The organism is Myroides sp. LJL119 (assembly GCF_054871605.1).
The window spans coordinates 288,358-346,028 of sequence record NZ_JBTXLO010000002.1; the positions used below are offsets into that span (position 1 = coordinate 288,358).

Here is a 57,671-nt window from a genome sequence, read left to right on the forward strand (position 1 = left end):
GGAGTAGAGGACGAGACTCTTTCATGTGGAACAGGTGCCACGGCGGTAGCTCTTTGCATGTTCGCTTTAAAAAAAGCCGACACCTCTCCCATACACATAGGGGTTTTAGGGGGCGATTTAAAAGTTAGTTTTGCCTATGAAAATCAAAAGTTTACTAATATCTACCTAACAGGAGATGCTGTTTTTGTTTTCAAGGGATATTATAATAAGTAATTTATGTTTTTACAAGCACAGAGTATTTTCTTACGGGCCTTAGAGCCCGAAGATTTGGAATTTATCTACCAAATAGAAAACAATATTAACCTATGGGAATTTAGTAATACACAGAGCCCTTATAGCCGTTTTTTAATAAAGCAATATTTACAAAACGCCCATATGGATATCTATGAGGCCAAACAATTAAGACTTGTTATTTGTGATAAAACTACCAGTAAAACTATTGGATTAATAGATTTGTTTGATTTTGATCCAACCAACAATAGAGCCGGGGTTGGAATTATAATTCAGCACGATAGCCAGCGCGGATTAGGTATTGGCCGACAAGCTTTAAAATTGGTTATGGATTACGCTAAAGAACATTTATATTTGCACCAATTATATGCCAATATCACCACAGATAATCAGCCAAGTATTGGCTTGTTTACCAAAGCAGGCTTTGAGCTTGTTGGGGTAAAAAAACAATGGACTAGAGTGGGGGATACATATAAAGATGAAGCCATATATCAATTAATATTTTAAAAATTCACATGAAAATTAAAAACATTGTAGTTCTAATTTCTGTTTTAGGTGTTTTTGTCTTTTTAGGCTATTTATACCTTTGGTACCAAAAAGCATTCTCTGCAAATCTTCACCAATGGGATGAGAGTCAGTACATCTATATTAGCGAATCGGACAACTTCAATACCGTATTACAAACCATTTCTCCTTATCTGCATGATGTAGAAGGTTTTAAAGATATTGCCGAACAAAGACAGTATCCATATAATGTTTCTACGGGAAGATTTAGATTAAAGAATGGCATGAACAGTTATGATATTGTGGAGGCATTGCGTGTGAATATTCCTCTTCGTTTAACTTTTAATAACCAGGAAAGGATTGAGAACCTAGCCGCTCGAATAGCTTCTCAAGTGCAGGCTGATAGCCTAGAGATTTTGGAGGCTTTTTACAATCCAAAGTTTTTACAAGACAATGGGTTTACCAAAGAAAATGTACTAGCTGGATTCCTGCCAGATACCTACGAGGTATATTGGAATACCAATGCCATTAAATTACGTAATAAATTGCATGGAGATTATTTAAGATATTGGAATAAAGAAAGAAGAGCCAAGGCGGACTCATTGGGATTAACTCCAGTTCAGGTTGCTGTTTTAGCCTCTATTGTACAAAAAGAAACCGTAAAGGTGGATGAAAGACCAAAGGTAGCCGGAGCGTATTTAAACCGCCTGAAAATTGGGATGCCATTACAAGCGGACCCTACTTTAGTTTATAGCTATAAACTTGAGAATAACCAGTGGGATACTAAGATTTTTCGAGTATACAATAAACACAAAGAAATAGAATCACCTTATAATACCTATTTAAATCCAGGATTACCTCCGGGACCAATTGTGATGCCGGATAAAAGTTCTTTAGAGGCAGTTTTAAATCCTGAAAAACACGATTATATCTATTTCTGTGCAAGTGTTGATCGTTTAGGCTATCATGAGTTTGCTAGTACTTTGGCCCAGCATAATGCCAATAGTTTAAAATACCACCGCTATTTAAATAGCCAAGGAATACGATAAAGAATTTAAAAAAACACTTTTCTATCTGTTATAAGGGATAACTATTGTTGTATTGGTTTGTTAGTTATAGTGTGTGTTTTGTAAAACAGCCACCTTTAAGAAAATACAGTACCAAAATAAAATAATTAGAATCAATTGGGTTTTACGTATATTATAAAATAAAATAGTTCAAAAAAAGTAATATAGAAAGGGATTCACTTTGTGAATCCCTTTTTTTTTGCGCTTTTTTCTAGGTGAAACGGACCATCTTATCAAAAAATAAGAGAGTCTATTTATAGAAATAAGTAAAATATACTAGTTTTTTTGGGAGGGGTAGAATCTAATGCCTTTTTGGGGTTTTATGGTAAAATAGATAGCTAATAATTATTAAAACAAGTAACTAAGAAAATGTTTTTTGTCATTTACCATTACAATTAAAAAGTAAAAGGGGAGTGTATTATAAAGCTTACGCGGGTTTTTTTTAAAGAGTAATTAATTGGTATGAAATTTAAATTATAGATCAAAAAAATAGTGAATAATAAAAAAAAAATAGGATCTATAATAAAAAAAACAAGGCTGTCCGTAGTTTTGGACAGCCCCTTTTTCTTTGGAATTGTTTTGTTGGTGAGATTGGCTATTTTGTAATGTAATAATAAAGAATTCTATGGATAAAATCAAAAAAAAAATATCCAAAATCTTTATTAGTACTAGTCCCAACCACCACCTAGTGATTTATATAACTCTACTCTTGATAAGAGTCTTTTTTGTCTAAATTCATTTAAACGCAATTCACTATCAAGCATGTTTTTTTGTGCGTTAATAACTTCAATATAAGTTGCATACCCACTGTTGAAAAGTAAGTTAGATTGCTTAACTCCTAATCTAGATGTGGTAACTTGTTCTTGTGCAATTTCGATTTGCTGTTCAACTGTTTGTAGGTTTGTTAGAGCATCGGTTACCTCAGTAATTGCTGTATATACTTGCTTTTGAAGGGCAATCTCTGCATTATCTCTTTCTACTTTTGCTATTTGAAAAGCTGTTTTTAAACGCTTTTTAGCAAATATTGGACCTGCAAGATCTGCGGCTAAACTTCCAAAAAGAGCTCCTGGAATATTAAACCAGTTTTTGCCCAACATACTATTTACTCCACCACCAACATCAATAGATAAAGATGGATATTGGCTTGCTTGGGCAACACCTACAGCTGCATTTTTAGCCTGTAGATTTAACTCCTGACTTTGAACATCAGGTCGTCTACTTACCATATATAAAGGAACACCAGTGGTAAGGGTTTCATTTACCCTTACATTGGATAGTTTGGTATTTCTTTGAATTTCATTTGGTAATCGTCCGGTTAATAAACTCAAAGCATTTTCCTGAATTGCGATGTCTTGTTTTAATTTAGGAATAAGGGCTTTTGCAACTAACATTTGGTTTCTTGTTTGTTGAATAGCCAAAGAGGTAATTTGTCCAGCATCTCTTTGAAGCTCCACAATTCGCAGTGTGTTTTTAGTTAAATCATAGTTACTTTGAGCAACTTCCATTTGTGCATCTAAAAGCAGCAGGTTGTAATATCCTCTTGCAATATCGCTAATCAAAGCGGTTTGAACTGCTTTTCTAGCTTCATTGGTCTTTAAATATTCGGCTAAAGCTTGTGCACTTTTACTTTTAATTTTCCCCCAAATATCTAATTCCCAACTAACCGATACACCCGTTTTATGAGACGAGGAGTTTACATACATATTAGTTGGAACTTCCTTGTCTTGGTAGAACTTAGAAGAGTGTGTTTGGTAACCATCTGAGGATCTGTATTCATAACCTATGCTTCCAAGGGTAGCTCCAACACTTGGTAACCATTCTAGTTTGGCTTGACTAGCTGTAAGGTGAGCCATCTGTAAATTATTAATTGCCATTTGGTAGTCGAAGTTGTAACTAAGACCTTGTTCAATTAAGCTAATTAATTGCTCTTCCTCGAAAAATGCTTTCCAATGTACATCGGCAATCCCTACAGAGTCTAATGCCATATTTAAGCTATCTTGACCTCTGTAGTGATCAGGGATATCTAAAACAGGTTTTTTATAGTTACTTTGTGGGGCACAACTAGCCATAAACAGGGCTGTGCTGGCCAAAAAACCATATAAAACTTTTGTTGAGGTTGAATTATTTGATTTCATATAGTTTGGTTTAGTCATTGGTAAATTTTGATTTTAATTTCTCATCCCAGCTTTGGAAAATGTAGTATAACACAGGAATAAAGAAAATACCTGCCGCAACTCCAAATATCATTCCTCCTGCCGCGCTAAAACTTATCGAGTGATTACCTTGAGCCGATGGACCAACGGTAAACATTAATGGAACAAGTCCAGCTACAAAGGCAAAGGATGTCATTAAAATAGGTCTTAAACGCATTTTAGCTCCTTGAACGGCTGAGTCAAAAATAGACAAGCCATTTTTCCTTTGTTGTAAGGCAAACTCTACAATTAAAATCGCGTTTTTAGCCAACAGACCAATTAACATGATTAATCCCACTTGAACGTAGATATTGTTTTGTAGTCCAGCTAAGTTAATAAATACGGCAACTCCCAATAATCCTGTTGGTACACTTAATAAAATGGCCACTGGTAAAAGATAACTCTCATATTGGGCACATAATAAGAAATATACAAAGATGATACTAAGGGCAAATATAATTGCAGCTTGGCTTCCTGAGTCTTTTTCCTCCAAGGACATCCCTGTGAATTCATAGCCATAATTACCTGGCATTTTCGAGGTAACCTCTTCAATGGCCTTCATGGCATCCCCGGTACTATATCCCGGAGCAGGGTTTGTTTTAATAGAGATCGAATTATAAAGGTTATAACGAGTTACCGTCTCTGGACCTAAAACACGTTTTAGTTTAATAACCGTATTGGCCGGTAACATTTCTCCGTTGTTATTTCTAACAAAGATCGAATTAAATGACTCTGGATTCTCACGATAGTTTATATCGGCTTGCATGTAAACGCGATAAGTACGACCAAAACGAGTAAAGTCTCCTGCTTTAATACGTCCGTAGTAATTTTTAACGGTTGTCATTAAATCCTTAACACTAACCCCTAAGCTTTTAGCCTTAACATAGTCTATTTCCAAAAGATATTGCGGGAAATTAGCTTTAAATGAGGTAAAGGCATTACTTATCTCGGGTCTTTGGTTAAGCTCCTGGATTACTTCTTGTGCAACGTCGCTGAACTCATCAAATCCACCTCCCATACGATCTTGTAATACAAACTCAATACCTCCGAAATCTCCGAATCCTGATATGGTTGGTCTTGGGAACACGTTAAAGCTAGCTTCGTTGATTACCGATAAATCATCTTGAATATCTTGGATAATTCCGTCAATGTCTTTGATTTGTCCTCTTTCCTTATGTGGTTTTAGATTAATATACCCCACGGCAAAAGACGGGCTAGCATTACCATCAATTGTATTGTAACCTGAGATGGCAGTCATTCCTTGAATATCTTCTCTTTTGTTTAATATACTATCGGCTTTTGCCAATACTACCTTTGTACGAGCCAGAGAAGCTCCAGCAGGCATGGCCAAGGAATAGGTTATAAAGCTATCGTCCTCTCTTGGAATAAAAGAAGAAGGAGTTCTAACTAATAACACCCCACCTAATCCAATAATTAATGCTAATGCTGCAATGGCTACTTTTTTATTGGTAATTAACTTTTTGATACTTTTTACATAAGTATTTGTAAAGCTGTCAAAAGCGGTATTAAAAGCAAAGAAAAACTTGGCTAAAGTTCGTTTTACTGGACCTTGTTTTTTTGCATTTATTTGATCTGGTTGATTATCATGTCCTGGTGCTTGTTTTAAAAACAAAGCACAAAGAGCCGGAGATAAAGTAAGGGCGTTTACCGCCGATATTAAAATGGCAAATGCCAAGGTGTAAGCGAACTGTTTATAGAAAATACCCGCAGGTCCTTGCATGAACCCAACTGGTAAAAACACAGCGGACATTACTAAAGTAATAGAAATAATTGCTCTTGTAATCTCGTTCATTGTTACAATACTGGCCTCTTTGGCCTTCATGCCTGTTTCATGCATTTTCTCATGTATGGCCTCCACCACCACAATGGCATCATCCACCACAATACCAATGGATAAAACAAGGGCGAACATGGTTAAAACATTAATCGAGAATCCCATTAAATAAATAAAGAACAGGGTTCCAATTAATGAAATAGGAATAGCAATTACCGGAATAATGGTAGATCTAAAATCTTGTAGGAATATGTACACGATTATAAAAACCAATATAAAGGCTTCAAATAAAGTACTTTTAACTTGATTTATAGACTCGTCAATTTGGTTTTTTACCGAGTAGGAAATTTCATATTTAACCCCCACAGGGAAACTAGCGGAAAGTTTTTCCAACACCTTTCTTACCTCGATATCAATATCCCTGGCGTTACTACCAGCGGTTTGTGTAATATTCATAGTTAGTCCTGGATAACCGTTTACACTGTTATCACTTCCCACATTGGAGGCTCCAAATTCTACTCTGGCCACATCTTTTAGCATTAAAACCGATCCATCTTTATTGGTTTTAATTACAATGTCTTCGTATTCCTCTGGAAGACTAAATCTTCCTTTGTGTTTTAAAGCTGTTTCAAAAGCCTCATCCGAGGTTTCTCCAAAGTTACCAGGGGCAATCTCAAAGTTTTGATCTTTGATCGCCGCAATAATATCTTGGGGTACTAGGTTGTAAAGGGCTAATTTCTCTGGATTTAACCAAGTTCGCATCGAGTAATCTCTAGCTCCTACACGACTCACCGAAGCCACACCAGGTACCCTTAAGAGTTCCCTGTTGATGTTAATTTGGGTGAAGGCCTGTAAGAAAGTCTCATCATAGATTTGCTCGGGGTGATCCGAGTAAAAGTTGATGGTCATAATGTTACCACTTTGACGAGGGGTAACCGATACTCCATTCTCATTAACCTCACTGGGTAAATCCGCAGAGGCTTTACTAACTCGGTTAGATACATTTACAGCGGCTTGGTCTGGATCGGTACCTGCTTTAAAAAATACGGTAATATTACCTGCTCCACTATTACTTGCCTTTGAGGTAATATAAGTCATGTTATCTACTCCGTTTATAGATTCCTCAATAGGTAGTAACACACTCTTGGCTACCGTCTCGGCATTTGCTCCAGGGTAGGAGGTAGATACCAGTACACTTGGAGGCGCGATTTCAGGGAAACGCGTTATAGGCAGTAGGGTTAAGCCCACTAGTCCTAATAACACGAACATGATCGATATTACGGTGGCTAAAATGGGGCGGTTTATTATTGCTTTTAACATAAAAATCTTTTTTTGTAAGGCTAATGGTATAAAAAATCTTAACTAGAATTATTCTAAGTCTGAGATTTAATTACTTGATTTAACGTACATTCCTTCGGTAATTTTGTCAAAACCAGTTTTAATTACTTGGTCTCCAACTTGTAGACCTTGTGTAACAATGTAGTTTTTTCCAGAAACACCGTCAATTTCGATGGATTGTAGTTTTACTTTTTCTTGATCATCAATAATATACACAAAGGTCTTGTCTTGAATCGAGGTAGTAACCTCTTGTGGTATTAAGATAACTCTTGGTTTAGTTTCTTTTAATTTGATGGTTCCTGTATTACCCGAGCGCATAATGTCTTTTGAGTTTGGAAAAGAAGCACGAATGGAAATAGAACCTGTGTTACGATTCACTTGTCCGTTGATCATATCCACTTTTCCTTTTTCTCCATATTCATGGCCATCGGCAAGAATTAAAGTTACATCTCTTTGAAAAGTTCCACCAGAACCAGGAGATGTAGTATCGGTATTTGAATTTTGATTTTCTTTACTAAAGTATAGGAAATCCGATTCACTCATTCCAAAATATACATATACCTCACTTACATCTGAGAGTACTGTAAGGGGTTCTTTATCACTTTTAGAAACTAGGTTTCCGATTCGTTTGGGTATTCTACCAATGTACCCACTCACCGGTGCTTTAATAATGGTATAATCTAAGTTAATTTGTGCACTTGCCACAGCAGCTGTTGCTTTGGCCAAAGAAGCCCTTGCAATTTCGTAGTTACTCTTGGCTGTTTCTAATTGTACTTGCGCAATTACCTCATTGTCAATTAAAGGCTTAAGTCTTTCGATCTCCAAAGCCGCGTTTTTCAATTTGGCTTTTTCCACATTTTCTGTGGCAATCATGTTGTTTAAAACCTCTTGATAGGGTTGTTTGTTAATTTGAAACAAAGCTTGTCCTTCTTGAACAAAAGATCCTTCATCCACAAAGATTTGCTCTAGGATTCCTTCCACTTGGGGACGTATCTCCACGTTAACTTTACCTTCAATATTACCTATATAATCTTTAATTGTAACAGCGGTTGCTGTGTCAACTACAATAGTTGGAAGTGCTAATGCATTTTCTTTTGGATCTAGATCGTTTTTGGTTCCTATATTACAGCTATTTATAGTAAAAAGTGTACCAATCAAAATTAATGCAGATAGTCCAAATAGGACTGTTTTTTTATTTGTTATCATTGGTGTTAAATAATTTTTTAGTTTAAGGTGAACTATTTTATAATCTTCTGTGGATTAATTAAACAATAGGTATGCCACAAATTAAATACTAAAAAACAAGAATTATGTTTATATATTATTTAATGCGTTGAATTTTAGTTGCTTAACATATAAATATAAGAATATTTTTAGAATAGTTTATATGTTTTTTTACATTGTTTTAGCATAAATTAGTAACAGTCTTTAAGTTAAACTCCCCAATTTGAGATATAATGTAATCTATTGTTGTGGTTTTTTTTTACTAAAAACGGTGTTACTTAATACTTTAGCTAATTATAAAAGGTAAAAATCACGTTATAAAAGGTATATAACGTGATTTGATATAAGTGAAATTAGTTAATTATCTTGGTTGTGATCTTGGTTTTCCACTTGATCTTGGTGTTGTTGTGTTACATTGGGATCACTTATTCCAACGCCTATGGCTTGCTTATATAAGCTATAGAAAACAGAGAACAGAAAAGGCACTGTTAAAAACACACCAAGGATTAAGAAAAATGGTCCAAGTCCAGAACTAACGAGCATTAAAATTAGCATAATCAGTAAACTGTAGGTACACAACATTACCAAAATAATGGTAAGGGGTTGTTTATTAACTACCAATACACTGTTTTTAATGGCCTGAAAACTCCCCAAATCCCCAAATATAATTAAGGGAACAACAAAGACTAAAAGGATATTAATAAACCAATTAATTCCTAGTGCAACTACATTTAATCCCAATAATTGCAAAGCAAAGCTTATACTAGAGAAAACAATACTGATACAGAATTGAGCAATAAATACTTTTAAACCTTGTTTTTTGATAAAGTAGGACAGTCCAGTGAACATGGTTAATCGTTCTTGGGTGTCTACATGGTTGTTCATTTTTATAAGCCCAGCTGTAAAAATCGAGGCAATAGCCGTTAGGCAAGATCCAATTAAAAGATAAAGTCCTGTTTGGTAGGGTGTGAAATTATACGGATCAATATCTAAAAGCATTTGTTCGATGGCCTGTGGGTCATCTCCTATAAATTTTATTAATAAAAAGCTGCTTAAAAAAGAAACACAAAAACCAATTAGCATCAAGGCTGAGGCCACGCTAAGGAAGGTTTTTTTATAATATGCAAATGCACTTTGCATAATAGTGGTGAAATCAAGATCAAGTCCTTGTTGATTAATCTGGTTTAATTTATTTTGTATGTTACTCATAGTTGGGCTTTAGCTAATTTAGGTGTGGTAAGAGCAGTTGCTTTACCTTAATAATTCTTCAAAGGTATTACCTTGTTTTATATCTTTGGTTTGATAACCTTTTAAAAACCATTGTTTTCGTTGTTCACTGGTTCCATGTGTGAAGGTCTCTGGATTTATTTGGTTGGTATATCTTTTTTGAATCGTATCGTCTCCCACAGCCTTAGCAGCGCTTAATGCGATATCTATGTCTTGTGGTTCTAAGTATTTTTGAACATATGCGCTCCAAACCCCTGCATAAAAGTCGGCTTGTAGCTCTTGGGCTACCGATAGTTCATTGGCAATTTTTTTACTGGAATTCTCTTGTATTTGAGCTACTTTTTGATTGGTTCCCAATAAATTCTGTACATGGTGTCCCACCTCATGGGCGATTACATAAGCAATGGCCATATTTCCTTTTTTAGCTCCGTAGGTGGTGTGTAATTCTTCAAAGAAGGATAAATCCATATAAACGGTCTGGTCAGAAGGACAATAAAACGGGCCTATATCTTTTAAGGCCAGTCCACATTTGGTTTGTACTTGATTCTCGAAGATTTCCATATTTGGTTCTTGGTAGACTATCCCATTGTCTTTAAAGATTTGATGCCATACATCTTCGGTGTCAGCAAACATAACGGCGATCATTTTACCCATTTGAATCTCGGATTGACTTAATTCACGAGTCTGTGATCCTTGTGTGGTTATAGTGCTTTGGGTGGCTACTTGTTCAATAACCGGAGCGATTTGTTTACCGGTATCCCCGCCAAAAAGATATAATAATGTGGCTATGATTCCCAATAGCGCACCCCCTAGAGCGGTTTTACCTGCTGAGGATTTTCCACGAGAGTCTTTTACGTTTTTACTTTCTCTACGTCCTTCCCATTTCATAGTTAAAAAATTTTACACAAAAGTAATAAAAATAGCCCGGATTCCTCGCTTTACTACTTGCTTGGGAAAATAGGAATTTAACCAATACCATGTTGTTTTTTTTAAGGATTTGTTTATCAATTGTTTATTTATTTTAAAAGCGTGTTTTTACATATTACAATAGACTTTAAAAAATAGTTAAATCCTTTTTTTAGATTTTAAATCCAATTACCCTTGAGGGAGGATTAGACAGGCTTTTTTTTAGGTATTGGGTTTTAAATCTCTTACTTGTCTTCTTGTATTAACATCTAATTTAGTGTAAAGATTACTAACATGGTATTTAATGGTGTGAACACTTAGAAAAAGCTTCTCGGCAATTTCTTTATTAGAATCTCCTTGCCAGATTAATTGTAATACCTCGATTTCTCTTTGGGTGAGATCATAGTGTTTTTGCAGTTCAAGGATAATTTGGTTGTCTTGATGAGCTTTATCACCTTGTTTGAGTATTGTTTTAGGATTTTGGATTTGTTGGGCTTGTATTTGTTTGTCCAAACTAAGTAAATGAAGGTAATATCGAAGTTCGGTTTTGTATTTGATATTTTGCTCTTTTAGGGTTCTAATTTTAAATATTAATACAAAACTAATGGCAATAATCTCTAAAACACTCACCAGTCGTAAGGTATTGATATTAAAAAAGATATGTAGTGAATTTAAGTGATTTATAGCCAAGTAATATCCAATACAGAAAATGGTTAACAGACCGAAATTAATAACAAAGAATTTAGCATAAGTATTTGTTTTAAAAAGGGTTATTCCAGGTTTGAAACACCAAATGATCAGTAAAAAGCAAAGTCCTTGTATGGCAAAAATAATAGGTTTGTAATAAAGAGTGTAATACAGAATTAAAAAAATAAAAAGTAAAAAGCAGAGTACTGCAAGTACTTTTTTATAGGGATATTTTAATTTGGGTCTATCCAGAAAATAGTAGGAAAACACGCCAATTAATACACATATGATACTTAAAAGTAGATTTTGTAATTCCGGTAGTAAGTATTTTTGATTGGAAAAATAAAATAGCATTCCATCTTCATAAAGAAAAAGGCATAAGATTGCTAATTGCAATAGGATGTAGCTACTGAATCTTTTGTCTTGGAAAATGATAAAATACACTAAATTAAATACAACACACATAAGGGCTAGTCCGTAGTACATACTAAGGTATAAAACCGTCAAGGAAGCATATTGGCCAAATTGGCCGAACTCTTGGGCGAATAGGTTAAGTCCTTGGGGGTTTTCTTGGAAGATATTTAAGTAATACGTGGTGTCACTTGGGGTGAAATAATACACCGGATATCTGCTTTTTATAGGGTTTTGATAAAAATCGATATTCGGAAATATTTGTTTTAAAGTATCATTTTCCTTAGCCCATAATTCATATCTGGCAAGGTGAATATTTTTATTTTGAACTAAGATTGCTTTGTTTAATAGTTGCTTGTTTAACTCTGCCCGCACCCAGGTATTTTGCAAAGAATCCCTACTGGTTTGCATAGTGGAATCCATAAAAGTGTTTTGATAGGTTAGTTTATCGGGTGTTATTTGAATGGCTGTGGTAGGCAAAGAAAAAAACAAAAAGTATAAAACTATAAAAAGCCACTTGTTTTTAGTTTTAAGATGAAAAGACAATCTATTTATTTGGGCAGAATTAATGTCCATAGTTGTACAAAGGATCTTGGTTTAGGTTTATTTAAAAGACCAAATATACTGATTTTACTTGCTATTTATTTATAAATCAATTATTTATATTTGGATGTAAGGCAGTTTTTTATGCGATTTTCACCGCTATTTCACTAGCCATTTGGTATAGTTTGTAATTTGTAAGTTGTTGATTTTAAAATAGTTGTTTTGTACTAGACTAAAAGGATAGCTAAAAAGGGTGTGGATGGGGATAATTTTGCTTGCATTGTTTAAAAAGCAAATAAAAGCAATAGTGCAAAGTACCTTTTAAAAAAACCAGATTATGAAATCTATAAAAATCAAGAAAACTTTATTAAAAGCATTAACCACTATGGTTATATGCTTTAGTCTTATCCAGGTAGGATGTAGTAATGATGATAATCATGTTCAGCAACCACCCGAGTCTGCTATTTTATTATTAGAACAAGCCTATTTGTATGGTATACCACTGGTAACAATGGATATTACAAGACGACAATCCACCCATAGCACAGCCCCAGTACCCGGTGAAATGCAAGCACCTTTAAACGTGTTTTCTCATTTGCCAATCTTTCCAGGTTCTGATTTTACAGCCGTGGTTCGACCAAACGTGGATACCTTTTATTCCAATGCTTGGCTTGATTTATCCCAAGGTCCGGTTACTTTAAAATTACCGGCTGATAATGATAGGTATCACTTATTACCGATTCTAGATGCTTTTACTAATGTAATTACTTCCATTGGAACAAGGACCATTGGAAACATAGGAGGGGAGTTTCTTATTACGGGTCCTTTTTGGCAAGGAAGTGTTCCTAGTGGGGTGACGCAAATTAAATCTCCTACTACCTATGCATGGATTATTGGGCGAACCGAGGTGAAAAGCGAACAAGACGGAAAGGATTTTGTATATCCATTAATTCAACAATACACCTTAAGTCCACCTAGTGGATATAAGTGGCCAGCTTTGCAACCCGATGTTCCTGTAGGGGATCCAAATGATATTGTGGATCAAATGGATATTACTACTTTTTTTAATTACCTAAACCAACTTTTGGTTTTAAATCCACCCCTACAAGCGGATTTGGATTTTATAGAAAAATTAAAGCCATTGGGTGTTGGTGCAGATTTAAAGTTTGAGCTATCGGGCTTTTCTTCCTTACAACAACAAGCCATTAAAAGTATCCCAAGCACGGTCTTAACGCGTTTACAAAACAGACAAAACGAAATGCCTGTTATAAATGGTTGGGTAACCATGGAAAACACGGGTGATTATGGAACTGATTATTTACATCGCGCTTATGTAACTAGATTTGGGCTAGGAGCAAATTTACCCGAGGATGCTATTTATCCAACTGGATTCTTAGATTCCAAACAAAGGCCTTTTCATGGTGATTATAACTATGTTATCCATTTTGAAAAAGATAAACTACCACCTGCTAATGCTTTTTGGTCGTTAACCATGTATAATAGTGCTGGTTTTTTTGTAGCCAATGAATTGGATCGATTCGCTTTAGGAGATCGAAGTGATATGGTATATAATCCAGATGGGTCATTGGATATTTATATTCAAGTGGAAAAACCAGAACCAGATAAGGTAAAGAACTGGTTGCCGGCAAATACTGGAAGTTTTAATTTGACCCTACGTGTTTATCATCCCAAAAAAGAGATGTTAAACAAACAGTGGCAAGCTCCTGTGTTTACACGAGTAGAGTAAAGAATATCAAAAAAAGCCAATACTAGAGTCTATTTTTTACAATAGTGAACTCTTACAGATACTATTGTATTTTTAATGTATCGTAGTAATTTAAGGTAGGCTATATAAAAAAAACAGCTCTAAATAATATATTTAGAGCTGTTATATATACCCACCAGTGGTTAATTAAGCCATTGTAGTAAATACGTTTTGAACATCATCGTCCTCTTCGATTTTTTCTAAAAGCTTATCTACATCGGCTTGTTCTTGTTCATTAAGTTCTTTGGTAACTTGAGGAATACGATCAAAGCCTGAGGAAAGAATCTCGATTCCTCTTGATTCTAGTTCTTTTTGAATAGATCCAAAACTTTCAAAAGGGGCATAGATCATTACTCCATCTTCATCCTCGAATATCTCATCTATACCAAAATCAATTAATTCTAATTCGAACTCCTCTAAATCTCTTCCTTCTTCAGCTGGAATCCTAAAGTTACAAGTGTGGTCAAACATAAAATCAACCGATCCAGATGTTCCTAAAGCTCCATTACATTTATTAAAGTAGCTACGGATATTTGCCACTGTTCTGTTGTTATTATCTGTAGCACATTCAATCAAGACAGCAATCCCATGAGGTGCATATCCTTCAAATATCACTTCTTTATAATTGGCAGTATCTTTATCGCTAGCACGTTTAATGGCACGTTCTACGTTTTCTTTAGGCATATTTGCAGCCTTAGCATTTTGTATTACCGCGCGAAGACGTGCATTACTATCGGGGCTGGGTCCACCTTCTTTTACAGCCATTACAATGTCCTTACCGATTCTTGTAAACGTTTTTGCCATAGCAGACCAACGTTTTAGCTTACGTCCTTTTCTAAATTCAAACGCTCTTCCCATAATAATTGTTACTTAATTTTTATTTATGCAAAAATATAGTATAATTCAAACATATCATAAAAAAAATAGGAGCTTCTTTTAAGCTCCTATCTTGTTTTGTTATTATTTTTTATAAAAAGGCGTTTTAACTACTTTGGCTTCCACGTCATTTTTACGAATACGAATAAAAATTGGTGTATCTACCTGGGCAAAGTCTACCGGTACATAACCCATTCCAATTGCTTTTCCAGTAGAAGGAGACATGGTTCCTGATGTTACTACACCTAGTTCATTTCCTTGTGCATCTACAATTTGGTAACCACTTCTTGGAATTCCTTTTCCTACTAGTTCAAATCCAACTAATTTATTTTTTAATCCAGCTTCTTTTTCAGCTTTTAAAATATCACTAGCGATAAAGTCTTTTGTGAATTTAGTAACCCATCCAAGACCTGCCTCTAATGGTGAAATCTCATCGTTTAGTTCATTACCATATAAACAGTACCCCATTTCTAAACGTAAGGTATCACGAGCCGCTAATCCAATTGGTTTGATTCCATAGGATTCACCAGCTTGAAATACTTTGTTCCAGATTTGTAAAATATCTTGGTTTTTTACATAGATTTCAAAACCTCCTGAACCTGTGTAACCAGTTGCAGATATAACTACATCTTGAACCCCAGCAAAAGTACCGATAACAAAGTTGTAGAACTTAATATCCGATAGATTCACATTAGTTAAACTCTGCATTGCTTCAATAGCTTTAGGCCCTTGAATGGCTAAAATAGAATATCCATCGGAAAGATTCTCTAGAGTTGCTTGACACTGGTTGTGTTTGTTTATCCACTCCCAATCCTTATCGATATTAGAAGCATTTACAACCATTAAGTATTCTTCTTGGTTTACTCTATAGGTAATAATATCATCAATTACTCCACCTTGTTGGTTAGGGAAGTAGCAGTATTGTGCTTTTCCATCTACTAATGTAGAGGCGTCATTTGAAGTAACTTTTTGAATTAATTCTAATGCGTTTGGCCCAGAAATTTTAAAGATTCCCATGTGAGATACATCAAATACCCCAACACCGTTTCTTACTGTTTCATGTTCTGCATTTACGCCTTCATATTGAACAGGCATATTAAAACCTGCAAATGGAACCATTTTTGCTCCTAAACCTACGTGGATGTCGTTTAAAGTTACTTGTTTCATTGTGTTGCTATATGTTAATTACAATTTCAAGGGCTAAAGTAAGTTATTTTTTACTTATTTAAAAACACAAAAATACTCCCTTGTTATTTGTAAGCAAAGCCGTAATTAGAATCTAAGTTACTCTTATTTGAAAAGATTATTTTTTTTGCAATTAAAGATCCAATAAAGTCATTATAATATTTACGATATAATGAAAAACCCGGGTTAGAATAAGTATCATATATAAGAAATAAAGTAAGGTTATAAATAAAAAGGTAAATATATTGAATTATAGGCTTTTAATGAAATTTTTTTAGTTTTAATTTAATTTTATTAAACAAATTATTAACAAGCGGTAAAATTGGGCCAAAAAGATGAGGTAATATTATTTTTTTAATAGTTGTTTCTTTAGGTAATAGCTTGATTTATAGTAAGGAAGATGTTGCGTGTCTGTTTTTTTTAATTGGAAAAATAGCTTTGTGTAGAACTTAAGTATTATTAAGGTTTACCTCACACAGGATAAATTATTTTTTATTTACATCAATAGCATGTATTTTTACCTATTGATTTACAAGAAAGTTAGATAAAATGGAGAGTCTTTTAAAGAAAAGTAATAAGAAAAATCTACAATTGGCTAAGGAATTAACCGTAAGGGAATTAGAGCAAATAAAAAAAGGTCATTTTATTGCCTTTGTAGATGATAAGCAAGATTGCTTTGATTTAAAAGTCGTTGTTAAACAGGAGATCTTACAAGAAATAAGCTGTGATTGCCAAAGTGAACTCAGCCCTTGTATTCATGTTTTGGCTGTGGTTTTGGCTATCAAAGACCAGTTTATCAAATCTAAAAAAGGTGCTGGAAAAACACCCTTAAAGAAAACCACAACAAAAACCAAAAAACTATCAGAGGTTCAACTTGTTTTACAGGAGTTGGATAAAACCACATTGGACAGTTGGGTTTTAGAGGTTTTTAAAAAAAATAAACCTTTAGAACAGCAGTTTCTCTTGAGTTTTTCTAAAAAAGAACAAACCTATAACGCCCAACAGGTCATTGAACTAACAAATAAGATTATCGATAGTGTAGCGGGTAAGCGTAAGACTTTAGAGGCAATGAAAATTAAAAAGATAATCGATCTTTTAAAAATTGCAATTGCCCCGATTGATACCTTTGTAGCCATGCATATTGATTCTTTAGTGGCTTTTGAGATTTTTACTGCTTTTTTAAATACAATCTATCAGTTTGATAAACGCATTGTTCATCATAGTAAACGATTAGGTATATTTGTGGATGATTATATTGAGAAATACGCCTTAACGGTCAATCACATAAAAATGGTTGAAACCTGGCAGAATCAAATAAAGATGTATATAGAAACTTTGTTTCAAAGTAGTAGGTCTAAGGTAGAGTTTCACTATATATTAATTCAGCAATTATACTTTCAGGCCTCAGGGGATCAGCAATTGTATTTTGCTAAATACCTAGGTCAAAAACTCCAAGAACAAGCCAATGTACAAAAAAGTAAACGCATTTACTTTACCTATACCTTTACCACGTTTTTAAAACAAGTATGTAAAGAGCACGACCAGCAAAAGGTGGCACAGGAGTTTTTTGATCAACAATACCGTTTTTAATTTGCCAATACTTTTGTCCGTTTTAGATATAAAATCTAAAAAAAAAGAGTTTATCTAAGGGACAGTGGGGTAAATCTGTTTTGTAGTATTGTGTTTAAATAGTAGTTTAATTTGTTAGAAGTTCTTAACTTTCGCTTCATAAAAACACATTATTATGTTTAGTACTCAAACTTATATAAACAGAAGAGAGGTTTTAACTGAAAATCTTTCAAGTGAGAAGGGGATATTACTTTTTTTAGGTAATATAGAAAACCCGATTAATTTTAAAGATAATACATATCGTTTTAGACAAGATAGTTCATTTATCTACTATTTTGGAATTCAAGAACCTAACTTGGCTGCTATTATCGATTTAGATAAAAATCAAACCATTATTTTTGGAGACGAAATGTCTATGGATTTAATTGTTTGGATGGGTCGTCAAGAGACTTTAAAACAAAAAAGTCTTCAAGTAGGGGTTACAAAAACCTTGGCTTTTAATGAGCTTGGAAACTATATTTCACTAGCCTTATCTGAAAACAGAAAAGTGCATTACTTGCCTGCTTACCAAAGTTTTAATAAAATTCTTTTAAGTGATTTATTACACCAACCAATCTCTAAGCTAACCCCAAGCCAAAGCTTTATAACTAGTGTGGTTAAGCAACGTGAGGTAAAGGAGCCACAAGAAATTCTGGAGATAGAAAAAGCTTTACAGGTTTCTGTGGATATGCATTTATTGGCTATGCGAATGGCCAAGCCAGGGGTTAAGGAATACGAAATTGTAAGTGCGATTCAGCATTTAGCGGCAAGTCGTAACTGCGAACAAGCCTACCCGAGTATTGTAACGGTACATGGTGAGATTTTACATAATCACTATAAGTTAAACACTTTGGAATCGGGACAGTTATTATTAAATGATTCAGGGGCGGAGGTTGCCTCGGGATATGCCTCTGATTTAACTAGAACCATACCGGTGGATCCACGATTTACCCCAGAACAAGCCGATGTGTATAATATTGTTTTAAACGCCTTTGAAACTGCTAAATCCATGCTTAAACCATCTGTGGAATTTAAAACAGTACACCTAAAGGCCGCAGAGGTTCTATCTCAAGGACTTATTGATATGGGTATTATGAAAGGAAATGCACAAGATGCGGTAGCCAATCATGCCCATACTATGTTTTTTCAATGTGGTTTAGGACATATGATGGGATTAGATGTTCATGATATGGAGGATTTAGGAGAGCAGTACGTTGGTTATACACCAACAATGCAAAAACAAACCGATCAATTTGGTTTAAAGTCACTTCGTTTGGGTAAAGCCCTTAAACAAGGGCATGTAATTACAGTTGAACCTGGTATTTATTTTATCCCCGAGTTAATTACCCGCTGGTCTGAACAGCAAAAATATAAGGAGTTTATTAATTATGACAAATTAGAGAGTTTCCGAAATTTCGGAGGTATTCGCATCGAGGATAACTTTTTAATTACCCAGGATTCATATCGTTTATTGGGACCAGAATTAATAAAAACCGTAAAAGAGATAGAGGATTATAAGGCGAGCTTTGCGTAAAAGATTCCTCTTAAAAAAATAGTCTTTTCTATTAAAAATCATAAAGTCAGTATTTTATACTGGCTTTTTTTTGTCTTTTTTTTAAAAAAACTAACCTAGTTTTTAATTGCCTATAAGTGGCCTGTAAATAGAGGAAATTGGTGTGTTTTGAGCTAAGAATTAGCCTTTTTAGGGTGAAATTTTAAATTACTATTAAGAAATTTTAAATAAATTATTATGTTAAAATTTACAATAAATGATTAACGTTTGAAAATATTTATTATGTTTACAAAGTAATAATGTTTGTATTGTTTTGTATTATTCTTATATTTATATAAATAAAAGAGTAAATATTATGAAAAGAAGTTTTTTAGGTGTTCTTGCTTTAACATTTTGTTTAGCTACACTATCATTTAGTTGTAAAGGTGAAGACAAAAAGCAAGACAAAGTGGAGCAATCCATTAAGGATTTACCAACTAACGCCATTTATGTGTTAGTTCATGATAAACACGGACAGGACCATCCGGATAATTACGTTCAAGTCGAGGTGGTTTTAAGTGGGCAAGACAAACAAACGGCCAATATTGTGGTGAGTTCGCCGGCTGATAATTTTCAGACGAATTGCTCTTTACAAACCCAGGCAAAAAAGATTAGTCCTACGCACTATCAGGCTACCATAAATGATATAAAAGTGAACTTCTTTTTCGAAAAAGATATGCTTACCATCGATACGGTAAATGAGGGTGATCGCGGTGTTCTAAGTGAGTTTTGTGCCCCTGGTGCAACTCTTTATGGAAACTATAAGCTTTACGCAGAGAATTAAAAATTTAGTACCTGAATTATTTTACAATTCACAGGGAATAAAAATATTATAATAAATACTTTATAAACACAGTCATCCCGTAATTGGGTTTATAAAGCTAAAAGGTATTGACCAATTTATTATAATCTCAAATGTTAAATTTGAAGTTAGTTATTGTACAGGTAGCTCTATTAATCTACAGGTGTTAGCAGCCTAAGGATTATTTAGAGCTACTTTTTTTTAATATAAGTTTTGTTGATCTTTCAAACAATAAGATTTTGTGCTTTACGTTGTTATGCTATACAGTTTGTAGTTGTGTAGCTACAAAAATAATTACCATTACCACTATGCATTATTACCAATTACATGAAAAATTAAAAAACCTATATAATCAAACAGGTAATTTACTACAAGATTCTGAATTAGGAATTGAAATTTTACGAAATAACTTTACTTCCGATAAGGCACACGGAATATTACATGGCTCTTTGGAGTTAAAGTGTTGCGAGCACGAGCACATTTTTGAAAAAAGTTTTGTTAAGTACACCAGTATAAGCGATGATTTACTAGATATCCCAGATTATAGTGTAAAAGAAAATTTAAATTTTCCAATCTCCATTATGCGTAATCTTAATAGCCAAGTGAGTGATAAAGTGATTGTTATGTTCCATGGTTTAAACGAAAAAAAATGGGATAAGTACTTGCCTTGGGCCTATGAGTTGGTTAAAAGAACAAATAGTGCAGTTGTCTTGTTTCCAATTAGCTTTCACATGGAAAGAACCCCTAAGCCTTGGTCAGATAGAAAACTAATGTTTGAGGTGGCCAATAAACGTGCACAGGACCCTAGTTTAAATTCAGATTGGAGTTATGTCAATGCTGCTATTAGCACTCGAATGGAGGCAGATCCTTTGCGTATGTTTTGGTCCGGATTACAGACTTTTTACGATTTTATTCAATGGGTAGAGAATCTACGACAAGGCCAATATCCTAGTTTAAAAAACGATGCTAAGATTGATTTATTTGGTTATTCGATAGGCTCATTTTTATCCATTATCTTAAAGATGGCTAATCCAAAACAAATTCTGGGTGATTCTAAGTTAGTTTGTTTTTGTGGTGGAATGACCATAGATAGAATGTTTCCTGTTTCTAAGTATATAATGGATGGAAAGGCAACCATTATGATGCAAAAGATATTCGCACAACTCTTAACCACCAATTTTGTTGGGGAACCTCGTTTGGCTCACTACCAATGTGGAGATGCTCACCCAGAGGAGAGTTGGTTTAAAGCTATGCTTAGATATAATCATTTTCAAAAAGAAAGAGAACAAAGGTTAACTGAACTACAAGACCAAATTTACTCAATTAACTTATTGCAAGATGAGGTTGCTCCAGCGGTTGAGGCTTTAAATATGTTAAAGGGACCATTTAGGGATATTCAAATTCCAGTAGATATCTTGGATTATCCTTTTAACCATACCCATATGGTACCGTTTCCTTTAACGGTGAAAAATGCGCAAATAGTGGATGATCATTTTTATTTAACCATGCAGAAAATGGCCGATTTTTATAATTCATAACTTCTTGTTTTTCAATTAAATATGTGTATTTAAACCATTTTAATTAACTTTTGATTTTTTAGGAAAATCAACTATTTAGAGAAATAAAAATAAAATTAATTTTGATACCACATTTTTTTATCTACATTTGTCCTATCAAAATATCCCAAAAAATGTACGCAAATCAACTACATCATTTACATCATCATTTTACTTGCACTCAAGCGAGCAGATAATGTTGTGATGTTTTGAAAACAATATAAAATAACTAATTATCCCGTTTGAGTAATCAAACGGGATTTTTTATTTTTATTACCTACTACTTATTTTCCTATTTGTTTACTCAAGCGCTTATAAAAAAAAACAGCTATGAGTAAATTAAGAATAGCGATCCAAAAAAGTGGACGTTTAAGTCAAAATTCAATGGAGTTATTGCAAGAATGTGCAATAAAAATTCCCAATACAGGTGGCAAGCTAATAGCCCAGAGTTCCAACTTTCCCTTAGAAGTACTTTTTTTAAGAGATGATGATATTTTAAAATATGTTCAAAAAGGAGTGGCCGATATTGGTATTATTGGTCAGAATGTTTTCTATGAACAAAACTCACAACTTGAAATAGTGGAATCATTAGGATTTTCTTGTTGCCGTGTTTGTCTTGCTGTGGATAAAGCGAGTAATTACTCTGGTTTAGAATATTTCCAAGGAAGAACCATTGCTACTAGCTATCCGGTTATTTTAAAATCTTTTTTGGATAAACATAACATTACCGCTTGTATAGAAACAATTTCTGGTAGTGTGGAAATAGCCCCTGGTATTGGCCTGGCCGATGGAATCTGCGATATTGTTAGTAGTGGTTCGACTTTAATTAGCAATGGATTAAAGCCTGTGGAAACTATTTTACAGAGTCAAGCTATTTTGGTGGCTAATGAGAAGTTAAGTGATTCAAAGAAAGTTTTATTAGACAAGCTTTTGTTTCGAATCCAAGGTGTATTAAAATCTAAGGAGAATAAATATATTCTTTTAAATGCCCCTGATCAAAGTCTAGAGAAAATCATTGAAATATTACCTGGGATAAAGAGTCCAAGTGTTTTGCCTTTAGCCCAAAAGGGAGGGAGTTCGGTTCATTCGGTTATTAAAGAGGATACTTTTTGGGAGATAATTGACCAATTAAAACAAGTTGGTGCCCAAGGAATTTTAGTACTACCTATACAAAAGATGATTTATTAATAGATATAAAATTCGAGCATGATAAAATTATATAACAATCCCTGCAAACACACCTGGGCAGAGCTAGTAAAACGAGAAGGTTTAAACCAAAGTGATGTAAGTAACAAGGTACAACAAATTATAAATCAGGTAAAAAAAGATAAAGATCAGGGATTAAGAGAGTTATGCCTTAGGTTTGATGGGGTAGATTTAAAAGAGTTTAAAGTAAGTAACAAAGAGATAGAGCAAAGCCTTGACCAGGTAGATATTGAGCTGAAAAAAGCCATTGAGCTGGCCTATGATAATATTTGGCGTTTTCACCAAAGCCAAGTCGTACAGCAAAAAATGGTGCAAACCACTTCGGGGGTGGTGTGTTTTAGAAAAAGTGTTGCTATACAAAACGTTGGGCTTTACATTCCTGGGGGGAGTGCCGTTTTATTTAGCACTTTATTAATGTTGGGTATCCCCGCAAGAATTGCTGGTTGTACCAATATTAGCATTACTACCCCTTGTGATAGTCAAGGTAAGGTTAATCCTATTTTATTGTATGTGGCCAATTTATTGGGCATAGATCAAATCTACAAGGTGGGTGGAGCCCAAGGTATTGCGGCTTTGGCCTATGGTACACAAAGCATTAAAAAGGTGGATAAGATTTTTGGGCCAGGCAATAGATATGTTACCACGGCAAAACAATTAGTGCAACTAGACTCTGTGGCTATTGATTTACCAGCGGGTCCCAGTGAGGTATTGGTCATTGCCGATAGGTATAGTAATCCTGAGTTTGTTGCGGCGGATTTACTCTCCCAATGCGAGCATGGGGTGGATTCTCAGTGCGTTTTATTGAGCAATTCTGTAAAGAAGATAAACCAGATTATAGCACAAATAGAAATTCAATTACAAGATCTACCTCGCAAAGATATTATAAAAAAAGCCCTTCAGGGGAGTTTTTGCGTATGCTTTAAAACCTTAGAGCAATGTTTTGACTTTAGTAATACCTATGCACCAGAGCATTTGATTTTAAATATAAAACATTACCGTAAATACATGGATTTGGTTGTAAATGCAGGCTCGGTGTTCTTAGGGGCCTATGCATGTGAGAGTGCTGGAGATTACGCCTCTGGAACCAATCATACCTTACCCACAAGTGGTTTGGCTAAGAGTTACAGTGGGGTGAGTGTGGATAGTTTTGTAAAAAAGATAAGTTTTCAACATATAAGCAAACAAGGTATTGTAAATCTGGGCCCCAGTATTGAGATTATGGCTATGCAAGAGGGCTTACAAGGGCATAAAAATGCTGTTAGTGTTCGTTTAAAAACAATTGAAAATGAAAAATAAGATATCTATAAGTCATTTGGTGCGTCCCCATATTTTGGACTTGGTACCTTATCAAAGTGCTAAAGATCAAGCAAAGCAAACAGACCTGGTTGCTAGTGTGTTTTTAGATGCCAATGAGAATCCTTATGGTAGATTTAATCGTTATCCCGATCCGTATCAAAATAAACTAAAAAACCGTCTTAGTCAGATAAAGAGAGTACCTAAAGAAAATATTTTTTTATCTAATGGTAGTGATGAGCTCATTGATCTTACCTACCGTATATTTTGTGAACCTAAAAAGGATAAGGCAGTTGTATTTACCCCAAGTTATGGTATGTATAAAGTCTATGGTGATATACATCAGACAAAGGTGATTCCCATTGCATTGGATAAAGATTTTAACCTTCCCAATAATGCTTTAAATACCATAAAAGACATCGGCCAGGTTAAAGTGGTGTTTATTTGCTCGCCTAACAATCCTACCGGGAATCTAATAGGTAATAAGCAAATTCAAGCCATTGTTACCGGGTTTGATGGAATTGTAATTTTAGACCAGGCCTACATAGACTTTGTAGAACAAGATAGCTGGTTAGAGAATCTTAAAAGCTATCCTAATTTGATTGTTATCCAAACCCTTTCAAAGGCTTGGGGAGCTGCTGATCTTCGAATCGGAATGGCCTTTGCAAGTAGTGAGATTTTAGGTTTTTTCAACAAAGTGAAGTCTCCTTATAATATAAGTGGTATTGCCCAAGATAAGGCTTTGGAAATTTTACAAGACTACCAAGGTTATCAAAAAAACAGACAAAAGTTAATAAGCCAAAGAGATTTTCTTAGCAAGCAATTAAAAAATCTTTGGTGTGTGGATAGGGTTTTTGATTCAAATGCCAATTTTCTTTTAGTTGTTTTTAAGCAAGGCAAACAGGTTTATGATTACTTGTTTGAAAAGGGAATTGTGATCCGTGACAGGCAAAATGATCTTTATAATGCGCTACGGATAAGCGTGGGAACTTCTAAGGAAAACAAAGAGTTAATAAATGAATTAAAAAAATTTCAAGATGAAACAAAAAGTATTATTTATCGATAGAGATGGTACGATTTTAAAAGAGCCAGAGGATTTTCAAATTGATAGTTTTTCCAAGATGTCTTTTTTAAAAGGGTGTATCGTGTATTTAAGTAAGATTGCCACCGAACTTGATTATAAGTTGGTTTTAGTAACCAATCAAGATGGGTTAGGGACAAGTAGTTTTGCTAGTGAGGATTTTTGGCCTGTACAGAATTTAATGATAGATATTTTAAAGGGTCAAGGGATTGTTTTTCAGGATATCTATATCGATAGCTCTTTACCTGAGGATAAGTCCAATAATCGAAAGCCTAATTTAGGGATGTTATCCAAGTATGTGTATGGTAATTATGATTTACAAAATTCCTATGTAATTGGGGATCGATTAACCGATGTACTATTGGCAAATAACTTGAATAGTAAAGCCATTTTGATTCAAGATCCAACCCTTTCAAACATAGATTGTGAGTTAACTACCTTACAGTGGCAAGAAATCTATAATTATTTAAAAGCCCTACCTCGGGTGGGTAGTTGTTTTCGGCAAACCAAAGAGACCACCGTTTTGGTTAAGGTTAATCTAGATTCCAGTAGTATGTGTGAGATTCAAACAGGTTTAGGGTTTTTCAATCACATGCTAGAACAAATAAACAAGCATGGACAAATAGGATTAGATATTCAAGTTAAAGGTGATCTTCATGTTGATCAACACCACAGCATTGAGGATACCGCCTTGGCCTTAGGTAGCGCTTTTGCCATGGCTTTATCTACAAAAAAAGGTATTGAACGCTATGGTTTTGTTCTGCCCATGGATGATGCTTTAGCTCAGGTGGCTATTGATTTCTCAGGGCGTTGCGCTTTGGTTTGGGATGTGGAGTTTAAACGAGAAATAATAGGAGATATGCCTTGTGAGATGTTTGAACATTTTTTCAAAAGTTTTTGCGACACTGCCAAGTGTAATTTAAATATTCAAGCCACAGGTAGTAATGAGCATCATAAGATAGAGTCGATATTTAAGTGTTTTGCAAAGGCCTTAAACATGGCAATAAAAAAGGGGTCAAATTATCAGATTCCCAGTACCAAAGGGGTATTGTGATAAATAGTACCAATTAAAAACAAACAAAAAATAATAGATAATAACCTACATAACATACGCCTTGATTTTTTAAAACAACAGCATTTTTTTTACCTCTGTTTACTTTTTATAAACACGTGGTATTAAAAAAAGAGATGATGCGTTTTTAAATACGTTTTTTAAGGTGATTTAGGTACAAAATAAAGATGAAAAAATGAGAATTATTCCAGCTATAGATATTATTGACGCAAAATGCGTTTGCCTTGTCCAAGGGGATTATCAAAAGATGACTGTCTATCAAAACGATCCGGTAGATTTGGCAAAAAGTTTTGTGGACGCGGGTATTAAATACCTACATCTAGTAGACTTACAAGGTGCTAAGTCCAGGGGAGTAGTAAATTGGAAAACCTTAGAGAGAATTGCTACCCAAACTAATTTAAAAATTGATTTCTCGGGAGGGATAAATACGCAAAAAGACATAGAAATAGCCTTAGAGTGTGGAGCTAGTCAAGTATCGGTTGGTAGTGTTGCACAACAAAAACCTACGCTTTTTTTACATTGGTTAGCTCTTTATGGCGCCCATTGTATTGTTCTTAGCGCAGATGCAAAAAATAAGTTAATCCAAACCTGTGGTTGGCTACATACTACACAGACCGATGTACTTGATTTTATTAAGGGCTATACAGAAAATGGACTCCAAACAGCCATTGTAACCGATATAAGTAAAGATGGAATGTTACAAGGACCTTGTTTAGAGTTATATCAAGAGATTTTACAGGAAATGGATATAAACCTGATTGCCTCGGCAGGGGTTCGTAGTATAGAAGATTTAACAGATTTGAAAAACATAGGGTGTTTTGGAGCCATTATTGGAACGGCTATTTACAAGGGGGAAATCACTTTAAAACAATTAGAGAAATTATGGTAGATAAAAAAATTATAGCCTGTTTGGATATTAAGGATAATTGTGTGGTTAAAGGAATTAATTTTGAAAATATCCAAAGGGTAGGTGACCCTTTGCAATTAGCACTTTGGTATGAAAGTCAAGGGGTGGATGAACTGGTGTTTTTAGATATCTCGGCTAGTTTAAAAAAAGAAGAGATTAATTTCAAGCTGGTAAAGCAAATTAGTGATCAACTTAGTATACCCCTTACCGTAGGTGGAGCAATAAATCATGTGGATCAGGCCAATAGACTCTTGGATCATGGAGCTAGTAAAGTAAGTATCAATTCCGGGGCGCTGGAAAATGGAAAATTAATTTCTCAATTAGCAAACGCTCTTGGAAAACAAAGAGTGGTTGTGGCCATCGATGTTAAAAAACACCAAGATAATTGGTGGGTATACTCCCATGGTGGTCAAAAAAGAACACCTTATTTGGCTGTTCAGTGGGCTAAAGAGGTAGAGCAATTAGGAGGGGGTGAAATTCTTTTAACTTCGATGGATCAAGATGGATGTCAAAAAGGATTTTCAATTGATATAACCCAAAGAATTTCTCAAATAGTAGACATCCCGGTTATTGCCTCAGGAGGAGCCGGTAGAGTAGAGGATTTTGTGGAACTATTTACAAAAACTAATGCCCAAAAAGCATTAGCAGCTAGTATCTTCCATTACAATACAGTGGCCATACCGGAGTTAAAAAAAGCAATTATAAGTAAATAAGACCGTACAATACAATGATAATAGATATTGATTTTAGTAAGTCCAATGGATTACTACCGGCTATAATTCAAGATGCACAAACCAAAGAAGTTCTAATGTTGGGGTATATGAATCAACAGGCATATGAAATCACCCTGCAAACAAAAAAAGTTACTTTTTTCAGCCGTTCTCGGCAAAAGCTTTGGACAAAAGGGGAGAGCTCTAAGAATTATCTATTGGTGGAAAAAGTATATTTGGATTGTGATAAAGATACCCTAATTGTTTTAGTGGAGCCCACCGGGGTTACCTGTCACCTTGGACATACCTCTTGTTTTAATGCACAAACAGATAGCTTTTTACATACTCTAGAAAGGATTATAAATCAAAGGATTCAAAAAAACACCAAAGGGTCTTACACCAGGGATCTTTACCAAAAGGGAATTAATAAGGTAGCACAAAAACTTGGCGAGGAAGCCATTGAATTAGTTATCGAGGCAAAAGACAACAATAAAGAACTTTTTTTAAATGAAGCCGCTGATCTGATGTATCACTACTTGGTGTTATTAAAAGCAAAAGGATTTGCTTTGCAGCAAGTGGAAGATGTGCTAAGAAAAAGAAATCACCACGGGTGAAAATGTATTAAAAAAAGCGATTTTTTATTTTTCTAAAAAAAGGCGTTTTTTAGTTATATCTAACCAGATTTTTTTGTTTTTATTATAAAAGACTTTGTAAAAAAGGACAATTAATAGATAGATCAATTGGATAAATAGGGCCCATATGGCCACAATTACCATTGCAAAATGATATAGTAAGCCCAGTATGATATGTTTTATGTTTTTCATTTAAAACTTGTTATTTATAGGTGTTTTAAAAAAACAACCATTAACTAATCTGCGTTTGTAAAAGTGTTTTTTTGATAATAAAAATACCTAAGGGCAAGATACAAAAATATATGGTTTGTAAAGATTTAGATACTTACCTAAGAGATAAATTTTATTTTAAAAACAAGGGAGTATACTTTTTTAGTGTAATAAGATAAAAGGTTAGATCAATTTAGGGTATTTATATGCAAGTTTTCTTCGGGTTTTAAATGGGTTAATTGGTTGTTTTACCTAAAGAATAAGCATCAAGTTTAAGGTTTACTAAAGAAAATAAAATTCAAACTCCTACTTGTTTACAATATGGGATTTAGGTATTAATTCCATGTGTGAAAATGGTATAAAAAAAAGCGGCTATTTTAATTATTATAAAATAGCCACTTTTTTAATATTATTTTTTACCTACTATTTGTTTGAATTTTGTTCAATCCATTCTCTAGCATTCACAAAGGCTTGCATCCAAGGAGAAACTTGATCGTTTCTATCTTCTGGATAATTAGCCCAGTGCCACTGGAATAAAGAACGCTCAATATGAGGCATCATCACTAGGTGACGACCTGTTGTATCACACATCATAGCTGTATTGTAATCCGATCCATTAGGATTGGCTGGGTATTGATCATAGGCGTATTTAGCAACAATGTTGTAAGCGCTTTCAGATTCAGGTAAGTTAAATTTACCTTCTCCATGTGAAATCCACACCCCTAGAGTTGAACCAGCTAGGTTGGAAAGCATCACCGAGTTGTTTGGATTAATAGTAACAGAGGTAAAGTTACTCTCGTGTTTACCCGAGTCATTATGTAACATTTTACCATGTTGTTTATGCTCTGGGTTGATTAATTCCAACTCCATAAATAATTGACAACCATTACAAATACCCACCGAAAGAGTATCTTTTCGTGCAAAGAAATTCTTAAGTGCCGTATTGGCTTTTTCGTTGTATAAAAACGCACCTGCCCATCCTTTGGCAGAACCTAGAACATCGGAATTAGAGAATCCTCCTACAGCTCCAATGAATTGGATATCTTCTAAGGTTTCTCTACCGCTGATAAGGTCAGTCATATGAACATCTTTTACATCAAATCCTGCTTTATACATCGCATTGGCAACCTCTCTTTCTGAGTTACTACCTTTCTCGCGAATAATAGCAGCTTTTGGACGTGGTTTACTTGGATCAATAACAGGAAGCTTACCTTGGAAATTCTCTGGGAATACAAAGTTTAAAGGCTGATTTTTATAATTGTTATAACGATCAGTTGCTTTGTTGTTCTTGGTTTGTTTTTGATCTAATAAATAAGATGTTTTAAACCAAGAGTCTCTTGTTTTTTCAACGTCAAAGGTAAAAGAGTCATCAAAGTTTTCAATGCTTACCTGAGGCTTTTGCGTTACTTGACCTATTTTTACAGCCTTGATTCCTAACCCTTGTAATTCCGATTCAAATTCTTTATCATCGCTTGGTTGGATAACTAGGGCAATATTTTCGTTAAATAAGGCCTTTACGGTATCTTTTTGATTTAAACCAGATAGGTTGAAATCTGCCCCTAGGTTTGTATCGGCAAATGTCATTTCTAATAAGGTTGTAATAAGACCACCACTACCGATATCATGACCGGCTTTAATTAATCCTTTATTAATTAAACTTTGTATGGCGTTAAAAGCTTTTTTAAAGTAAGCAGCATCTTTAATATCAGGTGCTTGATTACCTATTTTGTTTAGAATCTGTGCAAATGAGCTTCCCCCTAGTTGTAACTCATCTTGCGATAGATTTATATAATAGATAGAACCACCAGTTTTACTTAACACAGGTTCTACAATTTTTGTTATATCTGTTGTATTACCAGCTGCTGAGATAATAACAGTTCCTGGTGCAATTACATCTTTATCTGCATATTTCTGCTTCATAGATAAAGAATCCTTTCCAGTAGGGATGTTTATTCCAAGTTGGATTGCAAAATCAGAACAAGCCTCTACCGCTTTATACAAACGAGCATCCTCTCCTGGGTTATTACAAGCCCACATCCAGTTTGCAGACAAAGAAACACTTTGTAGACCATCTTTAAGTGGGGCCCAAATAATGTTAGTTAAAGCCTCTGCAATAGCATTTCTACTTCCTTTTGCAGAATCAATTAAACTTACAATAGGAGCATGCCCTATACTGGTAGCAATACCTTGTTTACCATTAAAATCCAAGGCCATTGCACCTAGGTTATTTAATGGAAGTTGTAATGGTCCAACACATTGTTGTTTGGCAACGCGACCTCCAACACAACGGTCCACTTTATTGGTTAACCAATCCTTACAAGCCACAGCCTCTAATGAAACTAGTTGCTGTAAATAACTAGGTACAAGCTTTACATCGTAGTTTAAGTCTTGGTATTGTTTATCTATGGTGGTATCCTGCATAACGGTCTTTGGTGAACTACCAAACATATCGGCTAAAGCAAAATCCATTGGTTTATCTGATTTGGTTTTGGATTGGATTGTAAAACGATCATCGTTTGTTACCTCACCCACTGTGTACATAGGGGCTCTTTCTCTTTGAGCAACTCTAGCTAAGGTATCAATATCTTTTTTTCCAATTACAAGACCCATACGCTCTTGGGATTCATTTCCGATTGTTTCTTTAGCAGATAAAGTCGGATCTCCCACTGGTAATTTATCCAAATCAATGTTTCCTCCGGTTTGCTCTACTAATTCAGATAAACAGTTTAAGTGACCACCAGCTCCATGATCGTGAATCGACACAATTGGATTGTGATCCGATTCTACCATAGCGCGAATGGCATTGGCAGCTCTTTTTTGCATCTCCGGATTAGAACGCTGAATAGCGTTTAATTCAATTCCTGAGCCAAAGGCTCCTGTATTGGCCGAAGATACTGCAGCTCCTCCCATACCAATTCGGTAGTTTTCTCCACCTAGGATAACAATTTGATCTCCTTGATTAGGTTTGTGTTTAATGGCCTGGTCTAATTTACCATACCCAATACCTCCAGCTTGCATAATTACCTTATCATAACCTAAGATTTGGTCTTGATCTTGATGCTCGAAAGTTAGGATGGAACCTGTAATTAATGGTTGACCAAATTTGTTTCCAAAATCAGAAGCTCCATTGGATGCTTTTATTAAAATATCAATTGGGTTTTGGTATAACCATTGTCTTTGTTCCACGGCTTGTTCCCAAGGGCGATCTTCTAGTAAACGAGAATACGCAGTCATATAAACAGCCGTTCCTGCTAAAGGTAAAGAACCTTGTCCACCAGCTAAACGATCGCGAATCTCTCCACCAGATCCAGTAGCTGCACCATTAAAAGGCTCTACTGTGGTAGGGAAGTTGTGAGTTTCGGCTTTTAAAGAAATAACCGAATCGAATTCTGTTTCTTGATAAAAGTCTGGTTTATCTGCAGTTTTAGGTGCAAACTGTGTTACTTTAGGTCCTTTTACAAATGCCACGTTATCTTTATAAGCAGATACAATGTCATTTGGATTTAGTTTAGAAGTCTTTTTAATTAAATTGAATAAAGAACTTGGCTTTTCTTGTCCATCAATTATAAAAGTACCTCCAAATATTTTGTGACGACAATGTTCAGAGTTAACTTGGGAGAAACCAAATACCTCTGAGTCGGTTAATTTACGTTGTAATTTTGTAGATAAATCATTTAAATAATCCACTTCCTCAGGACTTAGTGCTAATCCTTCTTGCTTGTTATAAGCTTGTATATCATCTATGTAAATGATTGGTTCTGGAGCAATGTCTACAAAAAATAAATTTTGGTTTAATTCTGCGAATTTTTGAGATAACATTGGATCAAAATCCTCTATGTCTTGTTGTAAGTGAAACTCTTCAATACGCACGATTCCTTGAATCCCCATGTTTTGGGTGATCTCTACTGCATTGGTACTCCAAGGGGTAACCATACTAGCGCGAGGCCCCACAAATGAGTTTTTAATTGTTAACTGATCAATGTGTTGTGCTTGTCCAAATAACCAGTTTAACTTTTGGATATCTTCATTAGATAAATCGTTCTGTGACTCTACAGCATAGAACTTTCTCGAAGGGTTTTCGAAGAAATGAATCATTATGTTATGAATATTAAGTTGTTGTTGTAAGGTGCAAAAGTAGTTTAAAAAACTCAAAATAAAAAACTAAACTTAAGGGCTTGTTTCACTTAAATAAAGAGCCAATTTTTCTGAGAGAAAATCAAAGAGAAGGTTTTGATTATTAACAAAAAATAAAGCCGAACAACTCTAAAAAACGATTTTTATTCAAAGCAGGTCAAAAAGGGAGATTAACACCTTTAAATTCGCAAGTAGGTATTGCCAAATAGGGGTAGTGAATTGTAAAAACACACCGGATGTAATAGTTAAAAGAGAATCTAAAGGATTTTGTAATTCTGCGAGAAAGTATTCATGGCAAAAAAAGGGTAGTTTTTTAAAAACAACAACAAAAACTAACACTTAGATTAAATATTTATTTTTTTTGGGGTAAAGGTATTTTATTTAGGAATATTGTTTCGCAGCATCCAAAGTTTTGCATAGCGAGTAAAAGTGGCGTAACTTCCTAAAAAGGCCAGTATTATCCCAGGGGTTCCATCTCTAAATCCTTGCCTTATTACATAGTGTTTAAAAAAACGAAATCCCGGTTTTAAGATAAGGTGATAAATTCCAATTTCTTGGGTTGTTTTAGTGTTAAAATCTTGCGCTTGTAATTCGGCGTATCGATTTAATTTTGAGATATGTCTATCAAAAGAGGTATAGGTATTGTGGTATAATTTGTTTTTTAAAACATGTGTTGTTCCATTTACAAGCATGTTTTCATGGACCATATTAACATAATGACAATCCTTGGGTTTAAAAAGACGAATCACACTATCGTTTTGATAGCCACCAAAGCGTATAGGTTTATTAAAAAAATGATTATCTCTAAAGAACCAATATGCATTGTAGTTATCCAATTTGCCTTGTTGGATAATTTGTTGAATTTCTTGTGTTAACTCGGGGGTTAGTTTTTCGTCGGCATCTAAAAGTAAGACCCACTTTGTTTTAACTTGCGATAAGGCCCAGTTTTTTTGTCTGGAGAAATCATCAAACTTTCTAAATAACACTTGGGCTCCCATTTGTTTGGCAATCTCTGGGGTGTTATCACTACTGTAGGAATCAACTACGATAATCTGTTTTACGATATCTTTGGCAGAATTAATGCAAGCTGCGATGTTATGTGCCTCGTTTTTTGTACAAACAAGTAGTGTTATAGCGTCCATGTAGCTTTTTAATAGTGTTGTTTTAAGTATTAAAAACACAAAGTTACAATATCAAAAAACAAATCTACTTCTATTAAGAATTATTTACAATTTATTTAGTGTCAAAAAATTACATTTTTATTATATGTTTAACTCTACTTGTTTTATTCTAAAGATATTAACGTTTTTGTTTTTTTGATTATTAAAAATAATTTATAATAATTATACATAGCGCATTTATGAGAAATTAGCAAAAAAAAGTCCCAAAGTGTCCTATCACTTTGAGACTCTGCGCTACGATAAATAGCGTATATAAATTAAATTATTGATTTTAATTGAGTTATGGTAGTAATTCATTGTTTTTCACCCTATGGTTGAAGGTTTGAATATAGGCCTTTAAAAATCCCTCCATTTCTTTTAAAATTTCTGTTTCTTGATTTTGTAAATCATTGGATAAAGTAGGGTCTTGTTTAAAGTTATATAATCCTATAGTTTTTTGACCGTCAAAGGCTAGGTAATAATCGTTATGGATATAATTATATACGTTGTTAAGGTAATTTACAACAAAATCTTGTGGGGATAAATAACTTTTTCCAAAACTAACAATCTTGGTATTGATTTGTAAATAGTCCATTAAACTAGGGAAAATATCAATTTGTTGAAAGTTTTTAGTTTCCGTTTTTACCGGTATTCTCGAATCATAAGGAGCGTAGAATAGGATAGGGATTCTAAATTTCCCTACATTGGTTTTAAATTCGGGATCTTGTGGTTCGGATGAGGTGTGGTCTGCCATGATAATAAACAAAGTATCTTTAAACCATGATTTTGTTTTTGCATTTTCAAAGAACTGTTGTAAAGCATAATCCGCATAGGCTATAGATTCATGTATCTTAGCGGTTCCTTTTGGGAATTTACCTTGATATTTTTGTGGTATTGTATAAGGATTATGTGAAGAGATGGAGAAAAAAGTAGCAAAAAAAGGTTGTTTAAACTCATCTAGTTTATCGCTGAAAAATCCTAAGAACTCTTCATCAAAAATTCCCCAAGTACCATCAAAGGCCTCTGGACCTTGGTATTGATCTTTACCGTAATATTCTTTGAACTGTGCCACTTGAGAATACTGATCAAAGTTTTGACTACCGTTAAACGCGCCGTGGAAAAAAGCGGTATGGTAACCGTTTTGATTTAAAATCTCAGGTATGGTATTTACCTGATTCACCGCATAGCTAGACGAGATATAGGTGCGATTCATTAAACTAGGTATACTTGAGATACTCGAAGGAACCGCGTCTATGGAAACTTTTCCATTTGCAAATCCATTTTCAAAGTAATAGCTGTTTTTTGTAAGCTCATCCATAAAAGGAGTTAGCCCCTTAAACATGGTTTCTCTACCTAGGCTTTCTATGATTAGTAAAACCACGTTTTTCTTGTTTATCGAGTCGTATTGGAACTCAAGAATTGGCCAATAGATTTGTTGTAATTCTTGTTGATCATAGAAATTCATTTCTTTTAAATCCTCACTCTTACCCATTGTTTTTAATACCGAAAAGGGAGTATTTAAAACCAGAGCTGTGTTTTTAATAGATCCATAGGTTACTGCATCCACCAGACGAAGAGGTTTTTTTTGAAAACCACCTCTTCCTAAAAGCACCATTAATCCAGTTACTAGTAAACAGCTGAAAATTCCCAATACACTTAAATAACTTCGTGTTACTCGGTAATTAATTCGGCTATATAATCCAAAGGATATTAAAATAGTTAGTAGTATAAAAAGTGGTATATACCAAAACTCCACGATAAAACTTTTTAAAAGACCAGGAAGTTCTTGCTCCATACCATTGGCTGTGATAAAGGCATAGGAGCTTCTTCTACCGATGAATTTAAAGTACTCATAGTCGACAAAGTTTAAACAAACAAACAATATATTTACCAGGTAAAAACTATAGAATAGAAATTTCTGATATCCTTTTCTAGTTTGGAAATACCCTGGAAATAAACTAAGTAGAGCAAAAATAATATTGATATACCCAAGGGTGGCCAAATCAAAGCGCATACCTCCCAAGATGGTCTTAAACTCAATAGGGTCTAATAGACTCTTGTTGTAAAAGTAGAAACCGAATCTAACTATTTGATAGAAAATGAAAAATAAAAAAAACCTTTTGATAAATACAATTAAGGCTTTAGAGGTAAATTGATGCATTGGAATAATAAGATAAAATAATAAAAATAAAAATAGCCCATAGAAAAAATCTGTGTAAGGCTATTTTAGTTTAGTGTATCTAATTTAAAATTAAACCGATAAGTCGTAATGTCTAAGGGTTTGATTTAAAGATGTTTTTAAATCGGTTGATGGCTTTCTTTTACCAATAATTAAAGCACATGGAACTTGAAAATTCCCTCCTGGAAACTCCTTGGTGTAACTACCGGGAATAACCACCGAATCCTTTGGTACGTATGCTTTGTGATAAACGGGTTGTTCTTGACTTACATCGATAATTTTAGTGGAACTGGTAATAACTACATTGGCCCCTAGAACTGCTCTTTTTCCAATTCTAACTCCTTCGACAATAACACATCTAGATCCAATAAAAGCATCGTCTTCTATGATAACCGGACCGCTTTGTAAAGGCTCTAGTACCCCACCGATACCAACACCTCCGGAAAGGTGAACATTTTTGCCAATTTGAGCGCAAGAACCTACCGTTGCCCAAGTATCTACCATAGTTCCTGAGTCAATATAAGCGCCAATATTTACGTAACTAGGCATTAATGCTACCCCAGGGGCGATATAGGAACCATAACGAGCTACGGCATTGGGAACTACTCGAATGTTTTTATCTTGGTAGTTTCTTTTAAGAGGTATTTTATCATTGTATTCAAAAATACCAACTTGGAAGCTTTGCATATCTTGACTAGGGAAATAAAGCAAGATTGCTTTTTTTACCCATTGATTTACAACCCAGGTATCTTGTTGTTGGTAAGCCACGCGAATTTCTCCTTTATCCAAAAGTTCTATCGCTTTTTCAATAGCACGCAGTGTTTTTGATGTTTTTACTAATTCTTGGTTTTCCCAAGCATTTTCAATTAGGGACTGTATTTCAGCTAGTTTCATAGGCATGTTATGTTGATTGAATCGCTTTAATAACGGCCATTAAGTCCTTGTCCCCTAGGCCTGATTCTTCGGCCCTTTGGTAGGATTGTTTAATGGTTTGTAAAAGGGCGGTGTTCCAACCTAAATCCTGGGCGAGATTTAAGTCCTTTAGCATAAACTTTAAAGGAAAAGCACTTGGGTATTGATCCTGTAAAACACTTGGTGTTTTTATTTTAGTCATACCCGATCCACAGGCTCCTTGATTAACTATTTGACTCATAATTAAAGGGTCTATGCCTTGGCTTTTGGCAAATAGCATTGTTTCTGCAAATCCTTGTACCACCACGGACATATAATAATTAATAGCCAATTTAGCTTTACTTGCACCTTGGTTTTGTCCTAGATAAAAACTACAAGAGCCCAATATTTCAAAATAAGGTAGATTATCTAGGTAGTCTTTTTCTTGACCTGATACTAAAAACATTAATGTACCATCGGTAGCTGGCTTTACACTTCCTGATACGGGAGCCTCCAGGTAAATGCCTTTTTTATCACTTACTAATTGACTTAATTCCTTGGAACACTCGGGTGAAATAGTACTGCAATTAATAAAGGTTTTTGACACAAGGTCTAAATCACGCATTTTTTCAAAGGTCTCCAAGCAAATTTGATCATTTGGAAGGGTGATAAACACAACCTGGGTTTTTTCAATAAATGCAGCAAAATCTGAAATGGGACTGCCTCCCATATCTATAGCCAAACTTGTCTTGTTTGGATCTCTAACAAAAAGATTTACTTTTTTTTTGGCTTTTAATAAATTTACAGCCATTGGAGTGCCCATGTGGCCCAAGCCAATCCATCCGAGTGTTTGCATGAAAGATGTGTTTTTTTAGATTAGTAGATTAAAACAAGAAATTTATATCTGTTTTAAAAAGCTAAGTCATTTTTTTTTATAAAGTATTTTTACTTGAAAAAAAGCTACAACAAATATACTAAAAATCACTTTGGAGTCAAACAAATATATTTGGACAAAAAAACAACGACCAAGCAATTAGTTAGCCTATTAATGGGTTAAATATGGGATATTGTTTTTTGAAAAATTTTATTAAAATCCATTTATATTGTCCTTTTTAATAAATCAATAGGTTTTTTAAGGGGGTAAATTGTTTAAAAACACGAATTGTTGTGTAAGAAGTTGAAAAAACAAGGGGTGGGTGAAATATATCTATGTTTTTAAAAAAACAGTTGCTATATTTGCTAAAGAGTTAATCACTGTTTTTAAACACTGGTTGTTTTTACCAGATATTGTTATTACTAAATAGAATTTGATGTGTCTTAGCACTGAGTTTGTTTTGGATGTGAAAAAGCATGAAAAATAAGCAAAAAAGCATATCAAATAAAGTACCAACAAACAGTGGTCCTTTAAAATGCATATGCTTTTTTGTTTACCAAAAGGCTTTGTGAAAAAAGGATGGTCTTCCTTGGTTTAAAAAAGACCATTATTATATTTATTTTTTTTAAAATTAGAGATCCGATTGATGGATTTGTTTGTCATCTATCTTGTTTTCTAATTTAACTTATTACACAGCTAGACTTTAAACTTTGGATAAAGAGTACCTTGTAAGTGGTGATTTTTCACTTTTTATTCATTGTTTAAGCTAGTGTAAATCAATTTCTAAAAAAATCCAATAGATCAATCAATTAAATGTACCGCGATATTGTGTTTGTTTTTAATCTCACGCATAACAAAAGAACTATGGGTACTTCCAATACTATCTAAAGAGGATAATTTATTGAATACAAAATCTTGGTAATGTCTCATGTCATTGGCGTATACTTTAAGTAAAAAATCATACTCTCCAGATACGTTATAACACTCAACTACTTCATCAATTAAAAGTATATCCTCTACAAACTTATTATTAAAGAGTCTTTTGTGTTGCTTTAGTTTGATATGGCAAAACACAATAAATCCTCGATTTAATTTCTCGGGGTTGATAAGGGCAATGTACTTTTTAATAAAACCTTCGTTTTTAAGTCTTTTTATACGCTCAAACACTGGTGTGGGGGAAAGGTTTACCATTTGAGCGATTTCTTTTGTGGTTAAATCACAGTTGTCTCCTAGTATCTCAAGGAGTTTTAGATCAATTGTGTCTAGATTGTGCATAGGGGTCTTTAATTAGGTTAGCGTGAGTAAAAGTAAATAAAATACTTGTAATACTAACCTTGTTTTTTACTTGTGGGTTAATTTATTATTTGTGAGAGATTTAACCTATAGAGTTAGTTTGGTGTAAATTAGCTGATATAGTTTTTAAAAAGGTTAAAGAATCTCTTGTAGTTAAGCCTTTTGGTAACTCTATTGGGTGGTGTTTTTTAAGTGGGGTAAAGATGGGGTGAAAAACAAGGAAGATTAGCTAAAAATAAGCTTTTAGTTAGGTAAAAAGGATGTGGTTTTATTTATTATTTAAAACACATCCATGGGCAGTTTAGTAGTAAAAACTAGTGTTTTTCTACTTATTATTTTGTTTTAAGACTGGCTTTTTTAATGGGCGGTTCACTAAAAACTAGCTCCAAAGGTAACAAGAGCTGGTTTGCTGGGTTAAAATGATAGGTTGATAATACGGTTTAATTTTTCTTTATCCACCTGGGTTGGCGCCTGAGCGTAGAGTTCACTTTTTAAAAGACTTACTATATGAAAAAAGTCAACCGAGATGTTGTCATAATAGGCCTCTAAATCACTTTGTGTTCTTTGTGGTACTTGTTTTAACTTTTTGCTTTCCGAGAGTAAATTACCAACCAGGTCCAATATCTGGTTGTAGGTAGCATCGGAGGTATGCATTTGTAAAAAACCTATTTCAAATAAAAGGTCTTGTAGGTTTATAACCTCCCTATCCATGGATTTATCTTGACTTAGATGTAATGGAAGGTTTTCTTTTTGTAAAAGAATATTTAATTGGGTTAAAAACTGAAAAAATACTTTTTGCTTTTTTATAAAGACTCTTAGATTTCGCTCTCTCTCTAATTCACTTTTAGTTTGCCCTTGTAGTAGCAATACGGTAATAATTGCTGTAATTACCACACCAAGTAATGTTCCGAAGAACTGCGCTGGGAGGGAGCCTAATTCGAAGATTTCAAAAGTTACTGCTGTAATTAAAAAAACAATTGTACACACTACAATTCCAACTCTGGCCCAGTTAATGTTCTTTAGCATAGGGTAAAAAGGTATTAAAGTAAATCTATGGTTTGCGCTTTTTTATTGTTTAATAAAGTATAGGCTTTTAATGTAAAAGATATACAGTAACAAATTACGAATTATTTTATATATCCTGTTGTAAAAAAATTAATTCTTTATCAATAAATAATAGGGTGGTAGTAATTACAGATGATAATGTTAATATTTTATTAACGCAGTAAGGGTGTTGCGTTAGTGTTTTAGTTAAAAAGTGGTGAAAAACGAATATTTATGATTAAATTTTACTATTTACGTAATATTTTTAAGGGAAATGTTTTATTAATGTTAAGTCAAGGTTATTGAATTTTAAAAGAGTCTTGTAATGCTAAAAAACTATTAAATTACTTTAAAAACACCCAGAATGTATTTTTTAATTACTATGTTTACCTAAGTGAAATATAAAAAACAATGCTATGCGAACACGTTTTATGTTTGATTTTGCAAAGACAGTTTTAGTGAATGTCAGCTTTGATCCAAAATTATTCTACAAAGAATTAGACAAGGCTTTAAAGAATTTATTACCCTATGATGTAGAACAATTAGGACATTGGGTTAGTGGTTATGTTAAAGGTAAACCTGAATTAAAACAATCATTAGATTTAATTGAATTATATTAGAACTTTTAAGTAAGTCTTTGAGCTGTAACATTTTTGTTGCAGCTTTTTTTTTGACTTATTTAAAATCTTTCCCAACAATTTTTTTATAAGCTACATTCTTTAGTTAGCTACTCGATGTGTGTTTTTTTCTTTTTTTGGTATTAAAGCCACTAGAGGTTCTCTCAAAGTAAAGATACCCCGGTGTGTTTTATTGTAAAAAACACAAAAAATAAACAATATATGCTTATATAATATAAATTTTAAGAAATAAAAATACAATATGTAAAAATATGTAATTTTGATTAATAAAAAGTTAATGTTTTTTTGTAGAACTATTTTTTTTGTTATGTTTGTTTATAGGTTAAATATAATCTTTAAGAATTATGAATACACGTGCTATGTTTGATTATGTGAAAACGGTATTGGAAAATGTAAGCTTTGATCCAATACTATTTCAAAAAGAATTAAAAAAGGCAATACGTAACCTTTTACCCTATGAACTAGAAAAGTTGATTAATTGGGCTAAAGCATATATAAAGCAAAAGCCCGAGTTGCATGAATCTTTATATTTAATAGAGTCTACCTAAATAAGACTTATTAAATTTATTAAGCACAATTGTTATTTTAAAGATTTGTTCTTTAAAGCAATTGACTAAGAAAATTACCTAAAGGGGACAAGTATTCTTGTTAAATAGAGCAAAAAATGCTCTACAAAAAAAAGCAGAAAGACAATAGAAAATCGTGTACAAGTTCGTATTTACGCTTTTTAAAACACTTAACATGGAATAACAAGCTTGTTTGTAGGTAAATTATTAAACATACCCTTTTACAAACTTTTAAAAACAGTTGTTTAGCCCTTGCTTTACAACTGTTTTTTTTTGCTTGAATTCCAAAGGGTTAAAAGGTAAATGTAAAAATTACTTCAGCATGAGTAAAAAGGTAACAACTAGTTGTTTTTGGTATGTATAAACCTTAGGGGTAAAAAAAGACTAGTAAGAGTAAATCCTTTGTTTTTAGAGCTTGATTTTGTTATTTAAAATCAAACGATGTATTACCAAGGTGTCTAATTAAAAGGCGTATTTTTAGATCAGAGGCTTTTTTTGTATTGCGGCCTTAAAGATCCTGGTTTAGGAGTCTCCCCTTAAGTAAGGGTTAAAAAAAAAACAAGTTTGATTTAAAAAAAGCAAAGGCTTTAGATATGATTTTAGCAAAGATTAATTAAAAAACTACTAAGTACTTGATGGTTTTATTAGTCTTATATAGTTTTGCGTTTTGTTTGTATAACAATCTGACAAACCTACTTTATAAACTCTATTAGATTAGATAACAAGCTAATTTAATTAGATAACAAGGTAATTTACTTTTAGGTGAATTTAAGTTATAATAATAAACGACTGTAATAAAATATAATTACAGTCGTTTATTGTATTTTTAGTTTGCTAGGTGTTTTAAAAAACACACTTAAAGAGAAATCATTTAAAAATGATAGCTTACATTAACGGTAATGTTTCTTGGTGATCCTGCAAAAACTCGGGTATAGTCAAAGCCTCCTAAAAAGTAATATTTATCAAAGATGTTATTTAAGTTTACACTTAATTTTAATTGATCTTTTTGGTAATACATCGCCGCGTTAAAAGTTGTGTAACTAGGTAGATATCCCCATATGGTATTGCCTTGGGAATCTTTCTCAAAACTATCATTAAGCCTTCTTTGGTCTACGTAGTAGCCTCCTAAGCCTACCCCCAAACCTTTAAATTTGGTATTTAACAAGGTGTATTTAATCCATAGGTTAGCCGAGTTTTTAGGTGCTCCAGCCAGTGGCTGACCATCTTCACTTGAATTAGAGGAGTTTTTAACCTGGGTGTTGTTATAGGTGTAATTGGCCATGATTTGCAAAGCCTTAGAGAACTGACCTCGTACATCTAATTCTACCCCTTGGGAGATTACCTTACCAGCTTGACGATAGTGGGGAAGACCTGAGTCTCCAACGATACCGGTTTGCATTAACATATTCTCTCTAGCGATATGAAATACAGCTAAATCCATTTGTAGCTGTTCTTTGAAAAACGTTGACTTTACACCTGTCTCTACTTGGAAACTTGACTCGGACTTAAAGGGCTTGTCGCTTCCATAGGATTTATAATCTACCACAAAGTTAGCTGCAATTGGTACATATCCTTTGGAATAGCTTGCAAAAACATTGATATTTGGATCCACCGTATAGGTAAGACCTAGCTTTGGTAGCCATACGTTTTGGTGAGCTTTGTAAATAATTGGCGTATCGGTGGATTCACTTTGGTGGTTCTCATAGCGTAAGCCCAAAAGAACCTTCAAGCGGTGTTTGTAATTAAATTGATTTTGCATATAAATCCCTGTACTTTGATAAGGACTCATAAACGGGTATTTTGAATTGTCTCTCCAGATGTAGTTGCTTAAATCCGCTCCTTGATAAATTGGATCTTCTAGATTAAAAGTAAGAGGTACTATTTGCCCGTCAATTCGCTGACTTCTGGCCTCTCTTTGATAACTATTCTTATCGGGTTTGTAACTAGCATAATCAACGGCAACAATGGCGTGATTTTGTATGTTGTCCGAATAAAGATCCCATTTTAAATACGAAACTAAATTATTGGTGTACTCTTTACCATGTCGGTCAAAAAAACGCAGGTTTACAATCGTATTAGCAGGTGGATTAGCAAAGGAATTTAATGTTCTGTGTTCGTTTAAATCCTCCTGGTAGCTTGATTGCATATAATTTACATGGAAATTTAAATCTGGGGTAATTCTTTGACTCAAACCAGCGCTTAAAGTGATGGTTTTTGTTCTAAAATAATCCGAAGGTTGACTTAGTGTGAAACTACGTGGTAAGGCGTATAGTTGGTCTGATAAAATACTCATTCCTCGGTCTAAATATCCGTTGAACTTATCAAAAACCATGTCTATTTCTAGCTTTGTAGTCTCAAAGGGTTTAAATACAAAGGAGGGTGCAAATAGAAAGTTTTCTCGGTTGTTTATATCGCGAAATGTTTTGGAGGTTTCATAACCTGTATTAAGGCGGTATAGTGCCTTTTTATCTTTACTTAACGCACCTGTAATATCTAAACTAGTTCGTATGGTTTGAAAACTTCCCCCAGCCACTTGTATGTTACCGCCAAATTCTTCCTGTGGTTTTTTTGTGATCATATTAATGGTTCCCCCTGGGGCGATATCACCAAAAAGCGATGCCCCTGGACCTTTTAACACCTCTATACTCTCTAGGTTAAGAATCAAAGGAGATCGGTAGTAACTCTCCCCAAAACCATAAGCAGAGCGCATACCATTAATCAAGCGGTACCCTGTATCATAGCCACTTTTAAACCCTCTGATTACAAACTCATCATAAGAAGAGGCTTGGGTTACCCCGGCAAGGTCTTGGGTAATATCGCTTAATTGGAAGGCCTGTTTGTCTTGCATTAACTCACTAGAAACTAAAGAAACCGATTGAGGTAGGTCTTTTAAAGTACCGGAATACTTTCCAGATAATACTGCCGAATTACTCAAATACGAGTTATCCCTTTCTATGGTTACCAGCACTTCTTGTAATTCTTGTATTTGGTTTTGTAATATAATGTTGGAATTATTAATCCTATTTAAGTTATCCTTTGTAATTTGTAAATATTTATTTTCATAACTAGGTAGGCTAATTTGTATAACAAAGGGTAATTCTATGGCTTTTTCAATAAAAAACTCTCCTTTGTTATTGGTTTGTAAAACCAGTTGATTGGCCACAATTACATCGGCCAAGGCCAAGGAATTGTTATCTTGATCTACCACTTTGGCTTGAAAAAAAGCCTTGCTTTGCCCATAGGTGAAAAAGCTAAATAAGCAGCAAATAACTACTATTAGATAATTTGATAGAACTTTGTTCATAGGTTAAAAATGTATGGTGAAAAATATATAAAAGCCTTTGATGTTTAAAAAACAGAGCTCTTTTTCAAGCAAGGCTTTTTAAGTGTTGAAATTCCTTTGTATATGATTATTGTTTGTAACCGGGGTAGAATAATTCAAGAGCTTGTTGTAATTCGGCTTGAAACTGCTTTTCAGGATAAATCTCTGGGTAACACCAAGCTTGGAGTTGCTTGCTAAAAAGTACAATCTTAATGGTATGTGGGTTATAATAAAACGCCGGAGAGAGCTGATATACTTGCCTGTTTTTAACTAACGGTAGATTAGCCAGTTCACTTAAAGAATACACATCCGAAATTGGTGTGTTCCACAAAACCATCATATCTGGATTCCACTTGTATAAGGTCTCTGGGTTTATATTTGGTGCATCCACGTTAAATGGACAAGCATTTATGGCTCCAGCGCTAGTAATCACATAGTCCATTAAAGAGCCTTTACCCGATGTGGATAGTACTCTTCCTTTACTCCAACTATAATAAATACTCTTTTTTTGATCCTCTGGTATTTTTTGGGCTCTTTGTAAAAGAGCTTGTTTTTCTGTGTTGTAGTAATCAATTAGTGTTTCAGCCCTTTGTTGCTTGCCAAGTAAACTAGCTACTCCAAGAAACTCATCAACTAAGGATTCCTGATTGGATCCATCTACGGTAAATACTTTATAACCTAAAGACTCTAAGTGATCCACCGTGTTTTGTTCCTGTTGCATTAAAACAATTAAATCGGGATTTAAAGCTACAACCGATTCCACATTAATTGCTCTCCCGTTTATAGTTGGAGTGGGTATTTGTTTGTTTTTAATTCGAGGATCAAGATTGGATAAAAAATTATAAATATCTGTTTGTGTATAAGTTTCTAAGGGAATTCCAATTAATTTATCTTGAGCCTGTAGCATGTAAATCTGCTCAACAAAAGGAGTAAAGAGAACCGCTAGGCGTTTACTTGGATGATCCATGGTTATTTCTTTACCGCGGCTATCGGTAACAGTGATTTTTGAATCCAAGGGCAAAACTTGTTGGTTCTTTTGCTTACAGGCGCTTAATAAAACACTCATAATGCAAGTACTCACCAATAAAAACAAGAAATTTTTAAAAGCAGTTCTCATAAATTTTAAATAAAAATGTTAATACAAAAATAGTCTAAAAAAGTCATAATTAGACACTTAAATGTCACTTTTCTCTACTAAAATACACCTTTAGGGAAATTGGTGTGCTAATTTGGTGTTTTTGGTTGTTATTAGATGTAAAAACACTTGTTTTTAGCGAGTTAAGTTTTTTAAAGCAATGCAAATTTAACGCTACATTGGGTTTTGTAGTAGCACTAATCTTGAATATTATAGCCTAAAATCTTTATTTTTGTGCTAGTCTTAGATAATGTAAATTATTTTACAAAGTAGTTACCTATAAAAATAGGCAAACAAGTAAGTGTTTTAAGGATAAAGGGACTGTATTACACCCTGTAATACAGTCCCTTTTGAAGGCTTAATTGGTGATTCTACAAAGCATATAATGCTTATATCTTTGTATTATTAAAAAATGAAAGAAAAAATGATTTGTTTGTTTAATTAGCCTAACTTTTAATGTGTTTGATTAGTTACTATTAAATAAAACCTTTAAGGAGATTTACCCCATACTATTTATTTTTTATTTAGATCTTAAAAACAATTTAAAAGTTGTTTTTATTGAAATATAAATGATTTAAAAATGTTATTTTATGTTAAAAGAAATGTATTAATTATTTTTTATTGATTTTATATTGATTATTTGTTAAATACAATTTACTTAAAAAATGCCTTGTCAGGTGGTGTTAATTAGCCGGGTTTTCTCTGGGAATTAAAAAGTTGATTTTTCCTAGGGAATTAAAGCCTTATCATGGGTTGGATATGGCGTAAATACATAGAAAATAGATATATTTTAAACTAGTGCATTACTCTAAATAAGTTTTAAATAAGTAGAAAATTAGTGTTGTTTATTAAAATGTGGTGTTTTTAATTCGGTTAATTAGTTAAATTTTGTATATTGTAGTAAGATAAATAAGGATTTTTATGAAGCTATTATATTCGTTTCCTGATTTAAACAATCAAATGTTAGATCAGCAAATACAGGTTCTAGACCAAATGTTTGGATTTAAAGATTTGCCACAAGACTACAAAGATTTTTTGCTTAAAGCCAACGGTGGTTTTGTTAGTCCCGGGATTATTGATCTTAGTGATTCACAGCTTGATTATAAACAAGTTTGTTTTGATACTATATTAGAAAAAGCTGCGGATAGCTCGGATGTGATTTCTCCTAGTTTATATAGTTTTTCCGCCGTGTGGCTAAATGAATTAATGGATAAAGACAAGGTGGAGAATTGGGATTTGTTTGAACTAACTTCAAGTAATAACTATTTGCATGCTTATTTGAATATTATGCCTGATAATATGCTTAGTATAGCCAGTTGCAATGGTAGAAATCACGATGATATGATATGCTTGAGTCTAGATCCACAAGAATTTGGAAGTGTTTACTATTATTATAATAATGTAAATGGACCGCAAAAATTTTCCGGTGATTACCATCAAAAGGCATTGCAAGAGCTTTACGATACTTACCATATAACCAAAGATACTTTTTTGTCTAGTAATACCCCGGAGCATGAGGCTATTTTTAATGCGTTGAAAAAGACTTATTTTGTAAAGGTAGCCCCGAGTTTCACGGAGTTTTTAAAACAATGTTATACCAAAGAAACAACGGTATAATTAATAATTTCATATTTAGGTTGGGTGCCCTTTTTTAAAGGGAAAAAAAAACAAGGCTATAAGGGCCTTGTTTTGTTTTTAGGAAGTTCCTTAGACTAGGAACCTCCAAGAATTATAGATTTACTTTCTAACTACAGAATCCATTGACTTGTTGGGCTTATAAACCCCTAGCTGTATTTGATCTGTGTTTTTATATTTTATTAATAATTTCTATCAATTGGATTTCCCCAGGTTTTTCTTTTAACTTTATTGCTAGGTGGATGTTGATCGGCGTATTCTGCATTTTTTGGGTGTAATTCCACAAGAGAATCAAAAAAAGATTTATTATAATAGATTTTTTGTAATTTTTTGAATTCCTCATAATTGACCTCCGTGTACTTCTTTGGAGTTAATTCTTCAAAATCCACTAGGTTTGTTTCACTATATAGTAGTTCAAATTCGTAGTGATTCTCACTATCATATGCCTTAACTACCAAACCAGGTAGATTGTTAAATAAATACGGACCACTATTGGCAGGAATTTGTGCTGTAAATAAAGCATACCAAACTCGTCCACCATAATTTGTAGTAGCCTTTTGAACTGTATATCCATGCCAATCTAACAAAGTTGGGTCAATTTCCCAGATCAGTTCTTGTTTTGGTTGTGTAAGACAATAATTTTTAAAGTCTAATGTTACATATAATTGATTGATGTCTTGCGTATTTACAACATGCCAAGAAAATACAGGGTGAGTAGCACCTATTAATCCCATAAGATTTTCCCTATGATTTTCTTGACTAAAATTCTTTTTGCTAACGGCTTTGATTCCTTGTTTTCTTTTTATGTGATCCTTGTCCGCAAACACGCTACCTTTTTCACTAATATCTAGTACAGCTACCCCATGAGAGAACTTATCTGGTTGTGTTTTATCAGTAAGTACTTTACTTTGGTAAATGTATCTAGTTACATTAGTAAGTGAATCTTGTTTGTCTTGAGCCCATATGCTAAAGGTAGAGAGCAAAAAACACAGGGAAATAATCTTTTTCATAAGTTTTTCAAGTTATATTACTACCTAATATAGTTAAATAATTTCAAAAGAGCTTTGTAAATGGTCAAAGGTTATTTCATTTGTCATTACATCGTTTTTAATTTGTCCTTTCTCTAGTGTAATAATACGGTGTGAAACCTCATAGGTGTGTTGTAAGTCATGGCTAGAGATAATGATGGTAATTTGCTTGTTTTGCATTTTGTTTTTAACCAATTCTTTTAATCGATGTTGGGTAGTTGGATCTAGATTAGCAAAAGGCTCGTCTAATATCACTACTTTGGGATCTCCCATAAAGGCGGCAACAATGCCTACCTTTTTTTGATTCCCCTTAGAAAAATCACGTAAGTATTTTTTTTGATTTAAGATTTCATGGTTAAAAAAACTTTCAAACTCTTGTAAGTATTGTTCTACCTGTTGTTTTGTCATGTTTCTTAATTCACCAACAAAATTAAAATACTCCTCCGGAGTAAGGTATCCAATTAAAAATGAATCATCAAAGAACGATCCTGTGTAGGGTTTCCACTGTTCACTTTTGTTTACCACATAGCCCAAATTTGTAATACTTCCTTGGCTTGGAGAAATAAGGTCTAATAAAAGACTGAAAAAAGTAGTTTTTCCTGCCCCGTTATTACCCACTAACCCCAGGCTTTGCCCTTGAGGAATTTCTAAATAGGGAATGTTTAATACCGTTTGGTTATTATATACTTTCTGTAAATTATCTACTGTTATCATGATTATTTCTTACTTAGATTTAAAAGCTTGTATTGTACTGTATTTCTCTTTTTTATATAGTTTTTCAATTCGTTTAAAGGCTGCGTTTTGAAAGAATATACCTATTAAACCTGTTAGGGTTAAAAGACCTAGGCCTGCCCAAAATCCCATAATAATATCTCCGATATAGTAAATAATAAAGGGTAGAATTAACTTGGGTAAAGAAATAAGCATAACCTTTAGATTAAAGGCATTTTTATCGCCAAATACATTTTTATTAGCCGTTAAATCCACAGGAGATTTTAAAAAAGCGCCGCCCCATAGAACAATATAAGCGTTGATACCAATATTGAAAACACCTGTTGCTAGGATTAAATAAACCAGCTCCATACTTGTATTTATATACAAAAGACAACCTAGCATGGAGATACAGGTTCCCATGCAAATGATAAGCCATTTGGACTTTAAATAATTTTTATAGGTAATGTTTTGGGTCATCATAAAGCTATAATACGAAGAATCCCAACTTGGAACATACTGACCAAACATCATTAAAAAGCCTCCTGAGACAAAAAAGGCCACAAAAATCAACATAAAAGCCGGATATTCTCCACTGGCATTAGGCCTTAGAATTAAAAAACCATAGAACATAAACAATAAGCTCATAAATACCGTTGTGCGAGCTCTTTTATTTCTGATTATCAGTAGAATGTCATTTTTTAAAAAGCTAGAATAGGTACCAAAATGATCCAAGAAATCCATCTTTAAATTTGAAGCTTTTTCAATCTTTACCTGTAAAAGCTCATCTAAATTCATACGATTAAGATAATACGTCTTAGTTAGTTTTATTAAACCTATTAAGATTGCAATATAAATTACCACAAGCCATGGGATTTGATAGATTCCATATAAAAGATATTGGGTATAGGTAGTGATATCTAGGATTTGGAAATACTGAATGGCACCTAAAATACCAAAACAGGCCACCACAATAAAGAAAATCGACTTATAGGATTCGATTAAAATATGGATAAAATGTAGGCTACAAATAATTAAGTAAACCCCTATGGCCCAGGAAATGGTAGAAAAAGGATCTAGTCCTTTGTAAAGGCAAAATCCAACAAAGGGTATTAGAAATAGTAATTGTACAAAGTTAAAGGCGCTTATAAAAGAAGAACCAATATAGAAATTCACAATTTTTGTTTTTGCAATAGGTAAAACAAGTAAAGGCTGAATATTGGCCGTTGGTAGCTTTTGTAAGGTAATTCGCATTACAAGTTCCAAAACTACGTAATAGATAAAAAATCTACTTACCACCTGTAGGGGAGACCCCATGTTTAAGTCCAGTTTCTCTATAATTGCATAGCCTGCTAATCCAAGGGATAAAAAGCACAATCCAAAATAAATAATAGATATCCATTTAAAAATAACAAGGGCAGTGCTCAGGGTTTTATCAGCACTGCGATTTCTTCTTTTGTTTTCAAGAGAAACAAGTAGTTTTTGTATCATGTATAACTAGGTGTTTTAGTTATTAGTACACTTTTTAGTGGATCTGTTACATAAATAAGCGTTTTTTTTTTCATTTAAGTATCTAAGTGGTGCTTTATTATTAATTCTAATAAATTAGTTTAAGCTTTTTTGAAAAAAAAAACCAAAACTAATCTTAATGATGTCCATATGTTATCTAGACCTAGAGAAAATAAAGCATAAATGCAGATAGATGGTAGGTGTTAAAAAAAGCTTTATTAGCGAATTTTTATTTTTGTTTTAAACTATATCTGGGTAAATTAATTTCACTAGCTTTTGGGTAAGGTGCCCGGTTAGTATTGGATAAATCCGTCTTAAAGTTGTTTAAAGCTTTTTGGTTTTCTTGGTCTTTATCATGGAACCTAGGATCTGTAATAAAAGGCATTTTAGCCATTTTTATAACTCGTAGGGTAGGGTGGTGATATTCAATTTGTACCTGAGCCAGTAAAAGATAGCACCCTGGTGTGTTAAAGGGATACTGCTTTAAAGAGTCTGGAAAGTGAACGGTATCAAAATAATTACCCTGGGCGTCAATCCAAGTACCAAAATACATGGTCCCAGCGCTGGTTGGAACATGTTTTTTAGCGATTAAATAACCTAACATACGCACAGTTTTTAAATGATAATCATTTAATTTATCGGCCATAACATCTCCTTTGTAAGAGGTTTTTAATAGGTCAAAAACGCTACAACTTACACAGAAACCAAGTAGTTCTAACTCATCAAAGGCGTCCTCTAATAGACTTCTTTGAAGTTTAGGGAAATTGTAAGTGGCTATGGGCTGTTGTAATAAAGTGGGTTGGCTGGGATAAGTAGATTTACTTAAAAGTAAACGCGCTGTGATAAGTAACTCACTTTTTTGTTTACCAAAACACTTAAAAGACCCTACAAATATTAGGTTTTGTAAAGACTCCATACCAATGTTGATCCGATACACAAAATCCTCTAGACTTTTATAAGGCCCATTTAATTCTCGTTGGGTTATGATTCTTTGAGCGAGCTCTTGATTTAATCCCTGTATAAACATAAACCCTAGGTAGAGATCTTTTTGTTTTAAAGTGGTTGTAATTAGACTATTGTTAATACATGGAGTGTGTATGGTTGCTTTGGCCATCTTGGCCTCGTGAATATAAACCTCGGTGCGATAAAATCCTCCTTGGTTGTTTATAACCGCGGTTATAAACTCCAAGGGGTAATGTACCTTTAAATATAGGCTTTGATAGCTCTCCACGGCGTAAGAAGCCGAGTGGGCTTTGCAAAACGAATAGCCAGCAAAGGACTCTATTTGTCTGTAAATTTCTTGACTAACTTGTTTTGGATGTCCTTTTTGTTTACATAAATCAAAGAAGCGTTCTTTGATTTGGTTAATGGCATTTTTGCATCTTGTTTTCCCACTCATTGCTCTGCGAAGTAAATCCCCATCACTTGGTGGGAGCCCAGCGTATCCCATGGCAATTTTAATAACATCTTCTTGATATACCATTATACCATAGGTTTGGTGTAACTCTTTTTCAAAAACTGGATGAAAATAATCAAACTTATCGGGGTTGTTATGTCGGAAGATGTATTCTTGCATCATACCACTTTGAGCCACCCCTGGTCGAATAATGGAAGAGGCAGCCACAAGGGTTTGATAATTATCGCATTTGAGTCTTTTTAATAAACCTCGCATGGCTGGGCTCTCAATGTAAAAACAACCAATTGTGTTACCCGATTCAAGAGCTAGGTTGCTTTTGGGGTGATCTTTAGATAAACTGATATCTTGTATGTTTATCTGAATGTTTTTATTCTCTAAGATAAGCTGAGTAGCTTCTTTAATATGACCTATACCTCTTTGAGATAGAATGTCAAATTTTTCAAAACCAATATCCACCGCGGTGTGCATATCAAACTGAGCTACAGCAAAGCCCTTGGGAGGATAATCCAAAGCGGTGTAATTGTAAATCGGCTCTTGACTTATTATTACTCCACAAGGATGCATGGTTCTTCGGTTTGGAAACCCCTCGAGCATTTGACCATATAGATGAACTTTTTTTGTTATGGCATTTTTAGGATGATTTTGAACTGGATTATGAGTTAATTCATCTAATTCCGTTTTACAAAGTCCGTATACTTTGCCAATCTCTCGGATAACAGATCGGTATTTAAATCTAGAGATAGCCCCGCAGAAAGCTACGTGGTTTGAACCATATTTATTGAAAATATAATGTAGAATCTCATCTCTTTGATCCCAAGACCAATCGATATCGAAATCAGGAGGAGATTTGCGATTTTCATTTAAAAAACGTTCAAAGTATAGGTTTAACTCCAAAGGACAAACATTGGTTATCCCCAAACAATATCCTACAATACTATTGGCGCCACTTCCTCTTCCAATATGCATAAATCCCCTGGATGTACTATAATTTACTATATCCCATGTTATTAAAAAATAACCACAGAAATTTAATTGGTCAATTACTTGTAGTTCTTTTTGTAAACGCTCTATGGCCTTTGGATTGTTTTTTCCATAAATTCTATGCATTCCCTGGTAAGACAATTTAGAGAGTAATTGCATATCGGATTGTTTACTATGGGTAAAATTGGCTTTATTTCTGGGTTGATTGAATTCAAATTCTAAATTACAATTATCTATAATCTCTTGGGTGTTTTGCACAATAATAGGGTAATTCTCAAAGGATTTTTCCAATTCCCTGGGATCAATAAAACAATGTTGTATTTGGGCTATGGTGTTTTTATTAATTCTCGAAAGTAAGGTATTGTTATCTATGGCCCTTAAAATACTGTGAAGCTCTAAGTGATTTTTATCCTGTATACTAACCGGATGTAGTATAACCATTTTGTGTATAAGGTTTTTGTATTTTTCTTGGTACAAGAAATTTAATTGATCTTTTGTAATCCCTATATAATGATGGTCTTGTAACTGGCATGGAATATTGTTTAAAGGAAAAATAGTATAGCAGTTATTTAAACTAGCCAAAGCGTTATCTAAACAGACCTTATCTTGGTTCAATAAAGAAATAACTTGATTTAATTGACCTATTGCTTGCCAATCTTTTGCCAAACAGATATACCTTTGAGATTCTTGATCCCTAAAGTCAACCCCTATAATTGCTTTGATAGATTGTTTGTTACACTCTTGTATAAATTCATACATGGCCGAGGTATTGTTTATATCGGTTAAAGCCAGACTTGAGATACCTAGTTCCTTGGCTTTTTTAACCAGCTCGGTTGGACTTATAGTTCCATATCGAAGACTATGGGTTGAATGTGAGTTGATAAACATAATACTAACAATAAAAACAAATTACTTTAAATATTTATTTTTGCTTTTTAATACCGCTCCAGAGCAGCGTGCTATAATTTGGTTTCCGAAGCGTTTTTTCATGGTATCCATCGTTTTGTATAAAGCCATGATTTGTTGGGTATCTTCAAATAAATTCATTTGATCGTTCCCCCTTACCAAGGCGCTGAATTGTATACCGATTAATCGCAATCGCATACGTCGATTATAGAGCTTGTCAAATAATTCATACACCACCCTTGTCAGGGTATGATCGGCACTTGTGTAGGGTATTTTACATTGCTTGGTTTGGGTATCAAAATTGGAATATCGAATCTTTACCGTAACTATACTAGTTAGCCAATTTGAATCTCTAAGTTCAAAGGCTAGTTTTTCGACCATCCCTAAAAAAAGAGCTTTAATACCTTGAATATCTATGGTGTCTGTATCAAAGGTATGCTCCTTTGAAATACTTTTTTGCTCTTTATACGGCTCAACTAAAGAGGTGTCAATTCCATTGGCTTTTCTCCATATATCAACTCCATTTTTCCCTAATATTTGTCGCAAAATCTCTACAGGCATCTCAGATAGTGTTTGTATGTTTTTTATTCCAATTCGCGTTAGGGTATTAAAGGTAACTTGACCAATCATGGGAATTTTCCCAATAGATAGGGGGTTTAAAAAAGGTTGAACCTGGGCTTGTTGTAAAAAAATAGAACCTTTGGGTTTAGACTGGGTAGTGGCTATTTTAGAAACCGTTTTGTTAACCGATAACGAATAACTAAAGGGAAGTCCGGTTTGCTTTTGTAGGTTTTTAGCTAATTCTTGCGTCCATTTATAGGTACCAAAAAATTTATCCATCCCACTAAGGTCCATGTAAAACTCATCAATACTGGCTTTTTCTAAAATGGGGACTTTTTCCATTAAAATCTCGGTAACCATCCCAGATATATTGGAATAAAGTTGCATATCACCTTGAATTACTTTGGCCTGAGGACAAAGTATATTGGCCATTTTCATAGGCATACCCGAGCGAACCCCAAAATACCTAGCCTCGTAAGAACAACTAGAGACCACACCTCTTTGTTTTCCCCCAATAATTATAGGAATTCCTTGTAAACAAGAGTTGTTTAACCGTTCACAAGACACAAAAAAACTATCTAAATCTAAATGTACAATTGCTCTTTCCATATTACAAAAAAATATTAGGACAAACTTACTACAAATCATATCTAAAAAGCGTATATTTGATGCTATAAATATTAGCAAAATGTCATTACTATCTGATAACATCCGTTATTTAAGATCCCAAAGGGATATTTCTCAACGTATTGTAGCCGAAGGATTGGCCATTACTCGAGCTCGTTATGCCAAATATGAGGAAGGAGCCTCTGAGCCTCCACTTGCTTTATTATTGCGTATTAGTCGCTATTTTCACATTAGTGTAGATTTGATGATTTCGGTAGATCTTCGAAAGGTTCCTATGCAAGAATTACTTCAATTAGAGGATAATCGAATTTTGCTACCTATTATGGTGGATCCCAACGGAGATAACTTTATTGAAATTATTCCGCATAAGGCTCAAGCTGGTTATCTAACAGGTTATTCCGACCCAGAGTATATAGAGAGTTTACAGCAAATCTCCATACCGTTTTTAAAGCATGGAAAGTACAGAGCTTTTCCCATTGAAGGAGACTCGATGCCTCCGCATGGCGAGGGATCTTTTATCATAGGTAGTTATCTAGAGAGTATACGAGATATAAAACAAGGTAGAACCTATGTAATTGTAACGGCTAATCACGGAATTGTTTACAAACGAGTTTATAAAGAAACAGTAGATAGTTATAAACTGGTTTCTGATAATAGTTTTTATAAACCCTTTACTATCCAAGCTTGGGAGATTTTAGAGATATGGGAATATGCCAGTAGTATAGCCACTAAGGAATTTGACCCACAAGATAATACTCAAAATGATACCAAAGCGATGTTTTTGGAGTTGAAAACTATGTTAAATCAGGCCATAGAAAACAAAAAGTAAGTACTTTAAAAAAACAGCTAGAAATGCCCTAGCTATCCAAAGAGGTTATTTATAAGGATTTCAATAGCAGGGCAATAAAAAAAAAGATTTTTTTAAGATCAACTTACCCATAGTTTTGGATAATAAACTTGCAGATTATTTTAATATAATAAGGGTCTTTATAAAATAAATGACCTTGCTTTTTAAAAAAAGTAACAGAATCGGGCTGCATTTTATCAAACCAGTTTTTATCTGGTTTATTTTGATCAAGATCTGCGTAAAAACAATCTATAACTTGACAAGTTGGTTTTTTTTGTTCTTTACGAATCCTAGTGGATGATACCAAACAAAGTTTTTGAATTTCTAATCCTTGTAGGGCAGCTTTCCAAGCGATGGTTCCTCCGATACTAAAACCAACAATAAGATCTATGGGGTTTTTAACTTGATTTAATAATTGCGTAACAGCAACTTGAAGTGAACTTGTCACAAACTGGTGGTGAATATCTTCTTGTGTGAGGTTTTCTTGAAAAATACCTCCTAGCTTTAGACTGTCATAAAGCTCGATGTGAAACACAGTTTGTAATTCTTTAATATAATAATTAAGCCAAGTAGCATTTGTGGTTCCAAAGATATCTGATAAAATAAGCAATGTTTTTTTTTCTTGCATAGGCATGAGAAATTTTCTTCAAAAGTAATCTATTTTATATTTTAGAATTTTTTAAAAATCACCTATTACTTAACTTTTACAGGTAATGAGATTATCAACAGGTTTAACTCTGGTTAAATCCGGTAATAAGTGAAGGTTTTTAATTACTTTGCTTTTGGGAGCTAGAATACAAAATAATAGTCCCTAAAAACTGGGACTATTACTTACTTATAATTTTTGATATCGCTGGCTTAATAAGCTGCTGTAAATCTGGTTTTGTGGTGTTTGGGTGTTTCAATTTCATCTGCAATAACAACTGCTAGATCTTCTACCGATAAAATACTTCTGTTATTTTCATCAAAAACAGGCATGTGGTTTCCTAAACGATATTTTCCTGTTCTTCCTGTAGTAATGCCTTGATGCATTTCAAATGCAGGACTGAAAAATACCCAATCTATATCGTTTTCTGCTTTCAAAAAGTTGTAATAATCCCTTGCTGCTAAGGCCCCTGCATAAATTTCTTTTGGAAAGTCAGGCGTGTCAACCGCTTGAATATCCGGAGCCACATACAAACTACCAGCCCCGCCAATGACAATGTAGCGTTTAACACCTGTAAGTTTAACAGCTTCTTGAATTGCCTTAGACCCTGCAAGAAAGTCATTATAAAGATTTGGATTAGTCCAACCGGCATTAAAAGCGCTGACAACAATCTCATTACCCTTTAATATTTCTGCAAGTTTATTAACCTGTGTAATATCTGCTGAAACATAACTTAAGTTAGACTTATCTGTTTTAGTTATATTTCTTGAAATTCCTGTAACACTGTGGTTACGGCTCGCTAGCTCGTCGGAGATACTTTTTCCGACAAATCCTGTTGTTCCGATTACTGCTATTTTCATGATTGTGATTGTTTAAAAAATTTATATTACAAAGATATCTAGTCTAGTTACAAAAAATACACCTGTTACCTTTTGGTAAGTGGTTTCTATTTGGTAAGTAGTTGATTAATTAGTAATTAGTTTTGTA

General features: G+C 33.8%; 43 protein-coding genes (1 of these 43 running past the window's edge). 19 read left to right on the forward strand and 24 right to left on the reverse strand.

All coding sequences use genetic code 11. The features are described from left to right. The 3 genes in view from dapF to mltG are tightly spaced (at most 8 nt apart) and all read left to right on the forward strand, a layout consistent with a single transcriptional unit that may run on beyond the window. A protein-coding gene (gene dapF, locus ACYSNV_RS04220; protein ID WP_461761316.1) for a diaminopimelate epimerase crosses the window boundary here: on the forward strand, positions 1–213 show its final stretch. 573 nt of this gene lie to the left of the window's left edge; only the last 213 of its 786 coding nucleotides appear in the window; the start codon falls outside the window, past its left edge; its stop codon occupies positions 211–213. Positions 214–216: 3 nt separating this feature from the next. Continuing rightward, positions 217–738: a GNAT family N-acetyltransferase gene (locus ACYSNV_RS04225; RefSeq protein ID WP_461761317.1), complete on the forward strand. Its 522-nt coding sequence runs from the start codon at positions 217–219 to the stop codon at positions 736–738. 8 nt (positions 739–746) lie between these two features. Further along, entirely contained in the window at positions 747–1,784 is a 1,038-nt protein-coding gene (gene mltG / locus ACYSNV_RS04230) for an endolytic transglycosylase MltG (protein WP_461761318.1), read from the forward strand. A gap of 686 nt (positions 1,785–2,470) precedes the next feature. On the opposite strand, the gene ACYSNV_RS04235 is transcribed toward mltG, so the two are convergent. The 6 genes from ACYSNV_RS04235 to ACYSNV_RS04260 form a co-directional block, all read right to left on the reverse strand. Continuing rightward, positions 2,471–3,937 carry a TolC family protein gene (locus ACYSNV_RS04235; RefSeq protein WP_461761319.1) on the reverse strand — a complete coding sequence of 489 codons (1,467 nt, stop codon included), beginning with the start codon at positions 3,935–3,937 and terminating at the stop codon, positions 2,471–2,473. 10 nt (positions 3,938–3,947) lie between these two features. Next, on the reverse strand, positions 3,948–7,109 hold the full coding sequence (locus tag ACYSNV_RS04240) for an efflux RND transporter permease subunit (RefSeq protein WP_461761320.1): 3,162 nt from the start codon (positions 7,107–7,109) through the stop codon (positions 3,948–3,950). A 66-nt stretch (positions 7,110–7,175) separates the two neighbouring features. Beyond that, positions 7,176–8,333: an efflux RND transporter periplasmic adaptor subunit gene (locus ACYSNV_RS04245; RefSeq protein ID WP_461761321.1), complete on the reverse strand. Its 1,158-nt coding sequence runs from the start codon at positions 8,331–8,333 to the stop codon at positions 7,176–7,178. A gap of 375 nt (positions 8,334–8,708) precedes the next feature. Beyond that, positions 8,709–9,560: a hypothetical protein gene (locus tag ACYSNV_RS04250; protein WP_461761322.1), complete on the reverse strand. Its 852-nt coding sequence runs from the start codon at positions 9,558–9,560 to the stop codon at positions 8,709–8,711. A gap of 42 nt (positions 9,561–9,602) precedes the next feature. Then, a complete protein-coding gene (ypfJ, locus tag ACYSNV_RS04255) occupies positions 9,603–10,466 on the reverse strand; it encodes a KPN_02809 family neutral zinc metallopeptidase (protein WP_461761323.1) in 864 nt (287 codons plus the stop codon). Positions 10,467–10,706: 240 nt separating this feature from the next. Further along, the gene (locus tag ACYSNV_RS04260) at positions 10,707–12,158 is read right to left on the reverse strand and encodes a LuxR C-terminal-related transcriptional regulator (RefSeq protein WP_461761324.1); all 1,452 of its coding nucleotides are present in this window, start codon (positions 12,156–12,158) and stop codon (positions 10,707–10,709) included. 304 nt (positions 12,159–12,462) lie between these two features. Here ACYSNV_RS04260 and ACYSNV_RS04265 point away from each other — a divergent pair, with 304 nt between their 5' ends. Further along, entirely contained in the window at positions 12,463–13,872 is a 1,410-nt protein-coding gene (locus tag ACYSNV_RS04265; protein WP_461761325.1) for a DUF1254 domain-containing protein, read from the forward strand. Positions 13,873–14,037: 165 nt separating this feature from the next. Here the strand turns inward: ACYSNV_RS04265 and ACYSNV_RS04270 are convergent, their stop codons facing one another. After that, the gene (locus ACYSNV_RS04270) at positions 14,038–14,748 is read right to left on the reverse strand and encodes a YebC/PmpR family DNA-binding transcriptional regulator (protein ID WP_461761326.1); all 711 of its coding nucleotides are present in this window, start codon (positions 14,746–14,748) and stop codon (positions 14,038–14,040) included. 102 nt (positions 14,749–14,850) lie between these two features. Further along, positions 14,851–15,933, reverse strand: coding sequence for a glycine cleavage system aminomethyltransferase GcvT (gene gcvT / locus ACYSNV_RS04275; RefSeq protein WP_461761327.1), 1,083 nt, complete (start codon positions 15,931–15,933; stop codon positions 14,851–14,853). A gap of 567 nt (positions 15,934–16,500) precedes the next feature. Here gcvT and ACYSNV_RS04280 point away from each other — a divergent pair. The 11 genes from ACYSNV_RS04280 to hisIE all read left to right on the forward strand — a co-directional run bounded on the left by ACYSNV_RS04280 (position 16,501) and on the right by hisIE (position 28,352). After that, positions 16,501–17,541, forward strand: a complete 1,041-nt coding sequence (locus ACYSNV_RS04280; protein WP_461761328.1) for an SWIM zinc finger family protein — start codon at positions 16,501–16,503, stop codon at positions 17,539–17,541. A 154-nt stretch (positions 17,542–17,695) separates the two neighbouring features. Beyond that, positions 17,696–19,093: an aminopeptidase P family protein gene (locus tag ACYSNV_RS04285; RefSeq protein ID WP_461761329.1), complete on the forward strand. Its 1,398-nt coding sequence runs from the start codon at positions 17,696–17,698 to the stop codon at positions 19,091–19,093. A 334-nt stretch (positions 19,094–19,427) separates the two neighbouring features. After that, positions 19,428–19,895, forward strand: a complete 468-nt coding sequence (locus ACYSNV_RS04290; RefSeq protein WP_461761330.1) for a hypothetical protein — start codon at positions 19,428–19,430, stop codon at positions 19,893–19,895. A 326-nt stretch (positions 19,896–20,221) separates the two neighbouring features. Then, complete coding sequence (locus ACYSNV_RS04295) at positions 20,222–21,451, forward strand: DUF6051 family protein (RefSeq protein WP_461761331.1); 1,230 nt, start codon at positions 20,222–20,224, stop codon at positions 21,449–21,451. A 348-nt stretch (positions 21,452–21,799) separates the two neighbouring features. Beyond that, complete coding sequence (gene hisG, locus ACYSNV_RS04300) at positions 21,800–22,657, forward strand: ATP phosphoribosyltransferase (protein WP_461761332.1); 858 nt, start codon at positions 21,800–21,802, stop codon at positions 22,655–22,657. Between the two features lie 18 nt (positions 22,658–22,675). Next, a complete protein-coding gene (gene hisD, locus ACYSNV_RS04305; RefSeq protein WP_461761333.1) occupies positions 22,676–23,971 on the forward strand; it encodes a histidinol dehydrogenase in 1,296 nt (431 codons plus the stop codon). After that, positions 23,961–25,034 (forward strand): histidinol-phosphate transaminase, encoded by a 1,074-nt coding sequence (gene hisC / locus ACYSNV_RS04310; protein WP_461761334.1) that lies wholly within the window; start codon positions 23,961–23,963, stop codon positions 25,032–25,034. Before hisD ends, hisC begins: the two co-directional genes overlap by 11 nt. Beyond that, positions 25,006–26,103, forward strand: a complete 1,098-nt coding sequence (hisB, locus tag ACYSNV_RS04315; protein WP_461761335.1) for a bifunctional histidinol-phosphatase/imidazoleglycerol-phosphate dehydratase HisB — start codon at positions 25,006–25,008, stop codon at positions 26,101–26,103. Before hisC ends, hisB begins: the two co-directional genes overlap by 29 nt. A 193-nt stretch (positions 26,104–26,296) precedes the next feature. Further along, positions 26,297–27,010, forward strand: coding sequence for a 1-(5-phosphoribosyl)-5-[(5-phosphoribosylamino)methylideneamino]imidazole-4-carboxamide isomerase (locus ACYSNV_RS04320; RefSeq protein ID WP_461761336.1), 714 nt, complete (start codon positions 26,297–26,299; stop codon positions 27,008–27,010). Next, complete coding sequence (hisF, locus tag ACYSNV_RS04325) at positions 27,004–27,741, forward strand: imidazole glycerol phosphate synthase subunit HisF (RefSeq protein ID WP_461761337.1); 738 nt, start codon at positions 27,004–27,006, stop codon at positions 27,739–27,741. Before ACYSNV_RS04320 ends, hisF begins: the two co-directional genes overlap by 7 nt. Before the next feature lie 14 nt (positions 27,742–27,755). Beyond that, a complete protein-coding gene (gene hisIE / locus ACYSNV_RS04330) occupies positions 27,756–28,352 on the forward strand; it encodes a bifunctional phosphoribosyl-AMP cyclohydrolase/phosphoribosyl-ATP diphosphatase HisIE (RefSeq protein WP_461761338.1) in 597 nt (198 codons plus the stop codon). A 651-nt stretch (positions 28,353–29,003) separates the two neighbouring features. Here hisIE and purL read toward each other — a convergent pair. From purL to ACYSNV_RS04365, 7 genes are all read right to left on the reverse strand, one after another. After that, positions 29,004–32,675 carry a phosphoribosylformylglycinamidine synthase gene (purL, locus tag ACYSNV_RS04335; protein ID WP_461761339.1) on the reverse strand — a complete coding sequence of 1,224 codons (3,672 nt, stop codon included), beginning with the start codon at positions 32,673–32,675 and terminating at the stop codon, positions 29,004–29,006. Between the two features lie 416 nt (positions 32,676–33,091). Beyond that, positions 33,092–33,856, reverse strand: a complete 765-nt coding sequence (locus ACYSNV_RS04340; protein WP_461761340.1) for a glycosyltransferase family 2 protein — start codon at positions 33,854–33,856, stop codon at positions 33,092–33,094. 319 nt (positions 33,857–34,175) lie between these two features. After that, positions 34,176–36,035 (reverse strand): LTA synthase family protein, encoded by a 1,860-nt coding sequence (locus tag ACYSNV_RS04345; RefSeq protein ID WP_461761341.1) that lies wholly within the window; start codon positions 36,033–36,035, stop codon positions 34,176–34,178. Between the two features lie 90 nt (positions 36,036–36,125). Next, positions 36,126–36,947, reverse strand: coding sequence for a 2,3,4,5-tetrahydropyridine-2,6-dicarboxylate N-succinyltransferase (locus tag ACYSNV_RS04350; protein ID WP_461761342.1), 822 nt, complete (start codon positions 36,945–36,947; stop codon positions 36,126–36,128). A 7-nt stretch (positions 36,948–36,954) separates the two neighbouring features. Beyond that, entirely contained in the window at positions 36,955–37,800 is an 846-nt protein-coding gene (locus tag ACYSNV_RS04355) for an NAD(P)-dependent oxidoreductase (protein ID WP_461761343.1), read from the reverse strand. 819 nt (positions 37,801–38,619) lie between these two features. Beyond that, positions 38,620–39,093, reverse strand: coding sequence for an Lrp/AsnC family transcriptional regulator (locus ACYSNV_RS04360; protein ID WP_461761344.1), 474 nt, complete (start codon positions 39,091–39,093; stop codon positions 38,620–38,622). A gap of 432 nt (positions 39,094–39,525) precedes the next feature. Beyond that, complete coding sequence (locus tag ACYSNV_RS04365) at positions 39,526–40,137, reverse strand: hypothetical protein (protein WP_461761345.1); 612 nt, start codon at positions 40,135–40,137, stop codon at positions 39,526–39,528. Positions 40,138–40,571: 434 nt separating this feature from the next. Between ACYSNV_RS04365 and ACYSNV_RS04370 the strand changes: the two genes are divergently transcribed. Then, on the forward strand, positions 40,572–40,775 hold the full coding sequence (locus ACYSNV_RS04370) for a hypothetical protein (protein WP_461761346.1): 204 nt from the start codon (positions 40,572–40,574) through the stop codon (positions 40,773–40,775). Positions 40,776–41,137: 362 nt separating this feature from the next. Next, positions 41,138–41,341, forward strand: a complete 204-nt coding sequence (locus ACYSNV_RS04375) for a hypothetical protein (RefSeq protein WP_461761347.1) — start codon at positions 41,138–41,140, stop codon at positions 41,339–41,341. 889 nt (positions 41,342–42,230) lie between these two features. Here the strand turns inward: ACYSNV_RS04375 and ACYSNV_RS04380 are convergent. Both ACYSNV_RS04380 and ACYSNV_RS04385 read right to left on the reverse strand, forming a co-directional pair. Then, positions 42,231–44,663, reverse strand: coding sequence for a TonB-dependent siderophore receptor (locus ACYSNV_RS04380; RefSeq protein ID WP_461761348.1), 2,433 nt, complete (start codon positions 44,661–44,663; stop codon positions 42,231–42,233). 106 nt (positions 44,664–44,769) lie between these two features. Then, positions 44,770–45,747 carry an ABC transporter substrate-binding protein gene (locus ACYSNV_RS04385; RefSeq protein WP_461761349.1) on the reverse strand — a complete coding sequence of 326 codons (978 nt, stop codon included), beginning with the start codon at positions 45,745–45,747 and terminating at the stop codon, positions 44,770–44,772. A 990-nt stretch (positions 45,748–46,737) separates the two neighbouring features. Between ACYSNV_RS04385 and ACYSNV_RS04390 the strand changes: the two genes are divergently transcribed. Next, positions 46,738–47,433 carry an SMI1/KNR4 family protein gene (locus ACYSNV_RS04390; protein ID WP_461761350.1) on the forward strand — a complete coding sequence of 232 codons (696 nt, stop codon included), beginning with the start codon at positions 46,738–46,740 and terminating at the stop codon, positions 47,431–47,433. A gap of 200 nt (positions 47,434–47,633) precedes the next feature. Here the strand turns inward: ACYSNV_RS04390 and ACYSNV_RS04395 are convergent, their stop codons facing one another. From ACYSNV_RS04395 to dinB, 5 genes are all read right to left on the reverse strand, one after another. After that, positions 47,634–48,461, reverse strand: coding sequence for a GLPGLI family protein (locus tag ACYSNV_RS04395; RefSeq protein WP_461761351.1), 828 nt, complete (start codon positions 48,459–48,461; stop codon positions 47,634–47,636). A gap of 33 nt (positions 48,462–48,494) precedes the next feature. Continuing rightward, entirely contained in the window at positions 48,495–49,193 is a 699-nt protein-coding gene (locus ACYSNV_RS04400) for an ABC transporter ATP-binding protein (protein WP_461761352.1), read from the reverse strand. Between the two features lie 9 nt (positions 49,194–49,202). Further along, on the reverse strand, positions 49,203–50,681 hold the full coding sequence (locus ACYSNV_RS04405; RefSeq protein WP_461761353.1) for a DUF5687 family protein: 1,479 nt from the start codon (positions 50,679–50,681) through the stop codon (positions 49,203–49,205). Positions 50,682–50,928: 247 nt separating this feature from the next. Next, entirely contained in the window at positions 50,929–53,985 is a 3,057-nt protein-coding gene (locus ACYSNV_RS04410) for a DNA polymerase III subunit alpha (RefSeq protein ID WP_461761354.1), read from the reverse strand. Between the two features lie 21 nt (positions 53,986–54,006). After that, complete coding sequence (gene dinB / locus ACYSNV_RS04415) at positions 54,007–55,173, reverse strand: DNA polymerase IV (RefSeq protein ID WP_461761355.1); 1,167 nt, start codon at positions 55,171–55,173, stop codon at positions 54,007–54,009. Positions 55,174–55,252: 79 nt separating this feature from the next. On the opposite strand from dinB, the gene ACYSNV_RS04420 reads away from it, so the two are divergent. After that, positions 55,253–56,020, forward strand: a complete 768-nt coding sequence (locus ACYSNV_RS04420) for an XRE family transcriptional regulator (RefSeq protein ID WP_461761356.1) — start codon at positions 55,253–55,255, stop codon at positions 56,018–56,020. Positions 56,021–56,123: 103 nt separating this feature from the next. Here the strand turns inward: ACYSNV_RS04420 and ACYSNV_RS04425 are convergent, their stop codons facing one another. Both ACYSNV_RS04425 and ACYSNV_RS04430 read right to left on the reverse strand, forming a co-directional pair. Continuing rightward, complete coding sequence (locus ACYSNV_RS04425; protein WP_461761357.1) at positions 56,124–56,666, reverse strand: hypothetical protein; 543 nt, start codon at positions 56,664–56,666, stop codon at positions 56,124–56,126. Between the two features lie 230 nt (positions 56,667–56,896). Then, positions 56,897–57,544, reverse strand: coding sequence for an NAD(P)-dependent oxidoreductase (locus ACYSNV_RS04430; protein ID WP_461761358.1), 648 nt, complete (start codon positions 57,542–57,544; stop codon positions 56,897–56,899). Positions 57,545–57,671 lie beyond the last annotated feature (127 nt).

Bases quoted from the DNA above. Each gene is read 5' to 3' on its own strand.
- ACYSNV_RS04225 (WP_461761317.1), top strand. From the start codon at position 217: ATGTTTTTACAAGCACAGAGTATTTTCTTACGGGCCTTAGAGCCCGAA.
- mltG (WP_461761318.1), top strand. From the start codon at position 747: ATGAAAATTAAAAACATTGTAGTTCTAATTTCTGTTTTAGGTGTTTTT.
- ACYSNV_RS04235 (WP_461761319.1), bottom strand. From the start codon at position 3,937: ATGAAATCAAATAATTCAACCTCAACAAAAGTTTTATATGGTTTTTTG.
- ACYSNV_RS04240 (WP_461761320.1), bottom strand. From the start codon at position 7,109: ATGTTAAAAGCAATAATAAACCGCCCCATTTTAGCCACCGTAATATCG.
- ACYSNV_RS04245 (WP_461761321.1), bottom strand. From the start codon at position 8,333: ATGATAACAAATAAAAAAACAGTCCTATTTGGACTATCTGCATTAATT.
- ACYSNV_RS04250 (WP_461761322.1), bottom strand. From the start codon at position 9,560: ATGAGTAACATACAAAATAAATTAAACCAGATTAATCAACAAGGACTT.
- ypfJ (WP_461761323.1), bottom strand. From the start codon at position 10,466: ATGAAATGGGAAGGACGTAGAGAAAGTAAAAACGTAAAAGACTCTCGT.
- ACYSNV_RS04260 (WP_461761324.1), bottom strand. From the start codon at position 12,158: ATGGACATTAATTCTGCCCAAATAAATAGATTGTCTTTTCATCTTAAA.
- ACYSNV_RS04265 (WP_461761325.1), top strand. From the start codon at position 12,463: ATGAAATCTATAAAAATCAAGAAAACTTTATTAAAAGCATTAACCACT.
- ACYSNV_RS04270 (WP_461761326.1), bottom strand. From the start codon at position 14,748: ATGGGAAGAGCGTTTGAATTTAGAAAAGGACGTAAGCTAAAACGTTGG.
- gcvT (WP_461761327.1), bottom strand. From the start codon at position 15,933: ATGAAACAAGTAACTTTAAACGACATCCACGTAGGTTTAGGAGCAAAA.
- ACYSNV_RS04280 (WP_461761328.1), top strand. From the start codon at position 16,501: ATGGAGAGTCTTTTAAAGAAAAGTAATAAGAAAAATCTACAATTGGCT.
- ACYSNV_RS04285 (WP_461761329.1), top strand. From the start codon at position 17,696: ATGTTTAGTACTCAAACTTATATAAACAGAAGAGAGGTTTTAACTGAA.
- ACYSNV_RS04290 (WP_461761330.1), top strand. From the start codon at position 19,428: ATGAAAAGAAGTTTTTTAGGTGTTCTTGCTTTAACATTTTGTTTAGCT.
- ACYSNV_RS04295 (WP_461761331.1), top strand. From the start codon at position 20,222: ATGCATTATTACCAATTACATGAAAAATTAAAAAACCTATATAATCAA.
- hisG (WP_461761332.1), top strand. From the start codon at position 21,800: ATGAGTAAATTAAGAATAGCGATCCAAAAAAGTGGACGTTTAAGTCAA.
- hisD (WP_461761333.1), top strand. From the start codon at position 22,676: ATGATAAAATTATATAACAATCCCTGCAAACACACCTGGGCAGAGCTA.
- hisC (WP_461761334.1), top strand. From the start codon at position 23,961: ATGAAAAATAAGATATCTATAAGTCATTTGGTGCGTCCCCATATTTTG.
- hisB (WP_461761335.1), top strand. From the start codon at position 25,006: ATGAAACAAAAAGTATTATTTATCGATAGAGATGGTACGATTTTAAAA.
- ACYSNV_RS04320 (WP_461761336.1), top strand. From the start codon at position 26,297: ATGAGAATTATTCCAGCTATAGATATTATTGACGCAAAATGCGTTTGC.
- hisF (WP_461761337.1), top strand. From the start codon at position 27,004: ATGGTAGATAAAAAAATTATAGCCTGTTTGGATATTAAGGATAATTGT.
- hisIE (WP_461761338.1), top strand. From the start codon at position 27,756: ATGATAATAGATATTGATTTTAGTAAGTCCAATGGATTACTACCGGCT.
- purL (WP_461761339.1), bottom strand. From the start codon at position 32,675: ATGATTCATTTCTTCGAAAACCCTTCGAGAAAGTTCTATGCTGTAGAG.
- ACYSNV_RS04340 (WP_461761340.1), bottom strand. From the start codon at position 33,856: ATGGACGCTATAACACTACTTGTTTGTACAAAAAACGAGGCACATAAC.
- ACYSNV_RS04345 (WP_461761341.1), bottom strand. From the start codon at position 36,035: ATGCATCAATTTACCTCTAAAGCCTTAATTGTATTTATCAAAAGGTTT.
- ACYSNV_RS04350 (WP_461761342.1), bottom strand. From the start codon at position 36,947: ATGAAACTAGCTGAAATACAGTCCCTAATTGAAAATGCTTGGGAAAAC.
- ACYSNV_RS04355 (WP_461761343.1), bottom strand. From the start codon at position 37,800: ATGCAAACACTCGGATGGATTGGCTTGGGCCACATGGGCACTCCAATG.
- ACYSNV_RS04360 (WP_461761344.1), bottom strand. From the start codon at position 39,093: ATGCACAATCTAGACACAATTGATCTAAAACTCCTTGAGATACTAGGA.
- ACYSNV_RS04365 (WP_461761345.1), bottom strand. From the start codon at position 40,137: ATGCTAAAGAACATTAACTGGGCCAGAGTTGGAATTGTAGTGTGTACA.
- ACYSNV_RS04370 (WP_461761346.1), top strand. From the start codon at position 40,572: ATGCGAACACGTTTTATGTTTGATTTTGCAAAGACAGTTTTAGTGAAT.
- ACYSNV_RS04375 (WP_461761347.1), top strand. From the start codon at position 41,138: ATGAATACACGTGCTATGTTTGATTATGTGAAAACGGTATTGGAAAAT.
- ACYSNV_RS04380 (WP_461761348.1), bottom strand. From the start codon at position 44,663: ATGAACAAAGTTCTATCAAATTATCTAATAGTAGTTATTTGCTGCTTA.
- ACYSNV_RS04385 (WP_461761349.1), bottom strand. From the start codon at position 45,747: ATGAGTGTTTTATTAAGCGCCTGTAAGCAAAAGAACCAACAAGTTTTG.
- ACYSNV_RS04390 (WP_461761350.1), top strand. From the start codon at position 46,738: ATGAAGCTATTATATTCGTTTCCTGATTTAAACAATCAAATGTTAGAT.
- ACYSNV_RS04395 (WP_461761351.1), bottom strand. From the start codon at position 48,461: ATGAAAAAGATTATTTCCCTGTGTTTTTTGCTCTCTACCTTTAGCATA.
- ACYSNV_RS04400 (WP_461761352.1), bottom strand. From the start codon at position 49,193: ATGATAACAGTAGATAATTTACAGAAAGTATATAATAACCAAACGGTA.
- ACYSNV_RS04405 (WP_461761353.1), bottom strand. From the start codon at position 50,681: ATGATACAAAAACTACTTGTTTCTCTTGAAAACAAAAGAAGAAATCGC.
- ACYSNV_RS04410 (WP_461761354.1), bottom strand. From the start codon at position 53,985: ATGTTTATCAACTCACATTCAACCCATAGTCTTCGATATGGAACTATA.
- dinB (WP_461761355.1), bottom strand. From the start codon at position 55,173: ATGGAAAGAGCAATTGTACATTTAGATTTAGATAGTTTTTTTGTGTCT.
- ACYSNV_RS04420 (WP_461761356.1), top strand. From the start codon at position 55,253: ATGTCATTACTATCTGATAACATCCGTTATTTAAGATCCCAAAGGGAT.
- ACYSNV_RS04425 (WP_461761357.1), bottom strand. From the start codon at position 56,666: ATGCAAGAAAAAAAAACATTGCTTATTTTATCAGATATCTTTGGAACC.
- ACYSNV_RS04430 (WP_461761358.1), bottom strand. From the start codon at position 57,544: ATGAAAATAGCAGTAATCGGAACAACAGGATTTGTCGGAAAAAGTATC.